Annotated in this window: 45 protein-coding genes and 1 pseudogene; 30 read left to right on the forward strand and 16 right to left on the reverse strand. The window is 70.3% G+C overall.

The window, feature by feature from the left end; genetic code table 11:
• The 8 genes and pseudogenes from ACYQ8L_RS08190 to ACYQ8L_RS08225 form a co-directional block, all read right to left on the reverse strand.
• A pseudogene (locus ACYQ8L_RS08190) lies at window positions 1–288 on the reverse strand (alpha/beta fold hydrolase); the annotation flags it as partial.
• 162 nt (window positions 289–450) lie between these two features.
• Window positions 451–858: an acyl-CoA thioesterase gene (locus ACYQ8L_RS08195; RefSeq protein WP_459941296.1), complete on the reverse strand. Its 408-nt coding sequence runs from the start codon at window positions 856–858 to the stop codon at window positions 451–453.
• A complete protein-coding gene (locus tag ACYQ8L_RS08200) occupies window positions 855–2,069 on the reverse strand; it encodes a cofactor-independent phosphoglycerate mutase (protein ID WP_459941297.1) in 1,215 nt (404 codons plus the stop codon). Before ACYQ8L_RS08200 ends, ACYQ8L_RS08195 begins: the two co-directional genes overlap by 4 nt.
• A complete protein-coding gene (locus ACYQ8L_RS08205; protein WP_459941298.1) occupies window positions 2,066–3,373 on the reverse strand; it encodes a homoserine dehydrogenase in 1,308 nt (435 codons plus the stop codon). The genes ACYQ8L_RS08200 and ACYQ8L_RS08205 overlap by 4 nt, the downstream gene beginning before the upstream one ends.
• A gap of 212 nt (window positions 3,374–3,585) precedes the next feature.
• Window positions 3,586–4,785: an aminotransferase class I/II-fold pyridoxal phosphate-dependent enzyme gene (locus ACYQ8L_RS08210; RefSeq protein ID WP_459941299.1), complete on the reverse strand. Its 1,200-nt coding sequence runs from the start codon at window positions 4,783–4,785 to the stop codon at window positions 3,586–3,588.
• Window positions 4,786–5,046: 261 nt separating this feature from the next.
• The gene (locus ACYQ8L_RS08215) at window positions 5,047–5,718 is read right to left on the reverse strand and encodes a potassium channel family protein (protein ID WP_459941300.1); all 672 of its coding nucleotides are present in this window, start codon (window positions 5,716–5,718) and stop codon (window positions 5,047–5,049) included.
• A gap of 1 nt (window position 5,719) precedes the next feature.
• Window positions 5,720–6,376: a potassium channel family protein gene (locus ACYQ8L_RS08220; protein WP_459941301.1), complete on the reverse strand. Its 657-nt coding sequence runs from the start codon at window positions 6,374–6,376 to the stop codon at window positions 5,720–5,722.
• A complete protein-coding gene (locus ACYQ8L_RS08225) occupies window positions 6,376–7,764 on the reverse strand; it encodes a TrkH family potassium uptake protein (RefSeq protein ID WP_459941302.1) in 1,389 nt (462 codons plus the stop codon). The genes ACYQ8L_RS08220 and ACYQ8L_RS08225 overlap by 1 nt, the downstream gene beginning before the upstream one ends.
• Before the next feature lie 377 nt (window positions 7,765–8,141).
• Here ACYQ8L_RS08225 and ACYQ8L_RS08230 point away from each other — a divergent pair, with 377 nt between their 5' ends.
• From ACYQ8L_RS08230 to ACYQ8L_RS08250, 5 genes are read left to right on the forward strand one after another with little or no spacing between them, the layout of a single operon-like run.
• Window positions 8,142–8,786: a methylenetetrahydrofolate reductase C-terminal domain-containing protein gene (locus ACYQ8L_RS08230; RefSeq protein ID WP_459941303.1), complete on the forward strand. Its 645-nt coding sequence runs from the start codon at window positions 8,142–8,144 to the stop codon at window positions 8,784–8,786.
• On the forward strand, window positions 8,783–9,331 hold the full coding sequence (locus ACYQ8L_RS08235; RefSeq protein WP_459941304.1) for a methylenetetrahydrofolate reductase: 549 nt from the start codon (window positions 8,783–8,785) through the stop codon (window positions 9,329–9,331). The genes ACYQ8L_RS08230 and ACYQ8L_RS08235 overlap by 4 nt, the downstream gene beginning before the upstream one ends.
• Window positions 9,328–11,229 (forward strand): thiamine pyrophosphate-dependent enzyme, encoded by a 1,902-nt coding sequence (locus ACYQ8L_RS08240; protein ID WP_459941305.1) that lies wholly within the window; start codon window positions 9,328–9,330, stop codon window positions 11,227–11,229. Before ACYQ8L_RS08235 ends, ACYQ8L_RS08240 begins: the two co-directional genes overlap by 4 nt.
• The gene (locus tag ACYQ8L_RS08245) at window positions 11,226–11,858 is read left to right on the forward strand and encodes an indolepyruvate oxidoreductase subunit beta (RefSeq protein ID WP_459941306.1); all 633 of its coding nucleotides are present in this window, start codon (window positions 11,226–11,228) and stop codon (window positions 11,856–11,858) included. The genes ACYQ8L_RS08240 and ACYQ8L_RS08245 overlap by 4 nt, the downstream gene beginning before the upstream one ends.
• Complete coding sequence (locus tag ACYQ8L_RS08250; RefSeq protein WP_459941307.1) at window positions 11,855–12,685, forward strand: Clp1/GlmU family protein; 831 nt, start codon at window positions 11,855–11,857, stop codon at window positions 12,683–12,685. The genes ACYQ8L_RS08245 and ACYQ8L_RS08250 overlap by 4 nt, the downstream gene beginning before the upstream one ends.
• Before the next feature lie 171 nt (window positions 12,686–12,856).
• On the opposite strand, the gene ACYQ8L_RS08255 is transcribed toward ACYQ8L_RS08250, so the two are convergent.
• Window positions 12,857–13,255, reverse strand: a complete 399-nt coding sequence (locus tag ACYQ8L_RS08255; protein ID WP_459941308.1) for a hypothetical protein — start codon at window positions 13,253–13,255, stop codon at window positions 12,857–12,859.
• A 227-nt stretch (window positions 13,256–13,482) separates the two neighbouring features.
• On the opposite strand from ACYQ8L_RS08255, the gene ACYQ8L_RS08260 reads away from it, so the two are divergent.
• The 7 genes from ACYQ8L_RS08260 (at window position 13,483) to trxC (ending at window position 18,960) form a co-directional block, all read left to right on the forward strand.
• Window positions 13,483–13,686: a 4Fe-4S dicluster domain-containing protein gene (locus ACYQ8L_RS08260; RefSeq protein WP_459941309.1), complete on the forward strand. Its 204-nt coding sequence runs from the start codon at window positions 13,483–13,485 to the stop codon at window positions 13,684–13,686.
• Window positions 13,683–14,759 (forward strand): 3-methyl-2-oxobutanoate dehydrogenase subunit VorB, encoded by a 1,077-nt coding sequence (gene vorB / locus ACYQ8L_RS08265; RefSeq protein WP_459941310.1) that lies wholly within the window; start codon window positions 13,683–13,685, stop codon window positions 14,757–14,759. The genes ACYQ8L_RS08260 and vorB overlap by 4 nt, the downstream gene beginning before the upstream one ends.
• A complete protein-coding gene (locus ACYQ8L_RS08270) occupies window positions 14,756–15,508 on the forward strand; it encodes a thiamine pyrophosphate-dependent enzyme (RefSeq protein ID WP_459941311.1) in 753 nt (250 codons plus the stop codon). Before vorB ends, ACYQ8L_RS08270 begins: the two co-directional genes overlap by 4 nt.
• Before the next feature lie 148 nt (window positions 15,509–15,656).
• Window positions 15,657–16,199 (forward strand): 2-oxoacid:ferredoxin oxidoreductase subunit gamma family protein, encoded by a 543-nt coding sequence (locus ACYQ8L_RS08275; protein ID WP_459941312.1) that lies wholly within the window; start codon window positions 15,657–15,659, stop codon window positions 16,197–16,199.
• Window positions 16,200–16,248: 49 nt separating this feature from the next.
• Complete coding sequence (locus ACYQ8L_RS08280; protein WP_459941313.1) at window positions 16,249–16,827, forward strand: cupin domain-containing protein; 579 nt, start codon at window positions 16,249–16,251, stop codon at window positions 16,825–16,827.
• A 559-nt stretch (window positions 16,828–17,386) separates the two neighbouring features.
• Window positions 17,387–18,277 (forward strand): chemotaxis protein CheV, encoded by an 891-nt coding sequence (locus ACYQ8L_RS08285; RefSeq protein ID WP_459941314.1) that lies wholly within the window; start codon window positions 17,387–17,389, stop codon window positions 18,275–18,277.
• Between the two features lie 245 nt (window positions 18,278–18,522).
• Window positions 18,523–18,960: a thioredoxin TrxC gene (trxC, locus tag ACYQ8L_RS08290; RefSeq protein WP_459941315.1), complete on the forward strand. Its 438-nt coding sequence runs from the start codon at window positions 18,523–18,525 to the stop codon at window positions 18,958–18,960.
• A gap of 46 nt (window positions 18,961–19,006) precedes the next feature.
• On the opposite strand, the gene lptG is transcribed toward trxC, so the two are convergent.
• Together lptG and lptF are read right to left on the reverse strand one after the other, a co-directional pair.
• On the reverse strand, window positions 19,007–20,086 hold the full coding sequence (lptG, locus tag ACYQ8L_RS08295; protein WP_459941316.1) for an LPS export ABC transporter permease LptG: 1,080 nt from the start codon (window positions 20,084–20,086) through the stop codon (window positions 19,007–19,009).
• Window positions 20,083–21,219 carry an LPS export ABC transporter permease LptF gene (lptF, locus tag ACYQ8L_RS08300; RefSeq protein WP_459941317.1) on the reverse strand — a complete coding sequence of 379 codons (1,137 nt, stop codon included), beginning with the start codon at window positions 21,217–21,219 and terminating at the stop codon, window positions 20,083–20,085. The genes lptG and lptF overlap by 4 nt, the downstream gene beginning before the upstream one ends.
• 525 nt (window positions 21,220–21,744) lie before the next feature.
• Here lptF and ACYQ8L_RS08305 point away from each other — a divergent pair.
• Complete coding sequence (locus ACYQ8L_RS08305) at window positions 21,745–22,782, forward strand: uroporphyrinogen decarboxylase/cobalamine-independent methonine synthase family protein (protein ID WP_459941318.1); 1,038 nt, start codon at window positions 21,745–21,747, stop codon at window positions 22,780–22,782.
• On the forward strand, window positions 22,779–23,273 hold the full coding sequence (locus ACYQ8L_RS08310) for a hypothetical protein (RefSeq protein WP_459941319.1): 495 nt from the start codon (window positions 22,779–22,781) through the stop codon (window positions 23,271–23,273). The genes ACYQ8L_RS08305 and ACYQ8L_RS08310 overlap by 4 nt, the downstream gene beginning before the upstream one ends.
• A gap of 155 nt (window positions 23,274–23,428) precedes the next feature.
• Here the strand turns inward: ACYQ8L_RS08310 and ACYQ8L_RS08315 are convergent, their stop codons facing one another.
• Complete coding sequence (locus ACYQ8L_RS08315; protein WP_459941320.1) at window positions 23,429–23,689, reverse strand: hypothetical protein; 261 nt, start codon at window positions 23,687–23,689, stop codon at window positions 23,429–23,431.
• A gap of 231 nt (window positions 23,690–23,920) precedes the next feature.
• Complete coding sequence (locus tag ACYQ8L_RS08320; protein WP_459941321.1) at window positions 23,921–26,737, reverse strand: heavy metal translocating P-type ATPase; 2,817 nt, start codon at window positions 26,735–26,737, stop codon at window positions 23,921–23,923.
• Between the two features lie 793 nt (window positions 26,738–27,530).
• Between ACYQ8L_RS08320 and ACYQ8L_RS08325 the strand changes: the two genes are divergently transcribed.
• From ACYQ8L_RS08325 to ACYQ8L_RS08335, 3 genes are all read left to right on the forward strand, one after another.
• A complete protein-coding gene (locus ACYQ8L_RS08325; RefSeq protein WP_459941322.1) occupies window positions 27,531–28,535 on the forward strand; it encodes a DUF72 domain-containing protein in 1,005 nt (334 codons plus the stop codon).
• Window positions 28,535–29,356, forward strand: a complete 822-nt coding sequence (locus tag ACYQ8L_RS08330) for a glycine/sarcosine/betaine reductase selenoprotein B family protein (protein WP_459941323.1) — start codon at window positions 28,535–28,537, stop codon at window positions 29,354–29,356. The genes ACYQ8L_RS08325 and ACYQ8L_RS08330 overlap by 1 nt, the downstream gene beginning before the upstream one ends.
• A gap of 305 nt (window positions 29,357–29,661) precedes the next feature.
• Entirely contained in the window at window positions 29,662–30,438 is a 777-nt protein-coding gene (locus ACYQ8L_RS08335; RefSeq protein ID WP_459941324.1) for a histone deacetylase family protein, read from the forward strand.
• On the opposite strand, the gene ACYQ8L_RS08340 is transcribed toward ACYQ8L_RS08335, so the two are convergent.
• Together ACYQ8L_RS08340 and ACYQ8L_RS08345 are read right to left on the reverse strand one after the other, a co-directional pair.
• On the reverse strand, window positions 30,416–30,700 hold the full coding sequence (locus ACYQ8L_RS08340; protein WP_459941325.1) for an antibiotic biosynthesis monooxygenase family protein: 285 nt from the start codon (window positions 30,698–30,700) through the stop codon (window positions 30,416–30,418). The genes ACYQ8L_RS08335 and ACYQ8L_RS08340 overlap by 23 nt on opposite strands.
• Before the next feature lie 72 nt (window positions 30,701–30,772).
• Entirely contained in the window at window positions 30,773–31,912 is a 1,140-nt protein-coding gene (locus ACYQ8L_RS08345; protein WP_459941326.1) for a ribonuclease D, read from the reverse strand.
• 156 nt (window positions 31,913–32,068) lie between these two features.
• On the opposite strand from ACYQ8L_RS08345, the gene ACYQ8L_RS08350 reads away from it, so the two are divergent.
• The 11 genes from ACYQ8L_RS08350 (at window position 32,069) to ACYQ8L_RS08400 (ending at window position 46,543) form a co-directional block, all read left to right on the forward strand.
• Complete coding sequence (locus ACYQ8L_RS08350) at window positions 32,069–32,518, forward strand: Hsp20/alpha crystallin family protein (protein ID WP_459941327.1); 450 nt, start codon at window positions 32,069–32,071, stop codon at window positions 32,516–32,518.
• Window positions 32,519–32,546: 28 nt separating this feature from the next.
• A complete protein-coding gene (locus tag ACYQ8L_RS08355; protein WP_459941328.1) occupies window positions 32,547–32,945 on the forward strand; it encodes an Hsp20/alpha crystallin family protein in 399 nt (132 codons plus the stop codon).
• Window positions 32,946–33,099: 154 nt separating this feature from the next.
• The gene (locus ACYQ8L_RS08360; RefSeq protein WP_459941329.1) at window positions 33,100–33,492 is read left to right on the forward strand and encodes a DUF309 domain-containing protein; all 393 of its coding nucleotides are present in this window, start codon (window positions 33,100–33,102) and stop codon (window positions 33,490–33,492) included.
• Between the two features lie 339 nt (window positions 33,493–33,831).
• On the forward strand, window positions 33,832–36,885 hold the full coding sequence (locus ACYQ8L_RS08365; protein WP_459941330.1) for an ATP-binding protein: 3,054 nt from the start codon (window positions 33,832–33,834) through the stop codon (window positions 36,883–36,885).
• A 245-nt stretch (window positions 36,886–37,130) separates the two neighbouring features.
• Window positions 37,131–38,114 carry a TAXI family TRAP transporter solute-binding subunit gene (locus ACYQ8L_RS08370; protein ID WP_459941331.1) on the forward strand — a complete coding sequence of 328 codons (984 nt, stop codon included), beginning with the start codon at window positions 37,131–37,133 and terminating at the stop codon, window positions 38,112–38,114.
• A 97-nt stretch (window positions 38,115–38,211) separates the two neighbouring features.
• Window positions 38,212–40,731: a TRAP transporter fused permease subunit gene (locus tag ACYQ8L_RS08375; RefSeq protein ID WP_459941332.1), complete on the forward strand. Its 2,520-nt coding sequence runs from the start codon at window positions 38,212–38,214 to the stop codon at window positions 40,729–40,731.
• A gap of 33 nt (window positions 40,732–40,764) precedes the next feature.
• Window positions 40,765–41,274 (forward strand): universal stress protein, encoded by a 510-nt coding sequence (locus ACYQ8L_RS08380; RefSeq protein WP_459941333.1) that lies wholly within the window; start codon window positions 40,765–40,767, stop codon window positions 41,272–41,274.
• Window positions 41,275–41,419: 145 nt separating this feature from the next.
• The gene (locus ACYQ8L_RS08385; protein ID WP_459941334.1) at window positions 41,420–42,787 is read left to right on the forward strand and encodes a sigma-54-dependent transcriptional regulator; all 1,368 of its coding nucleotides are present in this window, start codon (window positions 41,420–41,422) and stop codon (window positions 42,785–42,787) included.
• 194 nt (window positions 42,788–42,981) lie between these two features.
• Window positions 42,982–44,178 carry a hydrogenase small subunit gene (locus ACYQ8L_RS08390; RefSeq protein WP_459941335.1) on the forward strand — a complete coding sequence of 399 codons (1,197 nt, stop codon included), beginning with the start codon at window positions 42,982–42,984 and terminating at the stop codon, window positions 44,176–44,178.
• Window positions 44,168–45,844: a nickel-dependent hydrogenase large subunit gene (locus ACYQ8L_RS08395; protein ID WP_459941336.1), complete on the forward strand. Its 1,677-nt coding sequence runs from the start codon at window positions 44,168–44,170 to the stop codon at window positions 45,842–45,844. The genes ACYQ8L_RS08390 and ACYQ8L_RS08395 overlap by 11 nt, the downstream gene beginning before the upstream one ends.
• A 15-nt stretch (window positions 45,845–45,859) precedes the next feature.
• On the forward strand, window positions 45,860–46,543 hold the full coding sequence (locus ACYQ8L_RS08400; RefSeq protein WP_459941337.1) for a cytochrome b/b6 domain-containing protein: 684 nt from the start codon (window positions 45,860–45,862) through the stop codon (window positions 46,541–46,543).
• Between the two features lie 119 nt (window positions 46,544–46,662).
• Here ACYQ8L_RS08400 and ACYQ8L_RS08405 read toward each other — a convergent pair whose 3' ends face one another.
• Window positions 46,663–48,573: a flagellar assembly protein A gene (locus ACYQ8L_RS08405; protein ID WP_459941338.1), complete on the reverse strand. Its 1,911-nt coding sequence runs from the start codon at window positions 48,571–48,573 to the stop codon at window positions 46,663–46,665.
• 237 nt (window positions 48,574–48,810) lie between these two features.
• Between ACYQ8L_RS08405 and ACYQ8L_RS08410 the strand changes: the two genes are divergently transcribed.
• On the forward strand, window positions 48,811–50,850 hold the full coding sequence (locus tag ACYQ8L_RS08410) for a TonB-dependent receptor plug domain-containing protein (RefSeq protein ID WP_459941339.1): 2,040 nt from the start codon (window positions 48,811–48,813) through the stop codon (window positions 50,848–50,850).
• An 18-nt stretch (window positions 50,851–50,868) separates the two neighbouring features.
• Window positions 50,869–51,428 (forward strand): YfiR family protein (locus ACYQ8L_RS08415; RefSeq protein WP_459941340.1); only part of this gene is annotated, 560 nt, incomplete at its 3' end.

The following is a 51,428-nucleotide window of genomic DNA, read 5'->3' on the forward strand; positions in this document are numbered from 1 at the left end:
GTTGGGCACCGCGCCGAGGGCCGAGAGGTACCGGCCCAGGGCCCCGGTGGACCGCACGAGTTCGGCCGCGGCCACGGTGCGGCAGTGGGCCCCGGTGTGGCGGTGGATCAGGTAGGGGGGGATGAAGGTCTCGATCCGGGCGAAGTGGTTGAAGAGGAAGATGTCGCCGGCCTCGAGGAGGGCCGGGTCGCCCCCCAGCCGGATCCGCAGGCGGAACACCCGCTCGGCGAGCCCGAGGAGCTTGGCGGTCCAGTCGTAGGCGGCGGTGTCGATGTCGGGAGCGTGCATCGGGTTGCCTGGCGGCTAGGCAGCTCGGCGGCTAGGCGGCCTCCGGGAATCGGGATCGCCTCGGAGTCGGCGGGCGGCCCCGTGCGGGCGACCCACGACCAACGACCCGCGACCTGCGACCTGCGACGAACGACCCCCGACCTACGACCCGCGACCCACGACCTACGCCCCCCGCCCCTCCTCCGCGGCCAGGGCCTCGAGGACGTCGGGCGGAAGCCGCACGGGCCGGCCCCGGGGGCCCACGGCGCCGTGCTCCGTGTGGCCCTGGGCCAGGAGGGTTCCGTCCTCGCTGCGGATCTCGTAGTCGAACCGCACCCGGGCCCCCCGGGCCTGGGTGACCCGGGTGGCGATGGTGAGGAGGTCGTCGTACCGGGCGGGCCGCAGGTACCGGCACCGGGCCTCGGTGACCGGGAGCTGGATGCCCCGCTCCTCCACCTCGCGGTACGTGAGGCCCCGGGCCCGCATGTACTCGTTTCGGCCGATCTCGAACAGCCGCAGGTACGTGCCGTAGTACACTACCCCCATGGTGTCGGTATCGCCGTAGATCACCCGGTAAGGGGTCTCGATCACCACAGCCGGTCCCTCCCGGTGAGGTGGTCGAGCAGCCGGTGGGCGGCGCCCACCCGAAGCCCCGTGGCCTCGGCCTCGGCCTCGGTGAACCCGGCGCCGGCCGGGCCGGCCGGGCCCTCGGAATCGTAGAGCACGAACGGCACGGGGTCGGCCGTGTGGGTGCGGATCGCAAGGGGGGTGGGGTGGTCGGGCATCACGAGGAGCCGGAACGGCTCGCCCCGGGCCTCCAGGGCCCGGCGCACCGGCCCCACCACCCGGGCGTCGAAGTCCTCGATGGCCCGGACCTTGTGCTCGGCGTTTCCGGCGTGGGCGGCCTCGTCGGGGCCCTCCACGTGCACGAACCCGAAGTCCCCGGCCTCCAGGGCCCCGAGGAGGGCCTCCACCTTCCCCTCGTAGTTCGTGTCGATGTACCCCGTGGCGCCCTCGACCCGGGGGGCGTCGAGTCCCGCCAGCCGGGCGATGCCCTTCAAGAGGTCCACGGCCGAGATCACGGCGCCCCCCAGCCCGAACCGGTCGCGGTAGGTCTCGAGGGCGGGCCGCCGGCCCTGGCCCCAGAGCCAGATGGAGTTGGCCTCCTTGAGGCCCCGCTCCCGGCGGGCCCGGTTCACCGGGTGGTCCTTGAGGAGGATCTGGCTTCCGGTGATGAGGTGCAGGAGCGTCTCGGCCCCTTCGCCCCGGGGTAGGTGCTCGTGGATCGCCTGGCCCTGGATGTCGTGGGGCGGGGTGGTCTCGGCGCCGGCGAGCCCGTTTCGCCACACGAAGAGGTGGCGGTACCCCACCCCCGGGTAGAACTCGAACCCGTCGTCCGAAAGCTCCCGGGCCAGGGTCTCCACCAGGGCCCGGGCCTCTTCGGTGGTGATGTGGCCCGCCGAGAAGTCGTCCAGGAACACCCGGTCCACCCCCGGGAGCAGGGTGACCAGGTTCATGCGGAAGGCCACGTCGGCCGGCCCGAGCTCCACGCCCATGGCCGCGGCCTCCAGCGGCGCCCGGCCCGTGTAGCACCGGGCGGGGTCGTACCCGAGCACCGAGAGGTTCGCCACATCGGAGCCCGGGGGGAAGCCCTCGGGCACGGTGCGCGCGAGGCCCAGGGCCCCGGCCCGGGCCAGGGCGTCCATCTCGGGGGTGCGGGCGGCCTCGAGCGCCGTACGGCCTCCGTAGTCCGGGTGGGGGAGGTCGGCCATGCCGTCCCCCAGGAGGATCACGATCTTCACAGGGCGCTCTCGATCCGGATGAGGGAGGGCCGGCCGAGGGTCACGCCCAGGGAGTCGATCTCGCCCAGGGCCTGGCGCACGTCGGCCTCCCGGGCCTCGTGGGTCATGATGACGAGCGGCACGGCCTGGCCCGCGTCGCGGCCCTTCTGGACCACGCTCTCGATGGAGATGTTGTAGGACCCCAGCACGCCCGAGATCTTCGAGAGCACCCCGGGGCGGTCCAGCGCCGTGAACCGCAGGTAGTACTGGCAGACCACCTCTTCGATGGGTTTGAGATCGGCGGGCCCGAGGGCGTCCTCGGGGAACGCCCGGGCCGGCACCCGGCACGCCGCCCCCCGGGCCAGGTTCCGGGCGATGTCCACCACGTCGGCCGCCACCGCGCTCGCCGTGGCCCGCCGGCCGGCCCCCTGGCCGTAGTAGAGCGTGGGCCCCAGGAACTCGGCCTCCACGAACACGGCGTTGTAGACGCCCCGCACGTCGGCCAGCAGGTGGTCCGAGGGGATCATGGTGGGGTGGACCCGCACCTCCACCCGGCCGCCGTCCCGCTTGGCGATGCCCAACAGCTTAATATCGTACCCGAAGTCCCGGGCGTACTGGATGTCCTGGGGCGTCAGATCCCGGATGCCCTCGGTGAACACCCGGTCGAAGGGAACCCGGCACCCGAAGGCCATGGAGGCGAGGATCGTGATCTTGTGGGCCGCGTCCACGCCCTCCACGTCGAAGGTGGGGTCGGCCTCGGCGTAGCCCAGGCGCTGGGCCTCCCGGAGCACCCGGTCGAAGGACTCCCCCTTCTCCTTCATCTCGGTGAGGATGTAGTTGGTGGTGCCGTTCAAGATGCCGTAGACCCGGTCGATGCGGTCCGAGGCAAGCCCCTCCCGCACGGCCCGGAGGATCGGGATCCCGCCCCCCACGCTGGCCTCGAACCCCACGTCGACGCCGTTGGCCCGGGCCGCGGCGAAGATCTCGTCGCCGTGCACGGCCAGAAGGGCTTTATTGGCCGTGACCACCGACTGGCCGGCGGCGATGGCTTCCAGGAGGAACGTTTTGGCTGGCTCGTAGCCGCCGATGAGCTCGATCACGATCTGGATCTCAGGGTTGCCGATCACCTCGCGGGCGTCGGTGGTGAGCACGCCCGGGTCCACCGTGACGCCCCGGTCGGTGGTGATGTCCTTGTCGGCCACCTTGACGAGCCGCAGCCCGAACCCGAGCCGTCGGGCGATCTCATCCGCGTTTTCCTGGAGCACCTGCACCACGCCGGCGCCCACGGTGCCCATCCCGATGAGTCCGACACCCATCTCGTTCATGCGTTGGTCTCCGTGTCTGGGGTCTTGAACGTTTGGCCACAGATTTGCACAGATGGACACAGATGGGGATTTTTTGATCTGCGTGAATCTGTGTGGATCAGTGGCTCAACTGCCGTGACGCGTGATCGGTGACGGGAAGACGCGCGGACGTGCAGACGGAACGTCCCAGCCTCCTAGCCTCCTAGCTTCCCAGCCTCCCAGCTTGCCCGCTGCTATCCCGCCAGTCTGCGCATCATGCCCCGGATGCCGTGCACGGCCTGCTGGATCCGGTGCTCGTTCTCCACCAGGGCGAACCGCACGTGGCCGTCGCCGTACTGGCCGAACCCGAGGCCTGGGCTCGCCGCCACCTTGGCCTCCCGCAGGAGGAGTTTGGCGAACTCGAGGCTTCCCATCTCCCGGAACGGCTCCGGGATCGGGGCCCACACGAACATGGTGGCCTTGGGCTTCTCCACCGGCCACCCGGCGCGGTGGAGCCCCTCCACCAGCTTGTCGCGCCGCACCCGGTACACCTCGGCGATCTCCTGGACCACCTCGTCGGGGGTCTCGTCGAGGGCGATGACCGAGGCGATCTGGATCGGCTGGAACATCCCGTAGTCGAGGTACGACTTGATCCGGGTGAGCGCGTTCACCATGGCCGGGTTCCCCACGCAGAACCCCACCCGCCAGCCCGCCATGTTGTAGCTCTTGGACAGGCTCGTGAACTCCACGGCCACGTCCTTGGCGCCCGGCACCTGGAGGATGCTCGGCGCCCGGTACCCGTCGAAACAGATGTCCGCGTAGGCGAGGTCGTGGATGAGAAGGATCCGGTTCTCCCGGCAAAACGCCACCACCTTCTCGAAAAAGCCGAGGTCGGCCACCTGGGTGGTGGGGTTCTGGGGGAAATTCAGGATGAGGAGCTTGGGCCGGGGCCAGACGTTCTTGATCTCCCGCTCCAGGCGCTCCAGGAACTCGTCGCCCCCCTCGCCGAGCTCGATGGCCCGCAGGTCGCCGTCGGCCAGGACCACCGAGTAGGAGTGGATCGGGTAGGTGGGGTTCGGCACGAACGCGACATCGCCGGGTGCCAGAATCGCCATCACGAGGTGGGCGAGCCCCTCCTTGGCCCCCAGGGTCACGCAGACCTCGGTTTCAGGGTCCAGCGCGACCCCGTAGCGGCGCTCGTACCAGTTGGCCATGGCGAGCCGGAGTTTGTAGATGCCCCGCGAGACGCTGTACCGGTGGTTCCTGGGCTTTTGGGCCGCCTCGACGAGCTTCGTCACGATGTGGGGCGGGGTGGGTCGATCGGGGTTCCCCATGCCCAGATCCACGATGTCCTCGCCCCGGCGGCGCGCCTCCATCTTGAGGTCGTCCACCACCTTGAACACATAGGGCGGGAGCCTCTGGATCCGGTGGAACAGCGCCTCGTTGACCCACATGGGAAGACCTTTCGTTCGGGCGAGACGGCTGGGCGGCTCAACTGCCGTGAACGGTGAATCGGGAATCGTGGGGCCGCTGCGCACCCGCCGGGGCGTTTGGCCCGGATCGCGCCATGGAAGGCGCTCCCACATCGGGGAATCGCCCCCTTTTCGATTCCCCCAGGCGTTGTACGGCCCCTCAGGGGCCCAGGGGGCTTCCACGCCGCGGGAGGGCCGTATGCTACTTGATGCCCCGAGAACCGGTCAACGCGAAGGACGGGCCTATCCCGGGTTCTCCCGGCGGAACCGCTCCACGTCCTCGGGCTTGGCGAGGGCCACCAGCACGTCGCCCTGCCGCAGTTCGGTGTCGGGCCCGGCGAAGATCGCCTGTTCCTTCCCCCCCTCCCACCGCCGCACCTGGACCACCGAGAGCCCCCATTTCCGCCGCAGATGGGCGTCGGAGAGGCTGCGACCCCACAGCGCCTTCGGTGCCCGGAGCTCCACCAGCACGTAACCCTCGAGAAACGGCAACCGGTCGAGCACGTCGGGTTCGGCCAGGCGTTGGGCCACCTGCACGGCCATGTCGCGCTCGGGCTGGATCACCTCGGTGGCCCCGATGCGCGAAAGGATCCGGGCGTGGTCGTGGGATATGGCCTTCACCAGGATCTCCTTCACGCCGAACTCCCGGAGGAACAGGGTGGCGAGGATCGAGGAGTCGATCCGGGTGCCCAGGGCGACCACGGCCACCTCGGCGTTGTGCACCCCGGCGGCCTGGAGGTCCTCCTTGTCGGAGGCGTCGGCCACCCGGGCCGCCGAGCAGTAGGGCTCCACCGCCTCCACGGCCTTGCCGTTGCGGTCCACGGCCAGGACGTCGTGGCCCATCTCGTAGAGGTACCGGGCGAGGTACGACCCGAAGTTTCCGAGGCCGATCACGGCGAACCGTCGGCGTTCCATCTCACGCTTCCTTGAGCCGGCGCACGGCCTCCTCGGGGCCGTACACCACGAGGATGTCGCTGTCCTTCACCACCCGGTCCGGGGGCGGCGCGATGTGGACCTGCTCGGGGATGAGTTCCTTGACCGCGACCACCTGGACCCCGAACCGGCGGGTGAGATCGAGCTCGGCCAGGGTTTTCCCCACCATCTCCTTCGGGGGGGCGAGCTCGAGCACCCCGAACCCCGAGGCCAGCGAGAGGTAGTCCATCACGTTGCGGGAGCTCACCCGTTCGGCCACCCGGTGGGCCATCTCCTTCTCGGGGAACACGATTCGGGTGGCCCCCACGCGCCGCAGGATCTCGCCGTGGTCCTCGCTCAGGGCCTTGGCCACGATCTCGGGCACCCCGAGCCTGGTGAGGTGCAATACCACCAGGATCGAGGCCTCCATGCGGCCGCCCAGGCTCACGGTGGCCACGTCGACCTTCTCCACGCCCAGGGCTTTCAGGTTTTCGATGGCCGTGGCGTCGGCCACCACGGCCTGGTCCACAAAGGCCTGGGCCTCCCGGGCCCGCTCGGGGTTGGCGTCGACCGCCAGCACGGTCCGGCCCAGCCGGGCGAGCTCCACCGCCAGGGCCATGCCGAAGTTCCCGAGCCCGATCACGGCGAATCGTTTGTCCATCATCCCACCATCAGGTTCTCTTCGGCGTACAGGAACCGGCCGGGTTCGCGCTTCCGGCCCACCGCGATCGCGAGCGTGAGCGGGCCCACCCGGCCGACAAACATGGTGAAGGTGACAAGGAGGCGCCCGGCCGTGCTCAGGGTGGGGGTGATGCCGGTGGAGAGCCCCACGGTGCCGAACGCGCTCACCGCCTCGAAAAAGATCTCCAAGAACGTGCCCCCGCCGCTTCGGTGGGGCACCGGTCCGATCTCGGTGGCGAGGAGGGCGAAGATCACGAGGGTCACGAACGCGAACGAGGCCATCAGGAGCGATACGGCCCGGGCCACGGTGGCCTCGGGGAGGGTGCGTCGGAACAGGCTCACCCGCTCCCGGGCCCGGAGCCGGTCGCGGAATAGCCCGGTCACCACGGCGAAGGTCGTGGTTTTGATGCCGCCGCCGCAGGAGCCCGGGCTCGCGCCGATGAACATGAGGAGGATCGTGAAAAAGAGCGTCGTGTTGGTAAGCGATCCGTAGTCCAGGGTGTTGAACCCGGCCGTCCGCGCGGTGACCGACTGGAACAGGCTCGCCAGCACCTGCTCGTGCCACGGAAGCCCGGCCAGGGTGTTGGGGGCCTCGAAGAACCACACGCCGGCCGCGCCGCCGAAGGTGAGGACTGCAGACGTCGCAAGCACCACCTTGGTGTGGAGTCCGAGCCGGGCCGGCCGGCCCGCGCGGCGGTCGGCCCAGGCGTCGGCCAGGTCCTCGAGAACGAGGAACCCCAGCCCGCCTAGGGTGATCAGGAGCATGATGGTGAGGTTCAAAAGCCAGTCGCCCCGGAACGCCACGAAGCTTGTGGCGTAGAGGGAAAACCCCGCGTTGCAGAACGCCGACACGCTGTGGAACACGGCCGACCACAGGGCCTCGTCCCAGGGGTGAACCCGTCGGAACGCGACGTAGAGCACGGCCGCGCCCGCGGCCTCGATGAGCATGGTGTAGCGGAACACGTCGCGCACGAGCCGCCGGGGGCTCGTGCGGTGCTTGCGGCCCAGGGTCTCCTCCACGAGGGCCTCCCCCCGGAACGAGAGGCCCCGGCCCGCGAGCAGGAGAAACACGCTCGAATACGTCATGATCCCCAGCCCCCCGAGCTGGATCAGGGCGAGGATCACCCCCTGGCCGAACCGGGTGAAGGCCGTGCCCGTGTCCACCACCACGAGGCCCGTCACGCAGGTGGCCGAGGTGGCGGTAAACAGGGCGTCCACGAACCCCAGGGGGGGCCCGGTGGTGGCCCACGGGGTCATGAGGAGGGCGGCGCCCCCGAAGATCGCGGCCGCGAATGAGAGCACCAGGAGCTGGGTCGGGTGGAGTTCCCGCTCCAGCACGGCGGCAACGGAGAGGTTAGAAAGGCGCACGGGTGTCGGAATCGGGTCGGTGCCGGCCTTCGGGTTTCCGGGCAAAAAGCGGCGCCATTCTACGCCCTTGGGTCCGTGAGTCAAGCGAGGCGCCCCGTTGCCCGCGTTGACCGCCCCGGAGCCGGGGTGCTATTGAACGTGCGGACGTTAGGACGTTGGGACGGTGGGACGCTCAACCGCCGTGAATCGGGAATGGGGGGACTGCCGTGTGTCGCGTGGACTTCCGCAGGTCGGAGGTCGTTCGTCGTGGGTCGTATAGGGGGGTAGCGGCGTACGACATACGACCCGCGACCAACGACCTGCGGTAGTTCGAGCGCCCGCACGTCCACGCGTCCTCGCGTCCGCACGGTTCTCCCCCCCAACGGAGGTAGCCAGCCATGGTCGTGACCACGCCGAAGCCCTGGGAGGAGGTCCGGTTCGCCCTGGGGGACGGGGCGCGCTGGGTGATCGTGGGCTGCGCCGAGTGCGCGGCCGTGTGCCAGACGGGCGGGTCGGCCCAGGTGGACGACCTGGCCGAGCGGATGGAGGCCGAGGGATTCGAGGTGTTGGCCCGGTTGGACCTGCCCAGCCCCTGCGACCGGCGGCTCACCCGGCGGGACCTCAAACGGGTGGCCCGGGAGCTCGAGGCGGCCGACGGGGTCGTGTGTCTCGCCTGCGGGGGCGGGGCCCAGGCCGTCGCGGAGCTCGTGGGCAAGCCCGTGGTGGCCGGGCTCGACGCCCATTTCGTAGGTACGGTGGAGAGGGTGGGGGTGTTCCACGAGCAGTGCGCCCTGTGCGGGGAGTGCCTCCTCAACGAGACGGCCGGGCTGTGCCCGGTCACGGGCTGTCCGAAAAGCCTTCGGAACGGGCCGTGCGAAGACGCCAACGGCGGAGGCTGCGAGGCAGACCCGGGCCGCGACTGCGTGTGGGAGCTGATCTGGGAGCGATTGGAGGCCCTGGGCCGGGCCGAGGCGTTCGAGCGGGCCCGGACGCCCGCGCCGCCGGCCCGGCGGCCCCGGTCCACGGGAGGGAGGGGACGATGAGCGCCGAACGGTGGGTGGCCGTGGGAGCCGTGTCGTCGGCCGACGGGGCCGGGGCGGTGTGGGAACGCCTCCGGGGGCTCCCCGAAGGCGTCGGGGTCGCGTTCGACGACCCGGGGGAGGGCGTGCACCCCCTGGCGCTCGCGGCGGGCGTCCTCCTCGACCGGCCCGAGCGGCCGGTGGTGGTGCCGCTCGTGTGCCGCGACCGGAACCGGGCGGCGCTCTTGGCCGAGGCCCGGGGGGCCGAGGCCCTGGGGTGCCGGGGGCTTCTCCTTCTGACCGGGCGCCTGGGGGACCCGGGGGACGCGCCGGTGTATTTCCTGGATCCCCTGGTGCTGGCCCGGGAACTCCGGCGGGCCGGCGTGGGCCTCGAGCTCTGGGCCACGGGGCGGCTTTCCACCCCGGCCCAACGGGCCCGGGCCCGGGCGCTCGCCGAGGCCGGGGTGACCCGCTGGATCCTGCCGGCCGGGGAGGAGGCCGTCGCCGTGGAGGGCCTTCGGATCCTTCGCCACGGGGCCGAGATCGAGCCCCTGGATGCCGGGCCGTGAACCCGCTCGCATCGGCCGAGGCCGGCCGGGCCATCCTGGCCATGGGCAACGAGGCCCTGGCCCGGGGCGGGCTCGAGGCCGGGCTCGGGTACTTCTCCACCTACCCGGGCACCCCCGCGAGCGAGGTGGGCACCGCGCTCCAGGATCTCCGGGCCGCGTTCCCGGGGCTCTACGCCGAGATCAGCACCAACGAGCACGTGGCCGCCCTGGGGGCCATGGGGGCCTCGTGGGCCGGGGTGCGTTCCATGGTGGCCATGAAACACGTGGGCATGAACGTGGCCGCCGAGCCGTTCCACTTCGCCGGGTACACCGGGGTGCGGGCCGGCATGGTGGTGGTGTTGGGGTCGGACCCCGGGGCCACGAGCTCGACCGGCGAGCAGGACGACCGGTGGTACAGCCTCCACACCCACCTGCCCGTGCTCGAGCCGGCCGACATCCAGGAGGCCAAGGAGATGACCCGCCGGGCCTTCGAGCTCTCGGAGGCCTACGACCTGCCGTTCGTGGTGAACGCCCCCTCCAAGCTCTGCCACAACATCGGTACCCTGCGGCTCGGGACGCTGCCGGAGCGTGTGACCTACCGGGGCCGGTTCGAGCGAAACCCCGAGCGGTTCCTCAACCTCTTCGACTCCGCGGTGAAAAACCACGGCCGTTGCCTCGCGAACGTGGAGCGGCTGCGGGCCGACGCCGCGAGCCTGGGGCTCAACCGGGTGATTCCCGGGAGCGGCCGGGTGGGCCTCGTGTGCTCGGGGCTTCTCTTCGCCTACGCCATGGAGGCCCTGGAGATCCTGGGGCTCCGGGACGTGCCGGTGCTCAAGGTGGGGCTGAGCTACCCGCTGGATCCCGGGGTGGTCACCCGGTTTCTGGCCGGGCTCGACCGGGCCGTGTTCGTGGAGGAACTCGAGGGGTTCCTGGAGTTCCAGGCGAAGCGGTGGGCCTACGACGCCGGGGTGCGCACGCCCATCGTCGGCAAGGAGCTCTTCCCGGCCGCGGGCGAGATCGACGTGGACCGGGTGGTGGACGGCCTGGCCGAGGCCCTGGGCCGGCCGGTGCCGGCGTCCCGCACGAGGGGGGCCGAGGCGTGGGAGGCAGTGGCGGCCGAGGTGCCCCCCCGGCAGGGGGCGTTCTGTCCCGGGTGCCCCCACCGGGGCACCAACTACGCCCTCAAACAGGCCGCCGGGCCCGACACCGTGTTCGCCGGGGACATCGGGTGCTACACCCTGTCGGTGCTCCCGCCGTTTCGGGTGTCGGACTGGGTCACCTGCATGAACTGCGGCGCCGGGAGCGGCCAGGCCGTGGCCCAGGTGACCGACCAGCCCGTGGTGGCCCTGGTGGGGGACTCCACGTTCTTCCACTCGGGGGTGCCCACGCTGCTCAATGCCGTGCAGAACGGGGCGGACCTGGTGCTCCTCATCCTCGACAACCGGTGGGTCGCCATGACCGGGCACCAGCCGAGCCCCACCACCGACCGGCTGGTGGACGGCACCCCCCGCAAGGCCGTGGAACTCGTGGGGTTCGTCCGAAGCCTCGGGGTGGAGTGGGTGCGGCGGGCCGATGCGTTCCGGGTGCGGCCGCTGGAGGTGCTCCTGCGGGAGGCCCTTTCGGGGTCAGGCGTGCGGGTGATCGTGGTGGAGGGCGAGTGCGCGCTGCAGGCCGAGCGCCGCCGGAAGCTCGCCCCGCCGGCCGCCGAGGAGTGGGTGGACCTCGACCCCGAGCGCTGCCAGCGCTGCCACCGGTGCTACCGGGAGCTCGCCTGCCCCGCGATCCGGGAGGAGGAGACCCCGGACGGGCCCGTCTATGTCATCGACCCGGGGCTGTGCCAGCGCTGCGGGGTGTGCGAGGAGATCTGCCCCAACTCGGCCATCACCACGACCCGGATCCGGCGAAAGGGGGCGGCATGAGGCGCTACGACATCCTGATCGCCGGCATCGGGGGCCAGGGCGTGATCACCCTGGGCACGCTCCTGAAGCTCGCGGCCCTGCGCTCCGGGGTCGAGGTCACGGGCGCCGAGCGCCGGGGCGGGGCCCAGCGGGAGGGCCGGGTGACGTCCCACGTGCGCTACCGGGTTCTCGAGGGGGCCGAGCTCGATGATCCCCGGTGCCAGGCGTTCTCGGGGCTGATCCCCCGGGGCGGGGCACACCTGGTCTTGGCCCTCGAGCCCCTGGAGGCCCTGCGGTCGCTTCCCCTCATGAACCCCGACACGGTGGTCGTGAGCGAAACCGCGCCCCGTGTGCCCACGGCGGTGCGGCTCGGCACGGCCGCCTACCCGAGCCTGGAGAGCATCCGAGAGGGGATCGAACGGGTCACGCCGCGGGTGCATTTCGTGGGGCTCGAGGCGGCCTGCCGGGAGCGGTTCGGGTCGCTGCGGCAGGTGAACGTGATCGCCCTGGGGCTCGCGGCGGCCCTGGGCAACCTGCCGGTGCCGGACGAGGCGCTTCTCGACACGGTACGGGAGCGGCTGCCGGGGTTCGAGGCGAACCGGGAGGCGTTCGAACTGGGGAAGGTGTTGGCCCGGGGGGCGGCCCGATGACCAGGAGCGGGCGACAGATCGCCGAACTTGTGGGCGAGGCCCCCACGGTGCTCGTGATCGGCCGCACCGACCGGGGGAAGACCACGACCGTCCGCACCCTCGTGGAGGCTTGGACCCGGGCGGGGGAGCGGGTGGGGTGGGTCGATGCCGACGTGGGCCAGGGCGCCTGGGGGCCGCCCACGGTCCAGAGCCTGGTGATCTGTGGGGAGGGGGGCGAACCCCGGGTGGAGGCCCGGTGGTTCGTGGGCAGCACGAGCCCCCGGGGCCACATGCTCCCCACCGTGGTCGGGGTGACGAAGCTCGCGGCCCGGGCCCGGGAACGGGGGTGCCGGCGGATCGTGGTGGACACCACCGGGCTCGTGGCGCCCTCGGAGGGCGGGGTGGCGCTCAAGACCTGGAAGGCCGAGGCCCTGGCCCCGTGCGCTGTGGTGGCCTTGGAGCGGGACCGGGAACTCGAGCCCGTTGCGGGCCCGATGGAACGGGATCCCCGGTTTCGGGTGGTGCGGCGGTCGCCGCCGGAGGGGGTGCGGGAGAGGTCCTTCGAAGAGCGGGCCGCCTCGCGGGCGGCCCGGTTCCGGAGTCACTTCCAGGGCGCCGGGGAGATTCGCGTTTCCCCGGATCTGCCGGTCTACGGCATGGGCCGGCCCCTCCCGGGGCGGCTCGTGGGGGTGCTGGACCGGGCGGGGTGGTGCCTGGGGCTCGGGGCGGTGAGCCGGGTGGACCCCGACGGGTGGTGGATGCGAACGCCCGTGCCCCCGGACCGGGTGGGGGCGCTGCGGTGGGGTTCGCTCCGGATCGACCCGGACACGGGGGAGGAGCGGACCTGAATCGGGAAGGGGGAGAGCCACAGATGGACACGGATTTCCACAGATAAACCCGAGAAATCAGCCCCTATCGGAGTTCATCCGCGGCCAAACCCGCTCGTAGCACGAACCTCCCGGGGCCGTTCGGTTCCGCCAACCCGGTTCGCGGCGATCGGCCCGTCGGCCCAACTTCCCCTACGCCAACGCCGCGCCGCAGGCCTCTCGCACGGCCTGGGCCAGTTCGTCCGACACGGCCACGAGAAACGTGCGTTTTCCTGCCTCGCTCAGGTACCGCACGTCCCAGGGCGTGTGGAAGTAGGCCTCCCGGATCCGGGCCCGGATCTCTTCCAGGCGCTCGGGGGGCACCTCGTCGTCGAGGCACCGGCGACCGCCGGCGTCGATCCACACGATCCGGAACTCGTCGGGCGGGGACCCCACGAGGGCGCAAACCGCGTTCCCGCAGGGCACCGCCTCCACCGACTCCCCCACCTCGGTCACGAACCGGGCGACCTCGGGCGCAAGGCCCCTGAGCCGCATCATCACGGGCAAGGGGGCTCGGATCTTCGGGGCGCGGGTCGATGCGCGTCGGGCCATGGTCCACCTCCTAGATGAAGCGTGTCGCTCGCTGTGTGAAACAAAGTTCTGAAAATCCAACATAGCAGGTCGGCCCCACTTGTAAAGGGGTTCACGACCGCCTTTTGTGCAGGCGGTCCGGCGTGGGGTTTGATGATATGAAATGCTGGGTTTCGGAGGGCCAGGCCGATTGACACCCCAACCGCTCGGCTGGTAAGGTCCGCGGCTCCAAGCCGTGGAGGAGAAGCATGCCCAAACTGGTGATACGGGAAGAGCGCTGCAAAAGCTGCGGCATCTGCGTGGAGTTCTGCCCCCGGGAGTGCCTGGAGATCACCGACCGCCTGAACCCCCAGGGATACCAGCCGGTCGGGCTCAAGGACCCGGAGGCCTGCACCGGCTGCGCGATCTGCGCCCGCATGTGCCCCGACGTGGTGATCGAGGTTTGGAAATGAGCGACCGCAAGGTGAGCTTCGAAAAGGGCAACGTGGCCATAGCCAAGGCCGCCGTGGCGGCCGGGTGCCGGTACTATTTCGGGTACCCCATCACCCCCCAGAGCGACATCCCGGAGTACCTGAGCGGGGTGCTCCCCCGGGTCGGCGGGCAGTTCGTACAGGCCGAAAGCGAGATCGCGTCGATCAACATGCTCCTGGGCGCGGGGGCCACCGGCAAGCGGGCCATGACGAGCTCCTCGAGCCCGGGCATCAGCCTGAAGCAGGAGGGCATCAGCTACATGGCCGGGAGCGAGATCCCCGGCGTCATCGTGAACGTGCAGCGCTCGGGGCCGGGGCTGGGGGGCATCGCCCCGAGCCAGGGCGACTACTTCCAGGCCACCCGGGGCGGGGGCCACGGCGACTACCGTACCATCGTGCTCGCCCCGGCCTCGGTCCAGGAGATGTACGATCTCACGATCCTGGCCTTCGACCTGGCCGACGAGTACCGGACCCCTGTGATGCTCCTGGCCGACGCCATGGTGGGCATGATGAAGGAACCCCTGGAGGAATGGGAGCCGGAGCCCCAGGCGTTCCCCAAGGAGGAGTGGGCCGCCACGGGCGCGGCGGGCCGGCCGGGCCGCCGGATCAAGTCGCTGTACCTGGGGGACGGGGAGCTCGCCGAGCACAACTGGAAACTCGCCCAGAAGTACGAGGAGATCAAGCGAAAGGAGACCCGGGCCGAGGTCAAGGTGCCGGAGGGCTGCGAGATCGCGGTGGTGGCCTTCGGCTCGGCCGCCCGGATCGCCAAGAGCGCGGTGGACCGGCTAAACGACGAGGGCCGAAGGGTCGGGTACGTAAGGCCGATCACGCTGTGGCCGTTTCCCGACGAGGCGGTGCGGCAGGTGGCGGAGCAGGGGGTGCCCCTCCTGACCGTGGAGCTCAACACCGGCCAGATGGTGGAGGACGTGCGCCTCGCGGTGGAAGGCCGGGTGCCCGTCCATTTCGCGGGGTACCCGCCAGGATACCTGCCGAGCCCCGACGACATCTACGAGGAGATCGTGCGCCGGCTGCCCGCCGGGGAGGAGGCGGCATGAAGGCCGTGTTCACCAAGCCCCAGAGCCTCACCGACAAACCGTTCCACTTCTGCCCGGGGTGCCACCACGGGGTAATCCACCGGCTCGTGGCCGAGGCGATCGACCACTTCGGGGTGCGCGAACGCACGATCGCAGCCGCCTCGGTGGGGTGCAGCGTGTTCCTCTACGACTACTTCGACATCGACGTGGTCGAGTCGCCCCACGGCCGGGCGCCGGCCGTGGCCACGGGGATCAAGCGCACGAACCCCGACAAGTTCGTGTTCATCTACCAGGGCGACGGCGATCTGGCGGCCATCGGCACGGCCGAGATCATCCACGCCGCCAACCGGGGCGAGAACCTGAGCGTGATCTTCGTGAACAACACGGTCTACGGCATGACCGGCGGCCAGATGGCCCCCACCACCCTGCTGGGCCAGCCGACCACCACCAGCCCCTACGGTCGGGAGTTCGGGCAGGACGGCTACCCCATCAAGATGACCGAGATGCTCGCCCAGTTGGAGGGGGTGGGGTTTGCGGCCCGGGTGGCCGTGGACACCCCGGCGCGGCTCGCCAAGGCCCGCAAGGCCGTGTTCCAGGCGTTCGAGACCCAGCTCGAGGAAAAGGGCATGGGGTTCGTGGAGATCCTCTCGGCGTGTCCCACGAACTGGGGCATGAAGCCCCTGGACGCCGTGCGGCGGATCGAGCGGGAGATGATCCCCTACTTCCCGCTGGGCGTGTTCAAGGAGCGCAAGGGCAAGGACGCGCTCTGAGGAGGACGGGATGGCCGCCCACGCGAGGCCGCGGGGCCGGTCCCCGGACGAGCGGAGGTGGCTGGGAAGCGGGGACCACGAGAGGTTTTGGCGTTCCGGCTTCCCAGCCTTCTAGCCTTCCAGCAGCAACCACATAGGACAGCGACCGATGCACCACGACGTGATCATGGCGGGGTTCGGCGGGCAGGGCATCTTGATGATCGGCAATCTCCTGGCCGTGGCGGGGCTCCGCCACGGGCTGCGGGTGACCTTTTTCCCGGCCTACGGGGTGGAGATGCGGGGCGGCACCGCCAACTGCACGGTGACCCTGTCGGACCGGGAGATCGGCAGTCCCGTGACCGCCCGGCCCCTGGGACTCGTGGCGATGAACGAGCCCTCGGTAGTGAAGTTTGGCCCGCGGGTGCGGCCCGGCGGGGTCGTGGTGATAAACGCCTCTATCGTCTCGGACGACGCCTTCCAGCGCGACGACGTGCGTGCGGTTCGGGTGCGCTGTAACGACCTCGCCCGGGAGCTCGGCGACCCGCGCACCGCGAGCATGATCGCGCTGGGGGCCTACGTGACGGCGAGCGGGGTGGTGCCCGTGGACGCGGTTGCCGAGGCCCTGGCTGAGGTGCTCCCCGAAAAGGCCCACAAGCTGATCCCCCTGAACCGCAAGGCCCTGGAGGTCGGGGCGTCGCAGGCGGGGGCGTAAGAAGCCATAACCCGGTGCCCTTCGAGTGCCTTCCCCGGAGGTCCAGACCATGGCCGAACGAAGCGAAACCACGGTGGGCGAGCGGATCCGCCAGGTACGGGAGCGGGCCGGCCTGAGCCTGCAGGAGCTCGCGGATCGCACGGGATACACGTCGGCCCTGCTGAACCAGATCGAGAACCACCTGGTGAGCCCGCCGCTGGGGGCCCTGGGCAAGATCGCCCACGCCCTGGGCGTGCCCCTGGGGGAACTCTGGGGCGAGGAAGCCCGGGACCCCTACACCATCGTGCGCAAAGGCGAAAGCCGCCAGGTGTCCCGGTTCGCCTCGCGGGAAGGGGTTTCGTACGGGTACACCTACGAGTCCCTGGGGTTCGGCAAAAAGGACCGCCACATCGAACCCTTCCTGATCACCCTGGAACCCCCCACGGTGCCCCACCCCAAGCCCTCGGTCCACGAGGGCGAGGAGTTCCTCCTGGTTCTCGAGGGCCGGATGGAGGTGCATCTGGCCGGCCACACCGACGTGCTGGAACCCGGCGACTCCATCCTCTACGACGCGAGCCTGCCCCACCGGGTCACCTGCCACGGCGACCAGCCCGCGAAGGTGCTGGCCGTGATCTGGCAGCCGGAGTGAGGTGGCTGGGCGGCTAGAAGGCTAGAAGGCTGGAAAGCTGGAAGGCTCGAAGCTCCCGTAGGCCGCGGGGCGAGGCCTGTTTGCAAGAACAGTAACTTCCGCATCGTCCGAGTCGGCGGGATACGGACGCTTGGGCCACGGAACCGAAGACCGCCGACCGGCGACCGCGGACCGAAGTTACCTGGAGGCTTCCCAGGGCCCCTTTGGGATCCCACTGTGCACGACCGTAACGCCCAAGTCAGGGCCCGCGGGTAGGAGCGGCGGCCGTGTCAGGTGCCAGAGGTCAGACGACAGAGGACAGGGGTTCTCTGACTTCTGACCTCTAAATTCTGACCCCTGGTACGGAAGCCGCTCCCACAGGTTGGGACAGCCGCCGGCGCTGGAATCCCAAAGGATTTTCGCGTCCTAGCGTCCCAGCCTCCTAGTTTCCCAGCTTCCTAGCCTCCGAACCTCGTAGCCGGAAGTTGCGTCGAGGTCGGATCCCCGATCAAGGTCCCCGACCCTGGTGCCGATGGAAGGAGGGCGGTTTCGGTCCCCCGTCTTCCGCGGAGGCAGCGCCATGACCCAGGGGCTCGCGAGCATTTTGACCGAGGTCGGCACCAACGAGCTCGAGGTGGTGGAGTTCTGGGTGGACGGCCGCGCCTACGCCATCAACGTGGCCAAGGTCCGCGAGATCGTCCGGCCGGTGGAGCCGACCCCGATCCCCCACGCCCACCCCTGCGTGGTCGGCATGTTCCGCAATCGCGATGCCGTGATTCCCCTGGTGGACCTGGGCCAATGGTTGGGGAGCGTCGCCCAGCCCGATCCGCGCCGGACCAGGATCATCGTGGCCGAGTTCAACCGCATGACCGTGGGGTTCCTGGTCCACGGGGTCGAGCGGATCCACCGCACAGGGTGGGGCGCCCTGGAGTCGGTGGAGAAGGGGAGCCTGGCCGCGTCCAAGGCCGCCGTGGGCATCCTGCGGCTCGGGGAGAACCGGGACCGCATCCTCCTCCTTCTCGATTTCGAGACCATCGTGGCCGAGATCTCCCCCCAGGAGGAGGCGGCCGCCGCGCTTCCCCTCGACGAGCGCCGCAGGGGGAAGCGGGTGCTCGTGGCCGAGGACTCCCGGGCCGTGCGGAAACTCCTGTGCTCGCGCCTGGAGGCGGCGGGCTACACGGTGGAGGCCGTGGCGGACGGCCAGGCGGCTTGGGAACGGCTGCAGGCTTCCCCCCGGCCGGATCTCGTCGTGTCCGACATCGAGATGCCGCGCATGGACGGGCACCACCTCCTGCGCCGGACCCGGGCCGACGAGGCCCTGCGCCGCCTCCCGGTGGTCCTCTACTCCTCCATGATCCACGAAGAGATGCGCCGAAAGGGCGAAGCCCTCGGCGCCACCGCCCAGATCTGCAAACCCGACCTCCCCGAGCTCCTCGAAACCGTCGACCGGGTCGTGTTGGAGCACCCGTAACAGCGCAAGGATCGTCCGGGGCCCCGGCGCACCGCCGGGAACCAGCAGGGTGGGGCGGGGTTGGAGCGCCGGCCTGCGCCCGCCGTGCGAGCGTCGGCCCTTGCCGCCCCGAAACCTCGTCTTATCTTTTCGACCGCAATGTTCGCCGGAACGCCTGCGGGAGCGAGGCGCTGCCAGCGCCGACAGGCGGCGAAAGGGAACTTTCCGTCGTTCGAGGTTCCGATCTTTCCAGCGAGAGGAGAGGGATGTCCGATCCGGTTCTGATCGCATGCCCCTCGTGCTCCACGCTGAACAGGGTGCCCGCCGGGCGCCTTGGAGAGCGGCCCGTGTGCGGCCGATGCCGGAGTCCCCTGTTCACCGGGCAGCCGGTGGAGCTCTCCCAGGGGTCGTTCCCCGCCCACGTGGAGAAGGCGAGCCTTCCGGTGCTCGTTGACTTTTGGGCCCCATGGTGCGGGCCGTGCCGCATGATGGCACCGGTTCTCGAACAGGCCGCGGCCGCGTTGGAGCCCCAGGTGCGGGTGGCCAAGGTGAACACCGAGGCCGAGCCCAGCCTCGCGGGCCGGTACCGCATCCAGGCCGTTCCCACCCTGATTCTTTTCCGCGGTGGCTCCGAGGTGGCCCGGCAGAGCGGGGCCATGCCCCTGCCGGCGCTCGTGGAGTGGGTTCGGGCGAACCTTCGGTAGTCGGAGCGAGCGGGCCGGGCCTTGGGCTTCCCCCGGTGGCCACCCGTTACACCATTTCTGCCCGTCGTAGGCTCCACGCACCCGCGAAAGCGAAGGCCGCCACCGGGAGCCAGGCCGCGAGCGGCGGCGGCAGCGCGCCCGTGCGGCCGAGGGCCAGGAACACCGCCTGGGCGAGGCCGAAGGCCACGGCCGCCCCGAGCGCCGCGAGGAACCCCCGGTGGCCCGAGGCCCGGGGCGGGCCGCCCACGCAGAACGCGAACCCCAGGAACGGCAGGAGCGCCGTGGCCGCGGGGAGGGCTGTTTTGGCCCAGAGGCTCACCTCGAGGTCCAGGGTGTCGAAGCCCCGGGCCCGGTAGCGCGCGATCCGGCGCCGGAGGTCCCGCCAGGTGAGGGCGTCGGCCGAGAGGTCCTCGATCACGAGGTCCTCGGGCCGCACCCCGAGGTCCCAGGCGAGGCTGTCGAACGGTTCGGGCCCGAATCCGCCCTCCCCGTCGAACTGCCGCCGCTCCCCGGCCTTGAGCACCCAGGTTTCCCCGGTCCAGCGGGCCGAGGCGGCCGTGAGCCGTTCCCGGATCGCACCCCCCTCCACCCGCGCCCACTCGACGCCCTCGAGTCGGTTCCCCCCGGGATCGATCCGGTTCACGTAGAGGAAGCCCCCCGGCACCCGAAGCCACACGTCGGTGGTGCGCACCAGGCTCGCGGCGGATTTTCCCTTGATCCGGACGTTCTTGATCTCGTGGGCCAGCGCGAACCCCCGGGGAGCCACGAGTTCCTGGAGCACGGCGTGGCCCGCGGTGAGAACGAGCCCCGCGCCCACGAACGGCACGGCCAGCCGGCGAAGCGAAAGCCCCCCGGCTCGAAGGGCGGCGAGTTCCCCCCGGCGGGCGAGCCCCGTTAGCGCAAACGCCGTGGCCAAGAGCCCGGTCATAGGCAGGATCTGGGTGAGCATCCAGGGCACCCTGGCCGCGAAAAACAGCGCCATGTCCGAGGGCTGGGGAGAATACTTGAGAATCAGCCTCAGCTTTTCGAACACCTCGACCACGAGGAAAAGCGCGAGGAACCCCGCGGCCACGGGGGCCCACACCGCCCAGAACCGGGCCGCCAGATACCGGTCCACCACCTTCACGGCTGCCCCTCCCTGCGAAGCCGAGCGCGTAGCGCGAGCCACGCCCCCTCGAGCCCCTCCTCCAGGGGCAGGGGCCGGTCCTGGTTTTTCCGGTGGCAGGCGAACGCGGTGAGCCCGGCGAGCACGGCGATGCCGCCCCACACGGCAAGTTCGGGCGGGAACGCGGAGGACCGGGCCAGGGCCTTGGCCGCGGTGAGAAGCGCGTAATGGATCACCAGAACCCCGAGGGCCAGCACGTAGCCGCGGCCCTTGCCGAACCGGGAGTGGTGGAACCCGAGGCTCCCGCCCAGGAGCCCGAGCAGCACGCACCCCACGGGCACGGAGAGCCGGCGGTGGAGCTCGAACCGGGCCTCCCTGTCGCCCCGGGCCCCGGCGGCCCACAGGGCCGGGGTGGGCAGTTCCTCCACGTCGGGGTCGGGGGTCACGCTCGGCAGGGGCAGGTCCACCCGGTACCGGCGGAACCGGACCCGCCGGTAGGGTTTGCCGGGGCCCTGGGACTCGTGGGCCTCCCCCTCCTCGAGGTCGAGGGCAAGCCGCCGCCCCTCGGCCCAGAGCCGTCCCCGCCGAGCCGCGACCCAGACCGGTCTCGGGCCGCGTTCCACCACGAGAAAGAGGTCCTCGAGTTCCCGGCCGCCGTCCCGGCTTTCGCCCGCGTAAAGGGTGATGCCGGGGGCCACCTCGGTGAACGCGCCGGCCTGGGCCATGAGCCCCACCCGGTTCTTGACGGCGTCGTAAAGCTCCTGCCGGAAGGCCCGGGCGGCCGCCGGTTGGCCCCACAGGCTCACCGCCGCGGCCAGCACCGCCACGGCGAGGCTCAGGAGCCCGAGCGGCCGGAGCGTTTGGGCGAGGCTCACGCCGAGGGCCCGCAGGGCCACGGCCTCGTTGTCGAGGCTCAAGCGGCCCGCCGCGAGCAGCACGGCTACCAGCAGGCTCACCGGCAAGAGAAGCGGCAGGAGCGCCGGGAGCGCCAGGCCCATGAGGCGCGCCACGGTGCCGAGGGGCACGCCCCGGGCCACCACCAGGTCGGCCAGGAGGAACATGCGGTGCATCACGAGCACGAACGCGAGCACCACCAGGCTCACGGCCAGGGTGGGCAGAGACAGCCGAAGGAGGTAGCGGTCGAGGACGGTCATCCTATGCTGGGCGGCTCGAGGGCTGGGAAGCTGGGAGGCGAAAAGCCTCTGGATTCCGACGGGGTCACCTGGCCGTGGCTCCTCGCGGGTGGTCATGGCGAACACGGGTCTCGATGGCTCCCGGGAGCGATCGGGGCCGGGACGGCTCTGCGCAAGAGTACCGGAACCGGGCGGTTCCACGCCACCGCACCACGAGGGGGGTGAACCCGATCCGGGACCGGTCCGGTGTGCGTTTCGGCCCGGACCGGGGTAGGATGGTAGCTTCCCAGGTCCCCTTTGGGGCCTCACTGTGCATGACAGTAACGCCCGAGTCATGGCCCGCGGGTAGGAGCGGCGGCCGTGTCAGGTGCCAGATGCCAGACGACAGAGGACAGGGGTTCTCTGATTTCTGACCTCTGATTTCTGACCCCTGGTACGAAAGCTGCTCCCACAGGTTGGGACAGCCGCCGACGCTGGAATCCCGAATGTTCCTAGCCGCCTAGCCGCCCAGCCGCCTAGCGGAAGTTACGTGCAAGGAGTCCCACCGTGCCGATTCCCGGAAACTGCCTCACCACCGCCATGGGCATTTTGCCCCACACCGACGTGGACCGGGCCCTGGAGCTCGCCCTGAGCCTGGACATCCCCTTTTGGCCCCAGTTGCCCCGGCTCTCCTACTACGAGGACATGTACGTCCAGGTGTCCGAGAACTTCCCCGGGGTGCGGATCGACGAGGAGAACCGGCGGATCGACTTCTCCACCGAGCGGTTCTACGAGGAGCTCCCGGCGTTCCTGGAACGGATGGACGACCCCGATCTCTACCGCCTTTCGGAGCGGTACTCGGTGGTCTACCGCCGGTTCCTCGAGCTCGATCTGGGCGACCGCCCGGCGATCCGGGGGCAGATGGAGGGGCCGATCTCGTTCGGGTTCAGCGTGAAGGACGAATCCGACCGGCCGCTGATCTACGACGACGAGGTGCGGGGGCTCTTGATCGAGTTCCTCGCCCGGAAGGTGAACGTGATGGGCCAGGAGCTGCGGGCCAAGAACCCCAACGCGTTCATGTTCGTGGACGAGCCGGGGCTCGAGTTCCTGTTCTCGGCCCTGGCCGGGTACACCGACACCCAGGCCCGGCAGGATCTGGACACGTTCTTCTCGCTGATCGAGGGGCGCCGGGGCGTCCACCTGTGCGGAAACCCCGACTGGGATTTCCTGCTCAACACCCCCATGGACGTGTTGAGCTTCAACGCCTTCGGCAGCGGGGAGCGGTTCGTGAACTACGCCCCGAGCCTCCGGCGGTTCCTGGACTCCGGGGGGGTGATCGGGTGGGGCATCGTGCCGGCCAACTACGACGAGTACCGGGCCACGGATCTGACCGCGCTCCTGGATCACCTGGAGCGGCTTTGGGACGCGCTGGAGCCCGCGGGCCTTACCCGGGAGGTGTTGCTGCCCCGGAGCCTCCTGCTCCCCGCCACCTGCGCCCTGGTGAACCCGGACAAGGAGGCCACCGTGGAGGCCTGCTACGAACTCCTGCGCGAACTCAGTTTCCGGGTCCGGGAACGGTACGGGCTCAAGGAGGAGACCGGATGACGGCGCGGCGGGGAAACGGTTTGCAACGGGGCCTCGGGTTGCTGCTCGGCGTGGTGCTGGGTGCGGCCGCGGCCGGGGCGGCCCCGTGCCCTCCGGGGCTCGAGGAGGCGGCCCGGGCCTACCGGGAGGCGCTGAACACCGAGCAGGAGGCGATCCGGACCTCCACGGCCGAAGCCCCGGCCGGCGTGGAGGAGACGGTCTTTTTCGAGCTCGGGGCCCACGCCTGCCACCGGGGGCCCGGGCAGGCGTACCGGGTGTACGGGCCGCCCGAGTGCGAGGAGGCCGCCGCCGGAGGCCGCGCCGCGGTGCGCTACCCCTACGAGCTGTTCTTCCGCCGGGCGCTCACCCTGGAGGAACTCTACCGCAAACCCTGGCAGCCGGGTTCCGACGGCATCCTCCGGGTGGAGTTCGAGCGGGAGGGCGACACCGACCGCTGGGTGCCGGTGGGCCGACGCGAGGTGCTGGATTTGGGTGACAAGCTGGGACGTTAGGACGGTGGGACGTTAGGACGTTAGGACGTTCCGTCCGCACGTCCCAGCGTCCGCACGGTCTTCCGTCCGCACGTCCGCGCGTCCCAGCGTCCGCACGGTCGTCCGTTCGCACGTCCGCGCGTCCCAGCGTCCGCGCGGTCCTCCGTCCGCACGTCCTACCCGTCCTGCGGCTTGTGGCAGAAGTAGCACTTCAGGTGGTCGGGGCGGACCTCCGCGTTGGGGCCCAGGTGATCCTCGGGCATGGCGGCCTCGGCCCCGGGGCCGTGGCAGCCCGGGCAGGCCGGGTAGTTTTTCCGGTCGGCGTGGGTGGCGTCGGCCGGTAGGCGCGGGGTCGAGACCGGCGGGGCGCGGAACAACACGAACAGGATCCCCGCGCACACGAGGACGAACAAGAGATGAACGTAGCGCCGGTTCATGGCGTTTCCTTTCTCGGTTCGGGTGGTCCGAACGCGGAGGAGCGCGCGCAAGGGGTTCCGACCCCCTCGGTCCGCCCTCCAGCCGTGGGGTACTGTGGCATCGGGGTTGCCTTTGAATCAAGGCTCAGCGCCACGTTTTCCCTGTTTTTCGGACGCTCGGATCACCCGGAGTGAAGCGGGTGCGTTCGAGCTTTCCAGCTTTCTCGCCTTCCAGCTTTCCAGCGTTCCCCGTCACAGCGGCGGCCGGTACCGGCGCATGGTGAGCGAGTTCGTCACCACCGACACGCTCGAGAACGCCATGGCCGCACCGGCGATCACCGGGTTGAGGAGCCACCCGGTGAAGGGGTAGAGCACCCCGGCCGCGATGGGGATGCCCACCGTGTTGTACACGAAGGCCCAGAAGAGGTTCTGGCGGATCTTGCGCAGGGTGTAGCGCGAGAGATCCATGGCCCGCACCACGTCCCGCAGGTCGTCGCGCACCAGCACCACGTCCGCCGACTCGATCGCCACATCGGTACCGCTTCCGATCGCGATGCCCAGGTCGGCCTGGGCCAGCGCCGGGGCGTCGTTGATGCCGTCGCCCACCATGGCCACCACCCGCCCCGCGGCCTGAAGTTCCCGCACCCGGGCCGCCTTGTCGGCCGGCAACACCTCGGCCAGCACCTCCCCGATGCCCACCTGGCGGGCGACGGCCTCCGCCGTGCGCCGGTTGTCGCCGGTGAGGAGCACCGTGCGCACCCCGAGCCGCTGGAGCGCGGCCACGGCTTCCGCGGCGTGCTCCTTGGGGGTGTCGGCCACGGCGACGACGCCGAGCACCCGGCCGTCTGCGGCCACGAGAAGGGCGGTCTTTCCCTCGGCCTCCAGGGGGTCGAGGGCCTCCCCCGTCCCCTGGACGTCCACGCCCTCGGCCTCGAGAAACCGCCGGGAGCCTACGCGCACGTCGCGCGCCTCCACCCGGGCCCGGATGCCCCCGCCCGGCACCGCCTCGAACGCCTCGGGCTCGGGCAGCGTGAGCCCTCGGGCCTGGGCCGCGTCGAGGAGGGCTCGGGCCAGCGGGTGTTCCGAGCGCCGCTCCGCCGCCGCCGCGAGTGTCAGGATCTCGGCCTCATCGGATTCGGAGAGGGGCACCACGTCGGTCAGCACGGGTTCCCCGCGGGTCAGGGTGCCGGTCTTGTCGAACACCACGGTGTCCACGTCGCCGGCCCTCTGGAGGGCCGCCGCGCCCTTGAAGAGGATCCCCAGCTCCGCCCCCTTTCCGGTGCCCACCATGACCGCCGTTGGGGTGGCGAGCCCCAGGGCGCACGGGCACGCGATGATGAGCACCGCGATGAAGGCGCTCAGGGCCTGCCCGAGGTCGGCCCCGGCCGGGGTCATCCAGGCGTGGAAGGCGAGCACCGCGATCGCCACCACCGCCGGCACGAACACCCGGGCCACCCGGTCAGCCAGGTTCTGGATGGGGGCTTTGGAGCCCTGGGCCTCCTCCACCAGGTGGATGATCTGGGCGAGCGCGGTCTCGCTCCCCACCCGGGTGGCCTCGAACACGAAGGTGCCGGTTTTGTTCACGGTGCCGCCGATCACGACGTCGCCGGGCTGCTTTTCCACCGGCATGGGCTCGCCGGTGAGCATGGACTCGTCCACGGCCGAGTGGCCCTCGACGACCCGGCCGTCCACCGGGATCTTCTCCCCGGGCCGCACCCTCACCCGGTCGCCCACCTCCACCTCGTCCACCGGGATCTCGATCTCCGCGCCGTCGCGAACGACCCGGGCGGTTTTGGGCTGGAGCCCCATGAGCTTCTTGATGGCCTCGCTCGTCTTGCCCTTGGCCACGGCCTCGAGGGTTTTCCCGAGCAGGATGAAAGCGATCAGAAGCCCCGCGGTCTCGTAGTAGAGGTGCCCGCCGCCCCAGAGGGTCTGATACAGGCTGTAGAGATAGGCCGTGCCCGTGCCGATGGCCACCAGGCTGTCCATGTTGGGGGCGCCGTGCCACAGCGCCCGGCCGCCGTTCACGTAGAAGTTCCAGCCCGCCACCACGATCGGGGTGCACAGGGCGAACTGGAGCCAGGCCAGCGTCTGCTCGGGCCACGGCGGCGCCGGCAGGCCCACCATGGGGCCCATGGCCAGGTAAAGGAGGGGCAGGGCGAAGGCCCAGGCCGCGGCGAGCCGAAGCTGGAACGTGCGCACCTCCCGGGCACGCAGCTCGGCCTCGGCGTCCCGGCCTTCGGCGGGAGAGGCCGTGTAGCCGAGGCGCGAGGCGGCCTCGACCATCCGGGACACCCGGGTGCGTCTCGGGTCGTAGGTGACCCGCACGGTCCCGGTGGCCAGCGCCACGCGCACGTCGTTCACGCCCTCGAGCGCCCGGAGGGCTGCCTCGAGGCGTTCGGCGTCGGCCGCGGTGGCGAGTCCGGTCACGTGGAGTTCGGCCCGCCGCTGGGCCTCCTCCTCCCGTACGTCGTACCCGGCCGCCCGCACGGCGGCCACCAGGGCCTCCCGGCTCGCCCGGGCGGGGTCGAACTCCACGTAGGCCTTCGACGCTGCGAAGTTCACGTTGGCCTTCGCCACCCCGGGGGTCTTGCCGAGGCTCCGCTCGATCGCGGCGGCGCAGGCGGCGCAGCTCATCCCGGTGAGGTCGAGGATCTCCTTGGCCAGGCTGCCGCCCGGGGGGGGCTCCGAGGCCGTCGGCTCCTCGGCGGCGGGCGCCTCCTGCCGGGCCCGGAACGCGGCGAGCACCCCCTCGGGGTCGGCCAGGAACTTCTCCCGGCACCGGGGATTGCAGAAGTAGTAGCGCCGGCCCGCGTGGTCGGCGGTTCCCCCCTTCGGGGCCGCCTCGTCCACGGTCATGTCGCAGATGGGGTCCACGCTCTTGCCGGGTTCGTCGGCCGGCAGGCCCGGCGGCGGGCGGAGGAAGGATTCCGGGTCGGCCTGGAACCGCTCCCGACACCGGGGGTTGCAGAAATAGTAGGTTGTGCCTTCGTGTTCGGCCGTTCCCCCCGGCGGCGCCTCGGGGTCGACCTCCATGTGGCACACGGGATCCACGGGACGTTCGGGCATCGGTTCTTCTCCGCGGGCTGAAACCGATCCATCGATCGGCTACTCTAACGGGTGGCGTCGGCTTCCTCCTTGGAAGCTCCGTAGGCCGCGAGGCGCGGCCTGTTTTCAAAAACAATAACTTCCGCCTCGGCCACACGGTGGGCCACCGCGGTCTGGACCACGGGACCGGAGACCGCCGACCGGGGACCGGCTACCGACGTTGCTTGGATGCGGCCGACCGGGCCGGGGTTCCCTGCGATGCTGGGCAGCGGGGCGGCCGGGCAGCGAGGCGGCCCAAAAACCTCCGGGAGTCCGGCGTCCTTGTCGGTTCCACCTTGGGGGAACCCCTTCGGGGCACGACGTCCTCATCGATGGGCCGCCATCTCCCAGCGCGGAGTGTACCATCCGACGGCAACGGTGCCGAACCGCCACGGTGGCAGAGCCGATTCGGGACAACCGTCTGGTGCATGGGATGATGTTGGACACGCGAGGAGTTGCAGCCCCGCGGCCGCCTCGCCGCCCCGCTACTACTAACACCAACGGAAGTGTTGTCAGACCTCCGGTAGCTGCTACGGAACCCAGCGGGTGGGGGGCTGGTGGAGAGCCGGGTGCGGCCCCTCACGTCGCCGCGCCCCAGGACGCTTCGATTGCTTTGGAAGATTCGGAATTTCCGCTGCCGGCGCTTCGACCGACCGAGCCGGCAAAGGCATGCGAAGGCGCGGCGAATCGGGTGCCGCACTCGCGCCCGGCCGGAACCAGTCCCCCACCCGCATCCGGCAATACTTGTGAAGGTATTGGTAAGGAGTTCACCGCCGTGACCCTCACCGCCGATCCCGCCCGTTACCTCTTCCGGGGCCTCCACCCGCGCCTCCACCTGGGCACGGCGAGCGACCGGTACGCCGGGTGGATCGGCCAGATCTACTCCCCTGGGCGGTACGAGGGCCGGATCCAACGCCGGAAAAAGCGCGTAGGAGGAAGCACCTTCACGGAAGAGGTGCTGCCGGTGGACAGCGTGGCCGAGTACTTCGAGCACTTCGACCTGCTGGAGATCGATTACACGTTCTACGCCCCGCTCCTCGAGGACGACGGCCGGCCCACGCCCACGCTTCGGGTGCTCCGGCGGTACGCGGAGTTCGCCCCGGCGGGGGCGGGGTTCGTGCTCAAGGCCCCCCAGATGTTCTTCGCCCAGAAGGTTCGCGCGGGCGGGCGCTACGTGCCCAATGAAACGTACCTCGACGCCGAGGGCTTCCGGCGGCGGTTCTGGGAGCCGGCCGAGGGGCTTCTGGGGCCGGCCCTCCGGGCCGTGGTGTTCGAGCAGGAGTACCAGCGAAGCCGCGACCGGGAGCCGCCCGGCCGGGTGGCCGAGGCGCTCGACCGGTTTTTTGCGGCGTTGCCGCCCACCGGGCGGTTCCACGTGGAGTTGCGCACCGAGGCGTACCTCTCGGCGCCGGTGTTCGACGTTCTGGCGGCCCACGGGGTGGGCCAGGTGCTCTCCCATTGGACCTGGCTCCCGCCCCTTCGGGTCCAGTGGGCCCGGGGCGGGCGGCGGGTGCGAAGCGGTTCGGGGTGGCAGATCCTCCGACTCATGACCCCCAGGGGGATGCGCTACGAAGAGGCCTACGCCCGGGCGTTTCCGTTCAACCACATGGTGGAAGGGATGATGACCCCGGGAATGGTGGAAGACGCGGTGCACATCGCCCGGGAGGCCGTGGAGCGGGGGGCCGAGGTGGGGGTGATCGTGAACAACCGCGCCGGGGGCAACGCCCCGGAGATCGCGCGGCGGATTGCGGAAGCCTGGCTCGCGGAAGGAGGAATCTGATGGGCGGATGGAAGGACCGGATGCTCGCCAAGGTGTTCACCCGGTTTCCCGGGCTCGCCGCCCGGTGGGCCCAAGGGCTCGAGAAGGACCCGGATCGGGTCCCCTGGACGCCGGCGAGGCGGCCGCTGGCCGAGGCCACCGTGGCCCTCGTCACGACCGGAGGCGTGCACCTTCGCGACCAGCCGCCGTTCGACATGGCAGACCCTGACGGGGACCCGTCGTTCCGGGAGATCCCCGTGGATACCTCGCCCGGGGCGCTCACCATCACCCACGACTACTACGACCACACCGACGCGGAGAAGGACCTCAACCTGGTTCTCCCCGTGGAGCGGCTCCGGGAGGCCGTGGACGCAGGCGCGGTGGGGGCGCTTCACCCGGTGGCGTATTCGTTCATGGGGCACATCGACGGGCCCCATGTGGAAACCCTGCGCCGGAAGACCGGACCCGAGGTGGCCGGGCGGCTCGCCCGCGCCGGGGTGGACTACGCGCTCCTCGTTCCCGCCTGAGGCATCTGCAACCGGTCCGTGGGACTGGTGGCGCGGGCGGTGGAGGCGGCCGGGGTGGCCACGGTGGCCCTTTCGATCGTGCGGCAGATCACGGAGAAGACGCCGCCGCCGCGGGCCCTGTTCCTCCGGTTCCCTTTCGGGCACGCCTTGGGCGAGCCGGGGAACCGAAACCAGCATCTGGAGATTCTCCGCCGGGCTTTCGAGGTGCTTTTTACGGCGCCGGGCCCCGGCACCCTCGTGGACGCGGGGCTTCGCTGGCGCCGCGAAACCTACCCCGAGCCGGACTGGGAGGCGTGGAGGCGGCTGGGCGGCTAGGCGGCGACGCGGCTGGGCGGCTGGGCGGCTGGGCGGCTGGGCGGCTGGGAGGCTGGGAGGCTGGGCGGCTGGGCAGCTAGGCAGCTAGGCAGCTAGGCAGCTAGGCGGCATAGGGCCGGGAATCGTGAATCGTAAATCGTGGATCGTTGTGGGCTGCTCACCTGAAGTTGTGGAGGTGGGGCGGTCCTCGCGGTAGGCACGGCCGAGGGGGCTCTACCCGCCCAGGAGGCGGGAACCCGCTCGGGCATCGAGGGGGGCTCCGGCCCCTCCGGTTTCCTCGCTTTTGGGCTTCAAGAGGTGTCCCCATGCACATCGTTTGGAGCGAGCGGTTTCTCGAGGAGTACACCGGGGACCCTGCGGCGCGGGCCGGTCGGCTCGAGCCGACCGTGGCGGCGCTGGAGGGCTTCGGGGAGTGGGTGGAGCCTTCGCCGGCCCCGGAGGAGGCCGTTCTCCGGTGCCACACGGCGGACCACCTGGACTGGGTGCGCCGGTGCGGGGTGTGGGAGATCGCGGCGCTCGCGGCGGGGGGCGCGATCGAGGCGGCGCGGTTGGCCCGGAAGGCGCCGGCCTTCGCCCTGGTGCGCCCCCCGGGCCACCACGCCTCGGCGCACCGGGCGTGGGGGTTTTGCTACCTCAACAACTTGGCCATCGCCCTCGCCGACCGCAGGGCCGCGGGGGACCTGGAACGGGCGCTCGTCCTGGACATCGATCTCCACTTCGGGGACGGCACCGTGAACATCCTGGGGAGCGAACCGTGGGTCGCGATCAGGAACCCGGAGGGGATGACCCGCGACGAGTTTCTGCGGCAGGTAGCAAACGCGCTCGCGGGCTTCGAAGGGGATTGGATCGCGGTGTCCGCCGGGTTCGACCGCCACGCCCGGGACTGGGGCGGACTCCTGGAAACCGAGGACTACGGCGCCATCGGCCGGATGGTGGGGCAGCGGGCCCGGGCTCTCGGCGCGAACTGCTTCGCGGTCTTGGAGGGCGGGTACAACCCGGCCGCCATGGCCGAGGCGGCGCGACGTTTCTGCGAGGGGATCGAGGCCGGCTGGGCCGGCCTCACACCGGCTCGCACACCGTGATCCGCTCGGGTTCGGCGAGCATGGGGGCGATGTTCGCCATGACCCGGTGGCGGGCCTCCGAGGCGGCCCACCGCTCCCAGGCCCCCCGGTCGGCCCAGGTGGAGACGATCACGAAGTGGTCGGGGTCGGCCACGTCCCGCAGGGTCTCCCCCGAGATGTAGCCCTCGTGGTGCACCGCGTGGGCCCGCATGTTCCGGACCGCCAGTTGATACGCCTCCAGCATCGAAGGATTCACCTTCCGCTCGATCAGCACCCGCACCATGGCCGCACCTCCTCGATGACAGGGTGGGGAACCGCCGCTACGCCACCGAGGCTAGCGCGGGGCCGCCTCTTGTCAACCGGCGGTCGAGAGCGCGGCGAGAAGCTCCGGACCCACCACCTCCTGCTGCCAGACCTTCAGGTTCGTCGCGAGCCACCCGGGGGCTTCCGCCGGGTCGAGGCGGGCCAGCCGTTCCAGGGTGGCGGAGTTGACGAGGAGCCCCGGGTCGAGCCCGAGGCGCTTGGCGAGGCGGGTCCGCGCCCGTTTGAGCCGTTTGAGTCGGGCCTCCTCCCGTTCCGTGAGCGGGACGTAGGCGGTGGTTTCCCGCCGGGGCCAGGCCTCCGGGGGCAGGGCCAGGGCCTCTTCCACCGCGGCCACCACGTCGTCGGCGATCCGCGCCAGGAGCGCTTTCCCCACCCCTTCGGTCTGGAGGACGGCGGCCCGGGAACGGGGCGGGCGGGCGGCCCAGTCGAGGAGGGTCTGGTTCGAGAGCACCTTGAAGGCCGGGCGGTCCCACTGCCGCGCGTACCGGTCGCGAACCTCGAGGAGGGCCTGGAGCACCGCGAGGTCCCGGGGGCCCAGGGCGTGGGCCCCTTTCACCTTCCACACCGTTGGGCCGTTGGTATCGGCGGGCTCTGCCGCCTCGAGCCGCCGGCACTCCTCCTCGACCCAGGCACCTCGCCCGAGTTTCTCGAGTTCCTCCGTAAGCCGGTCGCGCAGGGGCAACAGGTATGCCGTGTCGAGCGCCGCGTACGCCAGGAGGTCCGGCGCCAGCGGCCGGGCCGACCAGTCGGCCCGCTGGTGTTTCTTGTCGAGCCGGATCCCGAAGAACTCCTCCAGAAGCGCCGCCAGGCCGAACCGGGGCCGGCCCGTGAACTGGGCCGCGATCATGGTGTCGAACACGTTTCGGACCGACACGCCCCGGTCCTTCTTCAGAAGCCGGATGTCGTAGTCCGCGCCGTGGGCCACCTTCTCCACCGACGGGTCCTCCAGGATCCGGGCGAACGCCGGGAACCAGCCGTCGTCGGTGAGGGGATCGAGGATCCAGTTCCCACGCTCGGTCGAGGCCTGCACCAGGCAGACCTTTTCGCGGTAGCTGTGGAGGCTGTCGGCCTCGAGATCCACGGCGAGGCGCGAGGCCGTGGCCAGTTCGGCCACGGCCTCGCGCGCCGCCGCATGGTCGGCTGCGTACACGAAGTTCACCGGGTTCGGCACGAGCGTCTTCCTTTCCGGATCATGGGGTGCAGTGGGGCGGCGGCATTGTGGCACCCCGCGGGTCCCCTTGCCAACGCGAAGGGGCGGACTTAGGTTCCGCGCCGAACGGAAGCCTAATCAAACCGCCCCGTGTCACAGGGGGAAAGGAGGTCGATCATGGCGGTCTGGGATCCTTTTCGGGAGTTGGAGCGGTTGCGCCAAGAGATGGACCGGATCTTCGAGGGGGTGCTGCCCACCCGCGGATGGACCCTGGAGTTCATGCCGGGGGTGGCGGCCCGGCGGTACCCCCGGGTCAACGTGGCCGAGCAGGACGACCAGTTCATCGTGGAGGCCCTGGCCCCGGGGGTGGACCCGGCGAGCCTCGATGTGACCGTCAAAGACAACGTGGTGACCATCTCGGGCGAAAAGCCCGCGCCCGAGGGCGTGAAGCCCGAGGCGTTCCACCGGAACGAGCGGGCCGCCGGGCGGTTCGCCCGCAGCGTGGAGCTCCCCGCCGAGGTGGACCCCAACAACGTGAAAGCCGTGTACGCGGACGGGATCCTGCAGGTGGTGCTCCCCAAGGCGGAGGAGGCGCGTCCGCGTAAGATCGCGATCGAGGTCGGCTGAGAACCCGGATTCTCGGAGGAGGTGAGCCATGAACGCGGTGGAGAGGACCGTTCCCGAGACCGCGCCCGCCACGGCGGCGAGCCAGGAGGTGACCCGCCAGCCCCAGCGGTACGCGGTGCCCCTGGTGGACATCTACGAGGAGGATGACAAGCTGGTGGTGCTGGCGGATCTGCCCGGGGTGAAGAAGGACGGGCTTTCGATCCAGGTGGAGCAGGGGATTCTCACGATCGACGGTCGGGTGGAGCGCGACACCCCGGGCCGGGTGCTCGTGCGGGAGTTCACCCTGACCCCGTTCTTCCGCCAGTTCCGGATCACCGAGGCGATTGACACCGAACGGATCCGGGCGAGCCTCAAAAACGGGGTGCTCCGGCTCGAGCTGCCGAAGGCCGAGGAGGCGAAGCCGCGGAAGATCCCGGTGGAAACCTGAACCCCGTGCGGGCGTGGGAGCGGCGGGGAGACCCGAGAAGGGTCTCCCCGCGTTCCGTTTGGAGACCGTGGCCCCGGGGGGTGGCCAAATCCGGGAAGCTTGGTAGGCTTTGCGTCCCAAGGGCAGAACCCGGAGCGGGGCGAGAGGGTGCGCGATGGACGCGAGGCTGCGGGACGGCATCACCCGGTTTGAGCAGGGCCGGTACCTGGAGGCCCAGCGCATCTTCGAGGAACTTCGCCGGGAAGCCGAGGGGGCCGATCGGGAGTTCTACCAGGGGTGGGCGGAGTTGGCCGCGGCACTGTTTCACCGGGACCGCGGCAACGGCACGGGTGCCCGGCGCTGCTTCGAGCGGGCGCGCGCCCACTGGTCGGCCGTGGGCGAGGAGCACGGGGGGCTCCGGCCCGGGGAGTTTCTCCGGGCCATTGAGGAGGCGCTGGGCCGCGACTGGGAACGGGTGCGGTTTGACCCGGACCGGACCGGTCTGGTCGAGCTGGACCGCCGCCTGGCCCGCCGCGGCGCGGGGCCGGGTGCGTCCCGGCATTCCTAATCCCAACGGGAGTAGTGTCGGAGCCCGGTCTTTGGTGCGGGAACTAAGGGGTGGGGGGCTGGTGGAGAGCCGGGTGCGGCCCCTCACGTCGCGGCGCCCCCACCAGGCTTGGGTCGTTTTGGAAGAACCGGACCGTCCGCCACCGGGGCCCCGACGTACCGGGCTGACGGCGGCATGAGAAGGCGCGGCGAAACGGGTGCCGCACTCGCACCCGGCCGGAGCCAGCCCCCCACCCGCATCCGGCAACCGTCTTGAAGGGGTTGGTAAGGCGTTTCTCCCACCCACAAGGGGATGGTATTCTCGGCCCGCCGGCACAGGCCTTCTCCCTTCCCCGAGAGTATGCGCATCCGAATCCCCCTGTTTTGGAAACTCCTCGTCTGGTTCCTGGCCCTCAGTTTGCCTCCGCTCCTGTGGTTCGGCCTCGATGCGGCTCGCCGGGTCGAGGATGTCGGCCGGGAGGCTGTGGAGCGCTCGAGCGAGGCCTTGGACGAACGGGCCCGGGAGGCCCTGGAGCTCCAGGCCCAACTCGTGGCCGACCGCATCGCGGCGTTTCTGGAAGAGCGGGTGGCCGACCTGCGGGCCCTGGCCGGGGCGCCCCGGGATCCCGGCACGTTCGGCGCGCTTGCACGAGCCCGTACCGGGGTGCTGTGGCGACGGGTGCGCAAGCCCGACGGCACGGTGGGGGAGGTGCGGGAGGCCGTGCCGCTGTATGCCGAGGTGGCCTGGGTCGGGCCCGACGGGCGCGAGCGGTTTCGGTTCGACCACGGCGCCCCGGTGGCGCCCGGGGCGCTCCGGGATGTGGGCCGGCCCGAGGGCACCACCTTCGGGGTGGAGGACTACTTCCGGGCGTGCCTGGCGTTGCCGCCCGGGGAGCCCTGGATCGGTCACGTGGTGGGGCGGCACGTCTCCCGGCCGGAGCAGCTCGCCGGCGCCGAGACCGTGGAGGAGGCCGTGGGAGGCGCCGAGTACCGCGGCATCGTCCGGTTCGCCTTAGCGGTGCGGGGCCCCGGGGGGAAGCCCGAAGGCGTGGTCGCCCTGGCCCTCGATCACCGCCACCTCATGGAGTTCACCCAGCACGTCCTACCTCTGAGCCGGCAACAGACCGTCTTCCCGTCGTACCTTTCGGGAAACTACGCCTTCCTGTTCGACGACGAGGGCTGGATCATCGCGCACCCCAAGCTCTGGGACATCCGGGGCCTGGGGCCCGATGGCCGGTGGGTGCCCCCGTACACCGAAGACTCGAGCCCCGCGGACGTGGAAGCCGGCCGGATCCCCTTCAACCTGGATCAGGCGGCCTTCGTTCACCCCAACTACCCCTTGGTGGCCCGGGAGGTGAGGGCGGGGCGAAGCGGGGTCACCCGCACCTACAACGTGGCCGGCGTGGACAAGGTGATGGCCTACGCCCCGGTGCGGTTCGCCCACGGCCCGTACCGCAAGCACGGCGTGTTCGGCGGGGTGACCATCGGAGCCCGCACCGAGGCGTTCCACGAGGCGGCGGTCCAGACGGCCCGGGCCATCGGGGATGCCTCGGCCGAAACGCTCCGCACCGGACTCGTGCTGGCGTGGGTGCTGGGGCTCGCCATCCTGTCCGCCTCGTTCGTTCTTTCCACCCACATCTCCCGCCCTGTCCAGACCATGGCCCGCATGGCCCGCCGGATCGCGCGGGGCGACCTGGGGGCCCGGGTGGAGGTCCACACCCGGGACGAACTGGCGGATCTGGCCGCGGACCTGAATCACATGGCCGGCTTGCTCGAGGAGAAGAACCGCTCCCTCGAACGGAGTCTGGAGGAGCTTCGGGCGAGCCGGGACGAGGCGCGGGAGAGCGCGGCCCGGCTCGAGGAGCAGCTTCGGATCCTCGGCCAGATCCAGTCCATCAGCGAGTTCCTGGGCACCACATTCGACCGCGATGCGGCGCTCAAGGTGATCCTGGACGCCGCGACCTCCGGCCTCGGCCTGGACCGGGCGGTCCTGTACCTCGTGGAGCCGCCGGGGGGCGACACCCTGCTGGCCGTGGCCGTGGCCGGGTTCGACCCGGTGGAGGAACTCCGGATCCGGCAGCAGCCCTTCTCGCTCCGGGCCCACGACTGCGTGGCCACCCGGGTGGTGCGCTCGGGGCGGCCGAAACGGGTGGAGTCCCTCGCCGACCCGGACCTCACGGCGCTCGATCTCCGGATCGCCCAAGCCGCGGGGACGAACTCGTTCGTGTACGTCCCGATGAAGATCCGCGACCGGGTGGTGGGGGGGGTGGCGGCCGACAACGCGCTCACGAACCGTCCGGTGCCGGCCCACCTGGACGGCCCCCTGCAGATTCTCGCGGGCCAGGCGGCCCGGGCCGTGGAGCGCTCGCGGCTGTTCGAGGAGGTGAGGGAGGCCCGGCGGTTCGTGGAGACGGTGCTCGACAGCCTCGCGAGCGGGGTCATCACCCTGGACGCCCGGGGTCGGGTGCTTTCGCTCAACGCCTATGCCCGCTCGTTTCTGGCCGTTCCGGGGGAGACGGCGGGAACGCCCGTGGAGGCCCTCGGGCTCGCCGACGACGAGGTGGCCTGGATCCGCGATCTCCTCCGGGGCGAGGGTCTGGAGCCCCGGGAGTTTTCCCGCGAGGGGCCCGACGGTCCCCGGGAGTTCGTGTGGGTGCCCAGCCGGCTGCCTTCTCCCGGGGCTCCGGGAGGCCTCATCCTCCAGTTTCGCGATGTGACCCAGGAGCGGGCGATCCGCCGGAGCCTGGAGCGGATGGACCGCCTGGCCTCCCTGGGGCGGATGGCGGCCGGCGTGGCCCACGAGGTCCGAAACCCCCTGACGGGGGTGGCGCTCTTGCTCGATGACCTCCACGACCGCGCGGGCGAGCCGGCTGACCGGGAGGCCCTGCGCAGGGCCATGGGGGAGATCGAGCGGCTCGAGGGGATCGTGCAAGAACTCCTCGACTACGCGCGGGTCGAGGCGCCCCGGAGGGAACGGTGCCCCCTTTCCTCGGTGGTGCGCTCCACCCTGTTCTTGGTGGAGAAGGAGGCCCGGCGCCGCGGGGTCCGGGTGGAGCACCGGTTCCGGGACGAGGGGGAGTGCTGGGCCGACCCGGACAAGATGAAACAGGTCGTCCTGAACCTGTGTCTGAACGCCGTCCAGTCCATGGGGGAGGGGGGCACCCTGCGCATCGAGGTGGGGCGGGACGGTGGCGGGGCGGTGCTCCGCGTGGCCGACACCGGCCACGGGATCCCCGAGGACGTGAGGGATCGGATCTTCGAACCGTTCTTCAGCCTCCGCCCCGGGGGCACCGGGCTTGGGCTGTCCATCGCCCACTCGGTGGTCGAGGAGCACGGCGGGCGGATCGAGGTCGAGAGCGAGGTGGGGAAGGGCACCACCTTCACGCTTTGGATTCCGGCGCAACCGGGAGGGTAACCGGCCCGACCGATGGGCCCGGCCGAGGTGGCGGAATCCGGCCATGCCCGGCCGCCTTCGGCCGCTCCGGACCGGGGACGAAGGGAGAAGAACGCCGTTCTTGGGCGCATTCCAAGACGGCGCGGGCCGGGCACGGAGTTTGAATTGGGGGTAAACCCAGCCGGGACGCCTTGACCGGCGGATGGAACCGGCTAGATTGGTGCAGCCAACCGTTTTTTCACCCCAACGAAAAAGGAGGAACGACCATGCGAACTCGCCGATGGATGTGGTTTGCCCTCGGGACGGCGGCGCTTCTCGCCCTTTCCCCGGCCGCGCTGGCGAAGGTGCGGCTCGCGTTTTCCGGGGGGCCGGAAGGCGGGACCTTCCAGTACTTCTCGAACGGCATCGCCAACTACCTGTCGAAGAAGATCCCGGACCTCGAGGTGTCGAACATGGCCTCGGCCGGGTCCCTGGAGAACCTGCGCCGGGTCAATTCCGGGGAGGCCGATTTCGGGATCGTGTACTCGGGCGACACCTATCTGGGCCGTAACGGCCGCCTGACGAAAGACCCGAAAAAGTACACCAACGTGTGGGCCATGGCCTATCTCTACGGCGCCCCGGCACACCTGATCGTGAAGGCCGATAGCGGCATCAACAAGGTCGAGGATCTCGTGGGCAAGCGGGTCGCCGTGGGCGGTGCGGGATCCGGCGCGGCCGGTGCGGCCCAGCGGTACTTCACGGCCCTGGGCTTGTGGGACAAGATGAAGGTGGAGTTCATCGGGTACAGCAAGGCCGCCTCGGCCCTGGGCGACAACCTGATCGACGCCATGTGGGTGTTTGCGGGGTTCCCGAACGCCTCGGTGATCCAGGCGGCGGCCAGCAACAAGATCAAGCTCCTGGACGTGGTGGAGGCCGGTAAGAAGGCCGGGTTCTTCGAGCAGTACCCGTTCTACACCGAGCTCGTGATCCCCGCCGGCACCTATAGCGGGGTGGACTACGACGTGCCGTCGTTCCAGGACTCGGCGCTGTGGGTTGCCGGTGCCCACGTGAAGGACGAGTACGTGTACAACGCCCTGAAGGAGATCTTCTCCAAGGAGGGCCTGGCCTACATGGTGAAGGTCAAGAGCACCGCCAAAGCCATGTCGGTGGAGGACGGCCTCAAGGGGATCGTGACCCCGATCCATCCCGGTGCCGAGAAGTTCTGGCGGGAGAAGGGGTTGACCATCAAGCCGGAGCACACCGCCCGTTAGAGGGGCGGATCCGGTCGCAACTGCTGAAAGAAGCGGGGCCCACGGGGCCCCGCTTCTCGCGTGAACGGGCCGCAGGGGCTACGGCAAGGAGCGGGTCATGGCGGAAGAGCTGAAAACGGCCGAGGACGTGAGCCCGGAAGAAAAGGCCAAGCTCAAAGAACTGCTAGAAAAGGACGCCAAATCGGCCCGGCCGGTGACCGGGTCGTGGCGGTGGATCGTCTCGGCCCTCGGGGCCATCATGGTCGTGTTCTATTTCTACACGGCCGGCATCACCTCGGTGGCCACCCAGTACCACCGGGGCGTGTACGTGTTCATCACGTACGTGCTGATCTTTCTCCTCTACCCCGCCGGGAAGACCTGGGTCCGGGGCGTGCTCTCGCTGTTTCTGGGTGTTGTGGTCTCGTGCGCGGCCGCGATCCTCTTCTTCTACCCGGTGGAGATGGGGTTCGGCGCGAAGATGGCCGAGGTGATCGCGGCGGCCTTTTCGGGGCCCATCTGGGACGCGTTGAGCAACGGGTTCACCAAGGCCGTGGAGCTTTGGCTGCCCGATGTGATCGCCTTCCACGAGCGGCTCATGGCCGTGTATCGCGAGGGGTGGGGCCAGGCGGTGGGGCTGTGGCCCTTGGCGGCGGGTTCCCTGGCCGTGGCGGCGGGGATCTGGGTGTGCGACGGGTGGATGATCCGCCGACGGCCCCAGAACCCCTCGCTGTCCGACATCCTCTTGGCTCTTTGTTCCGCCGCGGTCGTTTACTACTGGATCCACGAGTTCGAGGTGCTCAACTACCGGGCCGGGGCGGAGAACGAGCTCGACGCGCTGGTGAGCGTGGTGGGTGTGATCCTGTCGCTGGAGGTGTGCCGCCGGGTTCTCGGCTGGGCCATGACGCTGATCGGGATCGGCGCCCTATGCTACGGGTACTTCGGCCCGTATTTTCCCGACATCATCGCCCACCGGGGGTTCGGGTTCGAGCGGCTGTGCACGGCGCTGTACCTCACCACGAACGGGGTGTTCGGGGTGATGGCCAATGTGCTGGCTACCTACGTCATCCTGTTCATCTTCTTTGGTGCCTTTCTCCAGGCCTCCGGGGCCGGCCGGTTTTTCATCGATTTGCCCATGGCCCTGGCCGGCCGCACCACGGGGGGGCCGGCCAAGGTCGCCGTGATCGCCTCGGCGCTCTTCGGGTCGGTGTCGGGGAGCGCCATCGCCAACACGGTGTCCACGGGCGCCTTTACGATCCCCCTCATGAAACGCGCCGGGTTCCGACCCCACGTTGCCGGCGCCATCGAGCCGGCGGCCTCGATCGGGGGCATGTTCATGCCGCCGATCATGGGGGCCGGCGGGTTCTTGATGGCCGAACTCACGGAAACCCCTTACGCGCACATCATGGCCATCGCTGTGGCCCCGGCGCTTCTTTACTTTCTGAGCGTGTTTTGCATGATCCATTTCGAGGCGAAAAAGCAGGGGATCACCGGGGTCGCGGGTGAGAACCTGGAGCACTGGACGGTGGTGCTCAAAAGGGAATGGTACTTCTCCCTGCCCCTTATCATCATCACGGTGCTGATGATCATGGGCCGGTCGCCGGGGTACGCCGCGTTCTGGGCCACGCTGTCGTGTATCGCGGTCAGTTGGGTGCGCAAGGAAACCTGCATGGGACCTCGGGAGATCTGGAACGCGATCCTCACGGGGGCCAACAACACCCTGATCATCGGCGCCACCGTGGGGGTGATCGGTATTATCGTGGGCACGATCTCCCTGACCGGGATCGGGCTCAAATTCTCCGACATCATCATCTCCCTGGCCGGGGGGAACCTGCTCGCGGCGATCCTCCTGGTGGGCCTGGCGTCCCTCGTGCTTGGGATGGGGGTGCCGGTGACCGCGGCCTACCTCATCACGGCGGTGCTGGCGGTTCCGCCCCTCACCGAGATGGGGGTGGTGCTGATCGCCGCCCACATGATCGTGTACTGGTTCAGTCAGGATTCCAACATCACCCCGCCCGTGTGTGTGGCGGCCTACGCCGGGGCCGCGATCGCGGGGGCGGACCCGTGGAAAACCGGATGGACCAGCTTCAAGTTCGCGAAACTCCTCTACGTGATGCCCCTGCTGTTCGCGTACACTCCGGCGATCCTGTTCGAGGGCAAACCCATCGTCGCCCCCCAGTGGGACGACGATCTGATGGGCGCCATGGTGACCACGGTGAAGGTGAAGGTGGGCGATCCGTTCGAGAAGGGCGACGTGATCGCCGAGGTGCTGGACGGTGAGCAGGTGAAGCAGATCGTGGCCCAGAGGGATGGGATCATCAAGGACCTGAAGATCCGGCCCGGGCAGCACATCGACGGGGGGATCGTGGTGGCGGAAACCCGGGCCAAGCCGTTTGCGATCTTCTCCTCGATCCTTTCGGCCACACTGGGGACAATCGCATTTTCGGCGCTGACCATGTTCTACCTGATCCGGAAGACGAACCCGCTGGAGTGGATCCTACTCGCGGTCGCCACGGTGCTGCTGTACTGGCCCACGTTCCTCACTGACGCCGTGGGCCTGGTGCTCGTGGCCCTCGTGTACCTGAGCCAGAAAGCCCGGAACCGGCGCGACGCCGCCCGCGCGGCGGCCGCCCCGGCGTGAGCCGGCCGGTTGGCCGGGAAAGGGACGAAAGCGATGCTGCCGAAGATCCGGAAAATCCTTTTCGCGACCCGTTGGGGGCCCAACGCCGGATACGTGTTCCGCTACGCCCTGGGGCTCGCAAAGGACCTGGGCGGGGAGGTCATGGTGCTCCACGTGGTGGAGACCCTGAACCCGCGGCAGGAGGCCCTGGTGGAAGGGTATGTGGGCCGGGGCACGCTGCACCACATCGTGGAGCAGGTAGAGGCGGCCCAGGCGGAGGTGGTGCGAGCCAAGGTCGCGGAGTTCTGCCGCGAGGTGCTGCGGGACCCCGGTTGCGAAGGCCTGGTGCGCGAAGTGGTCGTGGCCGAGGGCGACCCGGCCGAGCAGATCGTGACCCACGCCCGGCAGTGGGGGGCGGACCTCGTGGTCCTGGCGGCCCACGCGGAGAGAACGTTTCTCGATGCCATTGTGGGAAGCACGGCCCGGAAGGTCGTGGAGACCTCCCCGGTACCGGTGCTCACGGTTCACGTGCCGGGAGAGGTGCCCTCCCGGCCCCAGCCGTAGGTTGTGCCGCCCCGGAGAGAGGGTCCGCCCAAAGGCGAGGGAGATCTCCGGCCCTTCTCCAGGGGGTGGCGAGCGGGATGCCCCAACCCAAAGATGGTCCCCAGGGTGTGCGGGGCCCCGAAACGTTGGCTGTTGAGGAGTCGAAGTGGCATCCATCCTCATTGTGGACGACGAGGTGTTCCTTCGGGATCAACTCGGCCGGATCCTGGGGGAGGAGGGGTATGCCGTGCGGGGCGTGGGCACGGGGTCCGAGGCCTTGGCCGCCTTCGACGAGGAGGCCCCGGACCTGGTGCTCCTGGATCTGAACCTCCCCGACCGCCACGGGATCGAGGTGCTCCGGGACCTGAGGGCCCGGGACCCGGACCTCCTGGTCATCGTGATCACGGGGTACGGCTCGGTGGAAAGCGCGGTCGAGAGCCTGAAGCTCGGCGCCTACGACTACGTGAAGAAGCCCTTCAAGGCCGACGCGATCAAGCTGATCGTGCGGCTCGCCCTGGAGACCCAGGTCCTGCGGCGGCGGGTCCGGGTGCTCCGGGAGCGGGAGCTCGGCCCCGGGGGACCCGTGATCGCCGAGAGCCCGGCCATGCGGGAGGTGCTTCGGCAGGCCGAGGACGTGGCCGCCCACCCCGACACCACGGTGCTGATCACCGGCGAGAGCGGCACCGGCAAGGAGGTGGTGGCGCGGCTCATCCACAACCTCTCGGCCCGGGCGGCCGCGCCGTTTCTCGAGGTGAACTGCGCCGCCATCCCGGGGAGCATCCTCGAAAGCGAGCTCTTCGGCCACGAGGCCGGGGCGTTCACCGACGCCCGCCGGCCCAAGGAGGGCCTCCTCGAGGCGGCCGACGGCGGCACGGTGTTCCTCGACGAGGTGGGGGACATGGACCCCGGGCTCCAGGCCAAGCTCCTCCGGTTCCTGGAAACCCGGCGGTTCCGGCGGGTGGGCGGGGTGCGGGAGACCCGGGTGGACGTACGGGTCATCGCGGCCACGAACCGGGATCTCCGGGAGGCCATCCAGGAGAAGGGGTTCCGGGAGGATCTCTACTACCGGCTCAACGTGTTCCCGATCCACGTGCCGCCCCTCAGGGAGCGGCCGGAGGACGTGCTCCCCCTGGCCCAGCACTTCCTGGAGGAGTTCGCCCGGCGGTTCCACAGGCCGGTTTCGGCCATCTCCGCCGAGGCCCAGGCGCGGCTCCGGGCCTATCCCTGGCCCGGCAACGTCCGGGAGGTGCGAAACCTGATGGAGCGCCTGGCCATCACCTGCCGGAGTCGGGAACTCGGGCCCGACGATCTCCCCCCCGAACTCCGGGGAGACACCGCCGCGGGGCCGGGGCGGTGGGTGCTGCCGGCCGACGGCTGCGACCTCGAGGCCCTGGAACGGGACCTGGCCCGGTGCCTCATCACCCAGGCCCTGGAACGCACGGGGGGCAACGTGAGCCAGGCGGCCCGGCTCCTGGGCCTGCCCCGGGGCACGCTCCGGCACCGCATGGAGAGCCTGGGGATCCGGCCGGGGTAGCGGGCGGTGTCCATAAGCAAAAAGGATTTGGAGGCGTAGAAGTCTTTTGGGTGAAAATGCGAGACGGGAGATAAGTCTTGACAGCGGAAAGGTGATTTCCTAAAAGAAAACGCGTTCTGTTTTGCGTTGCGTTTGGCATCGGGAGGAGTGTCGTCCTTTAGGCGGGCCGGTTGGCCCGGAAAGGAGGTCCTCTCATGCCGCGATGTTTCCGCCCCCCAGTACCCCCTCCCCTCGACGAGGTCGAGCGCCGCCTGGACCGGCTGGAGGCCCGGTTCCACGACCGGGGCCGGTCCCTAGAGGACCTTTTGGCCTCCAAGGGCATCTCCCGCCGGTCGTTTCTCAAATGGACCTCCATGATGACGGCGGCCCTGTGGCTGCCGCCCGCCTTCGAGCGGTCGGTGGCCCGGGCCGCGGCCGTGGCCACCCGGGTGCCCGTGGTGTGGCTCCACCTCCAGGAGTGCACCGGGTGCACCGAGAGCGCACTGCGGTCGGCCTACCCGGGGATCACGGAACTCATCCTCGAATACCTCTCCCTGGACTACCACGAGACGATCATGGCCCCGGCCGGGGACGCCGCCGAGAAGAGCCTCGAGGACACCCTCGAGGCCCACCGGGGCTCCTACCTGTGCATCATGGAGGGCTCGATCCCCACGGCGATGGGGGGGAAGTTCCTGCGGTTCGGCCCCCGGGGCGAGACCGGTCTCGACCTGGCCCGGCGGGTGGCGGCCGGGGCCAAGGCCGTGATCGCCATCGGCCACTGCGCGTCCCACGGCGGGCCCCAGTCGTCGGCCCCGAACCCGACGGGCGCAAAACCGGTCCACAAGGCCCTGGGCATTCCCACGATCCGGATCCCCGGGTGCCCCTACAACGGGGTGAACCTGGTGGGGACCGTACTCCACCTCCTCCTCACGGGTGAGGTCCCGGCCCTGGTGGACGGCCGGCCCGTCTGGGCCTATGCCAAGCGGATCCACGACACCTGCCCCCGGAGGGCCCATTTCGACGCCGGCGAGTTCGTGGAGCAGTGGGGGGACGAGGGGGCCAAAAAGGGGTTCTGCCTCTACAAGATGGGCTGCAAGGGCCCCTACACATGGAACAACTGTAACGAGATCCAGTGGAATGAGGCGGCGAGCTTCCCGATCCGGGCCGGCCACGGGTGCATCGGGTGCAGCGAGGAGGCGTTCTGGGACCACATGGCCCCGCTGGAGGAACCCCTGGCGGAGGCGGGGATCGCCATCCCCTACCTGCGGGGCATCGAGGGGTCGGTGGACGCGGTGGGCTGGACGCTGATCGGGGCCACGGCCGTGGGGATCGCGGGCCACGCGGTCTACAGCGCAGCCCTGAAGAAGAACGGAAAGCCCGGCCAGGGCGAGGAGGGGAGCCATGGCGCGTAAGATTATCGACCCGATCACCCGGATTGAGGGGCATCTCCGGATCGAGGTGGAGCTCGACGGCAACCGCATCGTGGACGCCTGGAGCTCCGGCATGATGTTCCGGGGCATCGAGACGATTCTCCGGAACCGCGACCCCCGGGACGCGCCGCTCCTCACCCAGCGGATCTGCGGGGTGTGCACCCACGTGCACTACGACGCCTCCATCTGGGCCGTGGAAAACGCGTTCCACGTGACCCCGCCGCCGGCGGCCCGGATCGTGCGAAACCTCATCCTGGGCACCCAGCTGGTCCAGGACCACATCATCCACTTCTACCACCTCCACGGCCTGGACTGGGTCGACATCGTTTCGGCCCTGAGCGCCGACCCGAAGAAGGCCCAGGACCTGGCCCACGAGTTTTCGGACGACCCCTGGAACGCCGACGCCAAGCACCTGGAGGCCGTGAAGAACCGGCTCGCCGCGTTCGCGAAGAGCGGCCAGTTGGGGCCGTTCGCCAACGGCTACTGGGGGAACCCGGCCTACCGGCTCCCGCCCGAGGCGAACCTGCTCATTGCCTCCCACTACCTCGACGCCCTGGAGGTCCAGCGGCTGGGCGGGCAGGTGCTCGCGATCCTCGGGGGCAAGGAGCCCCACACCCAGACCCTGGTGGTGGGCGGGGTGACCTGCGTCGAGGACCTCCTCAACCCAAAGCGGATCGGGGACGTCCTGTTCCGGATCCGCAAACTCGGGGAGTTCGTGCGGCGGGCGTACATCCCCGACGTCCTGTTGGCCGGGAGCGTCTACGCGCCAGAGGGGCTCCAGGGGATCGGGGCGGGGCATGGCAACTTCCTCGCCTACGGGGCCTACCCCCTCTCGGACGACCTCGACCGCAGCCGGCTCTTCATGCCCCAGGGGGTGATCCGGGGGAAGGACCTCACCCGGGTCGAGGACTTCGACCCGGCCAAGGTCTCGGAGTTCGTGACCCACTCCTGGTACGCGTACCCCAACGAGTCCGAGGGCCTTCACCCCTCGAAGGGCGTGACCGAGGTCCGGTACACCGACCTCGGGCCCGACGGCCACGTGCAGGGCGACGGCAAGTACTCGTGGCTCAAGGCGCCCCGGTACGACGGCGAGCCGATGGAGGTGGGGCCCCTGGCCCGGGTGCTCGTGGCCTACGCCCGGGGCGTGCCCGAGGTGCGGGCCCTGGTGGACGGCACCTTGAAACGCTTGGGCGCCCCGGCCACGGTGCTGTTCTCCACCCTGGGCCGCACGGCCGCCCGGGCCCTCGAGACCCAGTGGATGGCCGATGCGCTCCCCGGGTGGGTGGAGGAGCTCGTGCGGGTCATGAAGGTGGACGGCCGCACGTTCGCGCCCTACACGCCCCCCAAGGACGCCGTGGGGTTCGGCCTCACCGAGGCCCCCCGGGGCGCCCTCGGCCACTGGGTCGAGGTACGGGGCGGGCGGATCGCCAACTACCAGTGTGTGGTGCCCACCACTTGGAACGCGGGGCCGCGGGACGCGGCCGGCCGGCGGGGTCCCTATGAGGAGAGCCTCGTGGGGATCGAACTGGCCGACCCGGACCAGCCCCTGGAGATCCTGCGCACGATCCACTCCTTCGACCCGTGCATCGCTTGCGCCGTGCACGTGCTGCGCCACGACGGACCGGCGCGCACGGTGCGGGTGCTCTAAAGGGGAGGTGGGGCCATGATCCGAAGGGTGCGGCGCATGACCGTGATGATGCGGATCATGCACTGGGTGTTGGCGCTGTCGGTGCTCGTGTGTTTCGTGACCGGGCTTTATATCGCGAAGCCCTTCTGGTTTCGGCCGGCCCCGGGGCCGGCGGACGTGCTCGTGATGGGAAACATGCGGTTCGCCCATTTCGTGGCCGCCATGCTGGTGGACGTGGCGTTCCTGAGTTGGTGTTATCTGTTCCTCTTTTCCCTGGAGGAGCCGTTCGTCCGGAGCGTGCTCCCTTGCCGGAAGCGGTTCCGGGAGGCCTGGGCCATGCTGGTGCACTACTTCACCCTGCGCAACAAGCCGCCCACCCGGGAGCCGGGGATCGATCCCCTGAACGCGTACGGGTTTTTGGTGATCCACTTTTTCGTGCTCGTCCAGATGATCACCGGGTTTGCCCTCATGCGACCCACCTTCAGCCATGCGAACTCCCTGGTGCCGCTCTGGCCCCGGATCCTGGAGGTGTGCGAGGCCGTGTCGGTGGCCGTGTTCGGGAGCGTGGTGGGGGTGCGCCACGCCCACCACCTGGCGGCGTTCGTGATCGTGGCCCTCGCCGTGATCCACATCTATCTGCAGATCTGGCGGGACATCTTCTGGACCGAGGGCCATATCTCGGTGGTGTTCAGCGGGTACAAGTACGTGGAGGAGGAGTGAAGGGGAGGCGCGGGGCTTCGGCCCGGGGCCGTCGCCCCGTTGCCGGGGGAGTCTGGGGAGAAACGGGGGGTTCCGCGCCTCCGAGCTTCCGAGCCTTCCAGCTTTCTCGCCCCCTCAGCTCACATCCGCCGCCAGGCCACGCGGTTCGTCTCCGGATCGTAGTAGAGCACCACGTGGCGCAGGGTTTCGGTGAGGACCACCGAGGCCACGGAACAGGTGACCCGGGTGCCGGCGTGGATCTCGCCGGCCACGGCCACCTGGGCCGCCTGCTGTTCCCGCTGGAGGGCCGCGAGCTCGTCCCGGCGCTGGGTGAGTTCCTTGTCGCGCTGGTAAAGGGCCTGCATTTTCTGGAGGAGGTCGATCTTCCCCTTGCGTAGCGGCGGGGGGATCCGGGCGAGGGCCGTGCGGGGGTCCTTCAGGAAGTCGCGGCCCAGGTTCGACTGGAGGATCTTGATCTCGTCGAGGATCGCGGCCCGTTCCTTGTCAATCTTCTCGATCTCCCGGGTGACCCGCAGGTCCACCCCCACGGCCACGTGGGTTTGGGCCGAGGCGCTCCCCACCACCCGGGCCTCGATCCCCAGGGCCGCGTTGATCTCCCCGCCCAGGAGGGCCCCCTGGCCGGCCAGGGCCCGCACCCGGCCCCGGGTGTAGACTAGGGCGTTGGTGATGGAGTTGGCCACCTCCACGTCGCCGTCACTCTCCACCCGGGAACTCAGCACGTATTTGGCCTTGACCCCGCGCCCCCCGGACACCGAGGCCTCGGCCGTCACGCCGCCCCGGATCGTCACGGTTCCCCCCGCCCGGATCGTGGCGGTCTCGACGTCGCCCGAGATCTCGACGTCCCTTCCCGCCTCCACCTGAAACCCGGGTTTCACCCCGCCCCGGATCCGGACGGCCCCCGAGGCCCGGATGTTCCCGGTCCGATAGTCCACGTCGCCGGGTACCAGGTACTCGTCCACGATGTGGAACTTGCCGGCCTTGAGGACCACCATGCCGTCGGCCGCGGCCAGGATCCGGGTGCCGTCCTCGCTCGGGGCGGTGTTGTCCCCGGGCTTGAGCCCGTGGAACCGCTCCAACTTGGCCCGGAGCCGGGTGCCGTCCACCCGGAACCCGTCCACGGGTTCCACCGCCGGGATCACCTCGGCAAGCGCATCCCCCTTGCGGACGTTCTTGACCGCCTCGGCCTCCCGGAAGTCGATCCGGCCGCCGTCGAGGACCTTTCCGATCTTTTTCTCGGGATCGAACAGGAGGCGGTAGCCCGCCTCCCGGCCGTGGACCGGCTCCCGGCCGCGGGCCGCCACGGTCACCACGGGTTGCCCCCGGGTCCGGGCCTCGCGCACGGCAACGGCCACGGCCTGGGCGTCCACGCCGGCGCGCACGCCCAGTTGGGCGAGGGCTTCGAGGAGGCGGCGCACCTGGGCCTCCTCGTCGAGCTTGGGGTCGGCCACCACCGTGAGCCGGGCTTCCATGTGGTCGTCCGACACCACAAGACCCGGCGCCACCCACAGGCGGCCCCGGTCGAACAGGACGATGCCGTAGACCTCGGTCCGAAAGGTGTGGTCCTCGCCCGCGTCCGCCACGCCGTCTCCAGCAAGCACGGGAATGTCCCGGCCGTCCGGGGCCGGGATCGGCGTGCCGAGAAGGCTCTTCCCCGGAATGCCGGCGGAGGCGGGGGTCTTCTGGAGGAGGGGGTCGCCCGGGTACACCGCGTTCTGGGGATAGAGGGCGAAGGGGTCGGCGCCGTCCTCCAGGGGGGTCTTTCGAACGGGAAAAAAAGGAAGGATCTGGGCGGGAACACCGGGTTGGGGCGGTTCCCCCCGGGCGATCACGACCCCGTCCTCGGGCGCCTGCCCCCCTTCGAACACCGAGAGCGCCATCCGGATGCGGTCGGGCGAGGGCGCCGGTTGGACGCCGAGCTCGGCGAGTCGGGCGAGAGCGGCCCGGGTGGCCTCCTCGAGATCGAAGGGCCCCTCGGCCCGGTAGGCGACCGCCTCCAGCCCTCCCTTCCTGAGTTCGATTCGTACGGCCACGCGGTCCTCCGTGGGGTGGCGGCTTCGGAGCGGAAGGTCTTGTCCTCTCGTCGATCGGCGGGCGGCACGAAAAACTTTACACACCGGCCCTGATTCCGGCGCGGGGTTGGGGTGTCCGGTGGAAACGAGAAGGCGGCCCCCCTATAGTCCGCGTGGGCTCCCGCCGATAGGGAACCATCGGTTGAAAGTGGGGGGTGCTCGGGATGAGGTCCGGGAGAAGGAACAAGGAGCGTGGAAATGCGCAGGATGGGTGTGGGGACGCGATGGCTCCTGTGCCTCGCGGCGTCCGTGTGGTTCTTGGGGAGTGCCGGGGCGGCCGAACGGTCGCTTCTGGACCTTGACCTCCGGGAGTTGGCCGAGGTGCAGGTGACCTCGGTGTCGCGAAAGCCCCAGAAGCTCGCCGAAACCCCGGCGGCCGTGTACGTCATCACCGCCGAGGAGATCCGTCGCTCCGGCGCCACCACCCTGGCCGAGGCGTTGCGGCTCGCGCCGGGGGTGGAGGTGTCGCGGATCAACGCGAGCACCTGGGCCGTCACGATCCGGGGCGGGGCGGACCGGTTCAGCAACAAGCTCCTCGTCCTGGTGGACGGCCGGTCCGTGTACACGCCGCTTTTTTCCGGGGTGTACTGGGACGTCCAGGACATCGCGCTGCAAAACGTGGAGCGGATCGAGGTGATCCGGGGCCCGGGGGCCTCGGCATGGGGGGCCAACGCGGTCAACGGGGTGATCAACGTCATCACGAAGCCGGCCGCCGAGACCCAGGGATGGACCGCCGAGGCGCTGGCCGGGACTGAGGAGCGGGCCCAGGGGTTCCTGCGGTACGGAACCCGGGTGGCCCCCGGCGTCTGGGCGAGGGGGCATCTCCGATACGCGGACCGGGATGCGGGGGGAGATGCCCTGGGGGTTGACGCGGATGACGACTGGCAGGCCCTTCGGGGGGGCTTCCGGGTCGACGGCGAACCGGGCGGGGCCGACCGCTGGTCCCTGCAGGCCGAGGCGTACCGGGGGTGGAACGACCTCGCCTACGCCGATGCGACCCGCCGGGTCCTGGGAGCCGAGGATCTCCTGGGGCTTCCCGTGCTCGAGGACCGGGTGCGAACCCACGGGGGATGGATCCTGGGCTCCTGGACCCACGTGACCGAGGGGTTTTCGGAGTGGCAGGTCCAGTTCTACCTGGACCGGACCGTGCGGGACGAACCCCTGCTCGCGGAGACCCGCGACACCTGGGACCTCGATCTCAAGCATCGGATCCCCCTGCTCCGGGGGCAGGAGATCCAGTGGGGCCTCGGGATGCGCCGAACCGCCGACCGGCTGGACGGTTCCGAGGTGGTCTCGTTCGGGAGCGAACGGGAGGCCGACCTCCTGTGGAGCGCTTTCGTCCAGGACGAGGTCTCCCTCGCGGGGGACCGCCTCCGGCTCCTGGTGGGCACCAAGGTGGAGCGAAACGAGTACACCGGGGTGGAGTGGCAGCCGACGGCGAGGGTGCTCGGCCGGCTCGCGCCCCACGTGGCCGCGTGGGCGGCCTGGTCCCGGGCGGTCCGCACCCCGAGCCGGGCCGAGGACGACGGTCGGATCACGAGCGGGTTCGTGCCGCCGGGGGCGGCGGCCGCGTTCGACGGGCCGCCCAATCCGGATCCGGTGCCGATGCGGCTCGAGCCCTCGGGGAACTTCGAGAGCGAGGTGCTCTGGGCCTACGAGGCGGGGGTTCGGTTCCTGGCCGGCCGGAGCCTCTCGGTGGATGTGGCCGGGTTCTGGCACCGCTATGATGACCTTCGGACCTTCGAGCCGCTGCCGCGGGAGACCCCGGACGACCCGGTGCTCGTTCGCGCCGACAACCGGGCAAGGGGGCGGTCGATCGGGTTCGAGGCGGCCGTGGACTGGTTCCCGACGGACTGGTGGCGGGTGTACGGGGCGTACGCGTGGGAGGCCCTGGACATCGAGTTGGACGACGGCAGCCGGGACGTCTTCACCGAAAACGAGGAGGGCCGAAGTCCCCGGCACCGGCTTTCGGTGCGCTCGTCCATGGACCTCGGGGCCGGGTGGGAGTTCGACGTCTGGGGCCGGTACGTGGGAGCCCTGGAGCAGGACGAGGTGGACGCCTATACCGAGCTCGATCTTCGGCTCGGGTGGCGCCGGGGCCCCTGGCGGGTGGATCTCGTGGGCCAGAACCTGCTCGGGCCCTCCCACCTGGAGTTCGTTCCGGGGAAAGCGATCCAGACCCTCCCCACCGAGGTGGAACGGGGGGCGTACGTTCGGGTGTCGCTCGAGCTTCCGTAGCGCGGGGGAGGGTGAGACGTGACGCGGAGGGGGTTTTTCCGGCGGTTGGGGGCGATGGGGCTGGCACTGGTGCCGGGCCTGGCCTGGGCGGCACCCCGCAGGGCCCGCGAACAGGATGTCAAGCTCGCGTACCTCTACAACCTCGTCCGGTTCACCCGGTGGCCCGAGGGGGTGCCGGCCGAGGGCGAGCCCTTTCGGTTCGGGCTGTGGGGCGGCGACCCGTTCGGGGCCGCCTGGGACGACCTGGCGCTGCGGCGGGTCGGCGGCCGGCCCGCCGAGGCGGTCCGGGTCCGGAACCCGGACGAGGCGCTTCGGTGCCACGCGCTCTTCCTCGTGGAGGAGGACGGCGCGTCCCTGGGGTGGATGCTCGAGGCGGTCCGGGGGCGCCCGGTCCTGACGGCCGGGGACGCGCCGGGGTTCGTGGATCGGGGGGGGATGGTGGGGTTCGTGCACCGGGACGGGCGGATCCGGTTCGAGATCAACGTGGGCGCGATGCGCCGGAGCGGGCTTCGGATGAGCGCCGACGTGCTGCGGCTGGCCGTGCGGGTGGTCGGCCTGGAAGGGAAGGGTGATGTTTC

Source organism: Deferrisoma palaeochoriense, from assembly GCF_054656955.1.

Bases quoted from the DNA above. Each gene is read 5' to 3' on its own strand.
- ACYQ8L_RS08280 (WP_459941313.1), top strand. From the start codon at position 16,249: ATGGCCGAACGAAGCGAAACCACGGTGGGCGAGCGGATCCGCCAGGTA.
- ACYQ8L_RS08250 (WP_459941307.1), top strand. From the start codon at position 11,855: ATGACCAGGAGCGGGCGACAGATCGCCGAACTTGTGGGCGAGGCCCCC.
- ACYQ8L_RS08270 (WP_459941311.1), top strand. From the start codon at position 14,756: ATGAAGGCCGTGTTCACCAAGCCCCAGAGCCTCACCGACAAACCGTTC.
- ACYQ8L_RS08230 (WP_459941303.1), top strand. From the start codon at position 8,142: ATGGTCGTGACCACGCCGAAGCCCTGGGAGGAGGTCCGGTTCGCCCTG.
- ACYQ8L_RS08210 (WP_459941299.1), bottom strand. From the start codon at position 4,785: ATGTGGGTCAACGAGGCGCTGTTCCACCGGATCCAGAGGCTCCCGCCC.
- ACYQ8L_RS08360 (WP_459941329.1), top strand. From the start codon at position 33,100: ATGGACGCGAGGCTGCGGGACGGCATCACCCGGTTTGAGCAGGGCCGG.
- ACYQ8L_RS08380 (WP_459941333.1), top strand. From the start codon at position 40,765: ATGCTGCCGAAGATCCGGAAAATCCTTTTCGCGACCCGTTGGGGGCCC.
- ACYQ8L_RS08285 (WP_459941314.1), top strand. From the start codon at position 17,387: ATGACCCAGGGGCTCGCGAGCATTTTGACCGAGGTCGGCACCAACGAG.
- ACYQ8L_RS08205 (WP_459941298.1), bottom strand. From the start codon at position 3,373: ATGAACGAGATGGGTGTCGGACTCATCGGGATGGGCACCGTGGGCGCC.
- vorB (WP_459941310.1), top strand. From the start codon at position 13,683: ATGAGCGACCGCAAGGTGAGCTTCGAAAAGGGCAACGTGGCCATAGCC.
- ACYQ8L_RS08375 (WP_459941332.1), top strand. From the start codon at position 38,212: ATGGCGGAAGAGCTGAAAACGGCCGAGGACGTGAGCCCGGAAGAAAAG.
- ACYQ8L_RS08255 (WP_459941308.1), bottom strand. From the start codon at position 13,255: ATGGCCCGACGCGCATCGACCCGCGCCCCGAAGATCCGAGCCCCCTTG.
- lptF (WP_459941317.1), bottom strand. From the start codon at position 21,219: ATGACCGTCCTCGACCGCTACCTCCTTCGGCTGTCTCTGCCCACCCTG.
- ACYQ8L_RS08370 (WP_459941331.1), top strand. From the start codon at position 37,131: ATGCGAACTCGCCGATGGATGTGGTTTGCCCTCGGGACGGCGGCGCTT.
- ACYQ8L_RS08365 (WP_459941330.1), top strand. From the start codon at position 33,832: ATGCGCATCCGAATCCCCCTGTTTTGGAAACTCCTCGTCTGGTTCCTG.
- ACYQ8L_RS08335 (WP_459941324.1), top strand. From the start codon at position 29,662: ATGCACATCGTTTGGAGCGAGCGGTTTCTCGAGGAGTACACCGGGGAC.
- ACYQ8L_RS08410 (WP_459941339.1), top strand. From the start codon at position 48,811: ATGCGCAGGATGGGTGTGGGGACGCGATGGCTCCTGTGCCTCGCGGCG.
- ACYQ8L_RS08355 (WP_459941328.1), top strand. From the start codon at position 32,547: ATGAACGCGGTGGAGAGGACCGTTCCCGAGACCGCGCCCGCCACGGCG.
- ACYQ8L_RS08315 (WP_459941320.1), bottom strand. From the start codon at position 23,689: ATGAACCGGCGCTACGTTCATCTCTTGTTCGTCCTCGTGTGCGCGGGG.
- ACYQ8L_RS08215 (WP_459941300.1), bottom strand. From the start codon at position 5,718: ATGGAACGCCGACGGTTCGCCGTGATCGGCCTCGGAAACTTCGGGTCG.
- ACYQ8L_RS08220 (WP_459941301.1), bottom strand. From the start codon at position 6,376: ATGGACAAACGATTCGCCGTGATCGGGCTCGGGAACTTCGGCATGGCC.
- ACYQ8L_RS08395 (WP_459941336.1), top strand. From the start codon at position 44,168: ATGGCGCGTAAGATTATCGACCCGATCACCCGGATTGAGGGGCATCTC.
- trxC (WP_459941315.1), top strand. From the start codon at position 18,523: ATGTCCGATCCGGTTCTGATCGCATGCCCCTCGTGCTCCACGCTGAAC.
- ACYQ8L_RS08310 (WP_459941319.1), top strand. From the start codon at position 22,779: ATGACGGCGCGGCGGGGAAACGGTTTGCAACGGGGCCTCGGGTTGCTG.
- ACYQ8L_RS08350 (WP_459941327.1), top strand. From the start codon at position 32,069: ATGGCGGTCTGGGATCCTTTTCGGGAGTTGGAGCGGTTGCGCCAAGAG.
- ACYQ8L_RS08340 (WP_459941325.1), bottom strand. From the start codon at position 30,700: ATGGTGCGGGTGCTGATCGAGCGGAAGGTGAATCCTTCGATGCTGGAG.
- ACYQ8L_RS08245 (WP_459941306.1), top strand. From the start codon at position 11,226: ATGAGGCGCTACGACATCCTGATCGCCGGCATCGGGGGCCAGGGCGTG.
- ACYQ8L_RS08235 (WP_459941304.1), top strand. From the start codon at position 8,783: ATGAGCGCCGAACGGTGGGTGGCCGTGGGAGCCGTGTCGTCGGCCGAC.
- ACYQ8L_RS08260 (WP_459941309.1), top strand. From the start codon at position 13,483: ATGCCCAAACTGGTGATACGGGAAGAGCGCTGCAAAAGCTGCGGCATC.
- ACYQ8L_RS08390 (WP_459941335.1), top strand. From the start codon at position 42,982: ATGCCGCGATGTTTCCGCCCCCCAGTACCCCCTCCCCTCGACGAGGTC.
- ACYQ8L_RS08400 (WP_459941337.1), top strand. From the start codon at position 45,860: ATGATCCGAAGGGTGCGGCGCATGACCGTGATGATGCGGATCATGCAC.
- ACYQ8L_RS08320 (WP_459941321.1), bottom strand. From the start codon at position 26,737: ATGCCCGAACGTCCCGTGGATCCCGTGTGCCACATGGAGGTCGACCCC.
- ACYQ8L_RS08275 (WP_459941312.1), top strand. From the start codon at position 15,657: ATGCACCACGACGTGATCATGGCGGGGTTCGGCGGGCAGGGCATCTTG.